This is a genomic window from Streptomyces sp. SID10853 (assembly GCF_010548145.1).
Classification (GTDB): Bacteria; Actinomycetota; Actinomycetes; order Streptomycetales; family Streptomycetaceae; genus Streptomyces.
The window spans coordinates 1-57,671 of record NZ_JAAGLN010000004.1 but is presented as its reverse complement, the minus strand read 5'-3'; the positions used below and the strand labels follow the sequence as shown (position 1 = coordinate 57,671).

Sequence of the window (57,671 nt, the reverse complement as noted above, 5' to 3'; positions counted from 1 at the left end):
CCTCCTGCGAGGGGGGAATGGGCGTCGGGTATTTCGGCCAGGCCGTTGAGCGGCTGGCCAGCAAGGAATCGGCGCAGGTTCTCGGCGAAGAACGCGACCGCCTCGTTCATGTACGTGTGGCAGAGCGTCGAGCTCTTCGGCGTGAGGACGACCCGGGGGTGGAGCCGCAGCGGATGGCGAGCGGGCAGGGGTCTCGGGTCGGATACGTCCAGCGCGGCGCCCCGCAGGTGGCCGGTATGGAGGGCGGCCAGGAGGGCCGACTGGTCGACGGTTGTCGCACGGCCGAGGTTGAGGAAGATGGCTCCCGGCTTGCAGGCCGTGAAGAGGGCGTGGTCGAAGAGATGGTTCGTGGCCCGGGTGGTCGGCAGCAGGTCGACCACCACGTCGGCGATGGCGACGGCCTGGTGCACCGCCGAGGCGTGCATCCAGGTGATCCCGTCCCTCGCTGCCACAGGCGGCGTCCGGCGTACTCCGATCACGTCCATACCGAAGGCGCGGGCGGTGCGGGCGAGGTGGCCTCCGATGCTGCCGCAGCCGACGATGGTCATCGTCGACCCGGCCAGGTCGAAGAACTCCTCGGCGAGGTCGTCCTTCCACCAGCTCCGGTTTCGCTGAACGCGCTGGCTCGTGAACAACCCGCGAGAGAAGCCCAGGATCAGCCCCATGGCGTGCTCGGCCATGGGACGGCCGTGGAACCCGTACGAGCGGGTCAGGGCCACCCCGGCGGAGTGCGCCTCGGTGACGGGCAGATGGTCGGTGCCGGCGGCCGGGGATGCGATCCAGTTCAGATGCGGTGCGCCGGCCAGCCAGGAGGGTTCGAACCGCCAGCCGAAGTAGATGCTGGTTTCCGCCAGCCGGTACGGCACGTCCTCCTCGGCGGCCGTACGGAAATCCACGCCCGGGAAAGAAGCACGAAGGGAACGCTTGTGCTCGGCGGACAACCGCCAGAACGAGTGCGGGGATTCCAGGTTGATGAGCACCACCGGCCGGGTCACCGGCCCCTGCTTTCCCCGGTGGGCGACGGAGCCAGAGCCCAGGGGGCGATGCGGCCGATGGCGGAGCCGATGTTGGCCTCGTAGTCGTGGCGTGAACGCACCAGAGCCGCACCGGCGTTCCGGAGCCGCTCGCGTTCTCGGGGCAGGGCGGTCAGGGCTCGGTGCAGGGCGGACGCCAGAGACTGGGAGTCCCTGGGTGCGGCGGTGAATCCGGTCTCGCCTTCGATGACGGTCTGGGCCAGTCCGCCGGCGCTGGTCGCGACGACCGGCCCCGCCCCCGCCGCAAACGCCTCCAGAGGTATCCGTCCGAAGGGCTCCTCGCGCGAGGGAACGACGACCGCGTGCAGCGCGGGGCTGTGCAGCCAGGAGCGGATGGAGGGGGTGAAGCGGGTGATCAGCGTCGCGTCCAAGCCGTAGGTGCGGATACCTGCTGCCAGGTGCCTCTGGTACGAGCTCAGGTGCTCGTGTTCACCTGACGTGACGGCCGCCAGGAGTAGGTGTGGCAGGCGGACCCCTCGTTCCTTCAGAACGTGCAGCGCCTCCAGGAGGTCTTCGAACCCCTTGCTGGGCACCGCGCGCCCCAGCGCAAGCAGGAAGCCGGCTCGGGCCTTGAAGGGCAGGGGCCGAACATGCGTCGGCCTGGCCATCTCCTCTCGGATCAGCCCGTTCGGGATGTTCACGATGTGCGCCTGCGGGATGGCACAGTTCGTGACGAGGTGGTTTCGCATGTGGGTGGAGATGGCCCCGATACGACCGCGCTGGGCGGTCGCCGCCCGCAGGGCCTCACGTTCCCAGCGGATTCGGGACAGGTCTCCAGGCCGCGTCAGGGCCGCTGCGGAGCGGGGGATGACCAGCAGGTCTGTGGTCGGTGGCGTGTAAGCCGCGAGGCCGAGGAAGGGAACGTCGAGGCCGACGAGCAGACAGCGGCTCGTGCGATCGGCGACGCGTGCGGCAGCCTTCCCCGCCAGGGCGCACAGGTGCGTGGAGCCGCGGACCGAATCCGGGGGCATCTGGACCTCGGGAATCGTGATCACCTCGGCCTCCGCCTCGTCCAGCATCAGCTGGACCTCGCGGCTCCACCGCAAATCGTGCGCGACCGCTGTTTCAGAGATGGGTGGGGAGATCACGGAGAGGCGGCCCGTCGGCAGGAGGCGGGTGAGCGCCGTGAGGAAGGCACGGTTACTGAAGCCGGTGCCCGACTCGGCGCCGTACAGGCCCTCGTGAAGGGCGACGACTACGCGCGGATGGCGAACGGCCGTCGGCGCTTCAGCGGACGGGGACGGTGGGGTCGCATGGTCGATGCGCACCGTTTGGTGCCTCCTTCGAAGACAGGATCTTGCAGGCGCGGGCATCAGAGCGTTCTCGCAGGCGAAGAGCTGGGCGCGCGCGTCAGACGGCACCAGGCGCGGGTGCCGTCGGCGCCGGTCGTCAGGGACCAGGCGTCGGCCAGTGCCTCGACGAGGACCAGGCCCCGCCCCGATTCGGCCTGCTCCTCGGGCGCTGGGTGAGAGGTAGGCGCGGGTCGAAGGCAGCCACCGTCGGTCACGGTGATCTCGACCTCCAGGCCACCGACGACCGGGCTCCTGCGGTCCACGCACAGGACCAGAGGCGGGTTTCCTGAGGCGAACGCATTCGTTGCGAGTTCCGACCCGATCAGTCGGGCGTCGTCGAGCAGGTCCGCCTCGGTGCCGAGGAGCGCCACAGCGACGGCTTCCCGAGCGACCGCGGCCGCCCTCGGCCCGTATGGCAGGTCCGTGATCAGCGTGGTCGTATCGCCGCCATCGGCGTACCCGTGTGAGGGCGCGGAGACCGGTCGCCTGGTGGCGTGCTCCAGCACACTGCCCGGCCGGTCTCGGGAGGTGCTCGTGTGGTTTCTCAAAGCCCACCTCTTTCTCCGCCGGCGTCGAAGGCGGCGCCTTCCGCCGTGACTCAAGAACACCGGAGGAGGCTGGTCGCGCAGCACCCGATCAGTCGGTCAACTCGGTCAACTTCCTTGATAGGCAAGAGATTCGGCAGCTGCCTGCCCCACCATGGGGAGCGCGAAGCGGTCGACGAGCCCCTGGGACGCGAGGTGGTCGCACGTGGCACAGCAGGCAGGGGGACCGAACGCAGTGCTGTCGGGCTGCCTCGACGAACTCGGATGGAGCCCCAAGGCGCTTGCTCGCAAGCTCAACAGGGTGTTCGGAGCGGGCACCGTCGCCGAGTCGGCGCCGTACCACTGGAGGGACGGCGGTTCCCTTCCGCGTTCGCCGTTACCGATGATGGCTGCCTACGTGCTTTCCCAGGAGTTGGGCAGAGCCATCTCGGTGGCCGAACTGTGGCAAGGCCGCGCGGGCGACTCCTCGGCTCTCGTCCCTGCGGACACGGATCTCGCACGGCCCTGGACCGTGCAGGGCATGGAGGCGATCGTGGAGGACTGGGTGATGGGAGGGCTCGTCGACCGGCGCCGATTCCTCGCGATTTCAGGCGCGGGACTCCTCGCGATCGTCGCCCAGTACCTTGACGGAACGGCCGGGCGAGGCCAGTACGCGCCCCGGATAGCTCCGTCGAACGGCGTCGATCCACTTGTCGACCAGGTCGAGCAGCACCTGTCCATGCTCCAGTTGCTTGACGACGAGCACGGAGGAGCGCGACATCTCCCATACGTAGGTGCACAGTTCCGTGCGGTGGGGCTACTCATCCACGATGGTGGTCACTCGCCCGTCGTGACGAGCAGGCTTATCCGCGCGCTCGCGGAGATCGGCCAGCTGGCCGGCTGGATGGCCTTCGACGCCGCCGATCACGGCCTAGCGCAGCGCTACTTCGCCACGGCGCTGAGAGCCGCGCATCAGGCCAACGACCTGCCCCTGTGCGCCCACATCCTGGGCGACCTCTCCTTCCAGGCAGCGAGCCGAGGACACCCAGCGGACGCAATTGCCCTCGGCGAGGCTGCCCGCCGTGCCAGCGAAGCCGCTCCGCCCGCCGCCCGGGCATCCGTCCTTTCCCGGCTCGCCTACGCGTATGCTGCCGCCGGCCGTGACAACGACTTCGCGCATACCCGTGGCTCTGCCCGAGAACTGATCGCAAGTCGTGACGGCAGCCAGGAGGAGCCCCGTTGGATGTACTTCCTGACCGACAACCACCTGGACTGCCAGGCCGGCTACGGCTTCATCCAGATGGGGCGCGCGCGGCAGAAGGCGGATGGCGGCACGAAGGCCCGACGATTCATCGCGCAGGGGACCGAGATGCTCCGGTCCGGGGCATACGACGTTTCGCGTGGCGATCCCAGCCAACGTAGGGCCATGTTCGAGGGTGCCTGGCTGGCCTTGGGGCACAGCGCTCACGGAGACCTGGAGGCGGCCTGCGAGATCGGACAGATCGCGGCTGATCGCCTTGACGTCGTGCGTTCACCGAGGAGCGCCGCCCTACTGCACCAGCTTGCCGCGGACCTCCGCCGCCGCCAGCGCAACCCACACGTCCGCAGCTTCCTCCCGGTCCTCGAAGACGCACTCGCCCGACATGCTCCATCGCCGCCACCCGGCCGTTAATGTCGAGATCATGAACGCAGGGGAGCGCGTTGTCGTTGTCGGGGCTGGGGTGGCAGGACTGACCTCCGCCGTCGTTCTCGCCGAGGCCGGGGCATTGGTGCGAGTGATCGCCGAGCAGGTGCCCGGTGCCACCTCGCTGGCCGCCGGGGCGATGTGGGGCCCGTACCTGGTGGAGCCGAAGGACAAGGTCGACCGATGGGGGCAGAGGTCCCTGGAGGTATTCCGGGAGCTGGCCGAGGACGAGGCCACAGGTGTCCGGCTCACCAGCGGCATCGAGGCATCGCGTATGGCCGAGTCTCCACCGGACTGGGCTACCACCCTGCCGGGGTTCCGGCCGTGCGAGCCGACCGAACTTCCGACCGGGTTCACCGCCGGGTACCGGTTCACAGTGCCGCTGATCGACATGCCCGCATATCTCGACTACCTCCTGCGCCGGCTGCATGCAGCGGGCAGCACGGTTGAGCAGCGACGTCTGGCCTCGTTCGCGGATGTCGGTCCGGCCACCGTGATCGTCAACTGCGCGGGCATGGGGGCCCGCGGCCTAGTCCTGGATCCAGAACTGCGGCCGATCCGCGGCCAGCACGTAGTGGTCACCAACCCGGGGCTCACCGAATTCTTTTCCGAGGACACCGGTACGTCACCGGATCTGCTGTGCTTCTACCCGCATGGAGAGACCGTCGTCCTGGGCGGCACAGCTATCGACGGCGAAGGCAGCCTCACCCCAGACGACAAGGCGGCGGCCGGCATTCTGGCTCGATGCGCCAAGGTCGAACCCCGCCTCGCCCGCGCCCGTGTTCTGGAGCACCGGATCGGCGCTAGGCCCACCCGTGCCACGGTCTGCGTGGAGGCGGAGCGAGGGGAGGGCGGTGCGCTGGTCGTGCACAACTACGGTCACGGGGGTGCCGGTGTCACTCTGTCGTGGGGGTGCGCCGAGGAGGTTCGGGATTTGCTTGCTCTGAACTGACTCGGGGTCTACGGCTGCCAGACGGAGAGCAGTACTCAGCTCACGGAGGTTTCCGTCCAGCAGGCGCTCGGTAAAGTGGTTGGTGCGGCAGGCGCGCTCGACAGAGTCGAGCTGTACCTCAAGGTTGGCCGCAAGGTGGCCCCCTCCACGGCGACTTCGTTCACGGAGTGCCACCGCGCTTATAGCCGACCCACAGCCGACCGCCGGCCTGCTCCAGCACTTCGTCCACGACTTCCACGAGTGGCTCAATCCGCCTCGCCAGTACGTCACGGAGGCCGTCGTGAAGGCGCATGCTGAGTCCCGGCGCCGTGGTCTCAAGACGGCGCGCCAGCCACTTCCCGCCTCCGTTCCAAGATCCGCCGACGGTCAGCGCCAACTCGCCAACTCGCTGGTGCGTCGCACCAATTCGGTGGCAATGAACAACCGTTCGCTCTGATCTTCGCTCCCCGCAAGGTCGTCGAGAAGGTCAGTGATCGCATAGCGGCGATCATCGATCTCTTCTGCCGACACCGTGGGCGGTCCCGCCGCGGTCAGCTTCCGGGCCTCAGCGGCGACGTAGGCGCCGACCCCGTCGTGGTCGAAGAGCAGGATTCCGTCGGCGCACATCCAGAGCAGCGGTGATCTGCGCTTTCGTACTTCCCGTTCGACGAATGCGTGCCACGTTGCCTCGGTGTGCACGAACATCTCCACGGGCCACTCACCGTGCTGGACGCTTGCCCGGTACGGGGCTGGGGGTCCATGAAGCAGCACCACGATGTCGAGGTCCGACATCGCCGTGCGGCGGTCCGTCACGACGCTGCCTCCGAGGAAGGCGGCCCGGGCATCAGGGTGGTGCTCCTTGATAGCGGCACGTGCGGCGTCGATCGCATCCATGCAGCAACTATTCAGCACTCTGTCTGTCGTGCGCACCGGGTTTCTATGGGGATACGGCAGGGCTGTCCCCAGGGACCGACTGCTGCTCCTTCTGGCATGTCTCCAGGCCAGCGGACACGTGCCTGGGGGCGAGAAGTCGGCGAATGGCCTCGGGTTGTGGCCTTGGCCTCCGTCTGCGCTGACATTGACGCGGGATGGGGTTGATGGCCCCTATGCGGCGCCTCCGGCGACGTACGAGCGTCGCCTGCGTCCCAGTTGTCCTCTGACATGGAATGTAGTCGTTTGACAGCGAACCCAGTCGTGCGAGGTGAGCACGCTCCTGCATGCAGGAGCGTTGCCCGCGACGCTACATCGTTGAAGACGCAGACCGACGAGAGTCTCACACGATCTGGTCCGATGTTGTCGAGTTGAGGACGAAGGGAGTAATCGCTGCAGCGGTGAGCGGGGAGGACAAGTACGCTCCGAGGGTGTGGAAGTCGATACGGCCAATCGGGGTGTCGGCGTGCTGGTCAACGGGGAATCGGTCGCCGAGCCGGCGGGGAATCGCCACAAGGTCACCTGTGTCGGCGAGGTTCACCCAGTATCCGACCCCGGCAGGTCGGGCGCCCCGATCGGCGATGGGTGCGGGCACCAGGTGATCAAAGATCCCGCCTGGCAGGCCCAGGGGAGAGCCCAGGGTTACGAAGCAGTCCACGGTCAGTTCGGGGTGTGCATGGAGGGCCTCGTACGCGACGACGGAGCCGAGGGAGTGCGCCAGCACCACGCGGGGGCGCACCCGTCGGATCGACTCGGCTACGGCGGATCGGGCGGCATCCCGTACCTGCGGAACGTGGAGGTAGCGGCGGACCTCGCCGGCCAGCTGGACGGCGAGCCGGATGACCGTCCCGATGGGGATGTTGCGGCGTCGGGAAACCCAGGACAGGACCTGCCGCAGCGGTGCAGTAATCAGTCCCTGCCGTTCCTGGAGGGTGGGCGAACCCAAAGCCAGCGCCCAGGCGATGACCACGGACTGTTCTCGTTCATCGATGGCAAGCACATCCGGCACGACAGCCTGCCGCTCCCCGCCGTGGGTGTGATGAGCGTAGTACGCGACGTGGAGGGCGGGGAGTTGGGAGGCGCCCAGTCCGGCGGCCGTGAAGCCATGCTGAAGTTTGGGCCGCCACTGCCCTGCTAGTTCGGTGGCTGCCTGTTCCGGCGAGCGTCCGTTCAGGTGGTTGCCAATACCGTGCACTGCGACGATCGTCACTGCTCTGATCCTTCCTCCGAGTAACAGTGAACGGAGTACGCCGGAAATCGCCACGGACCGCCGGCGGTCACGCCGTCGACCTTGCTGATCTCGTACATGTGTGCCTCCAGTCGAACGACCTCAAATCCATCGGGCGTCAGTACGTCGACGAGAGCATCGTAGAGTTGGGCAGTCGTCGCAGCGATGGAGCGGTTGCAGACCAGGCCGGACGAAGGCGGCAGTCCTCTCTCCCATTCGTCGACGGTGTGCAACTCCCATCCGTCTGCGCGGGCATCGCCACATAGCAGTTCGCCCGGCAACCATGCCAGGACGTGGGTGACGCGGACGGTCGGCCGCGTCGGACGGAGCCCCGGCGCCGTTGCGGAGCAGGTCCAGCCGAGGGCCGTGACATGGCCGGCCTTGCTGCCTACCAGCACGCCGTTCTCGTAGGGGGCGATCGTGTGTACTCGATCCGGGACTGGGGCCGGCGGTCCAAGGGGATCGCCGGATTCGACATCCCACGCCTGTACCTCCGCCTCGCTGACAGCGGCCACGAGTACCGGCCTGCCGTTCACTTGGCTGACAGCCATCACCCGCGGGTCGGCCACCGGGACGGAACCCACGAGCGAGGCAGTCACAAGGTCCCAGACCCGCACCTGATCGTCGTCCGACGATTGCTCAGCAGCGAAAAGGCGCTCGCCCTGCATTGCGACCGCTCCGATCCGGTCCAGCGTGATCGCTTGCCGCAGGGTGCTGTCAGCCATCGACCAGAGATGAACTCTGTGTTCATTGTGGACGCTGATCAGGAGCGACTCGCCGCCAACGGCGCCTGCGACCAGCTCTGTGACCGGCCCTTCCACGTTGGCGAGGAGATGGGAAGGCGATCCCTTGATCGTGTCCCAGACATGGATACTGCCGTCGGCACCGCCGACCACGGCCCACACCGAATCGCCGTGCGCCACAGCGGCCAACGCGGTGGCCGGGGCGGGGAGGCAGACCGTCGATTCCAGTGCATCCTCACGGACATTCCAGGTGTCGAGCTCATTCTCCGCGGTCACCGTGACGATGTAGGACGCGTCGCTGGCCGTCACGGTGGCGGCATGTCTGAGCCTGCCCAGGTCGGTCAATTCTCGATCCTCGGAGCCGGTGTTCAGGTCCCAAGCCTTGATCGTGCCGGACTCGAGTTCGGCGCTGAGTGCGATCTCCGAGCCGCCGATCCGGATGGTGCCCAGCATTGTGGCGGGGTGCCAATGGTTTTGGCCGTGACCGAAGCGTGGGCAAACGTCAAGGTCCCACACTCGCATGTTGCCGTCGCGATGGGCGGTCAGCGCGAGCTGAAAGCGGTCGATGCGGCGGATATCCCCTAGCGCCAGCCTTCTGTCCTCTGGGCGCGTGACGACCTGGACGGTGTCACCGTTCGCCCGGACCGCGTACATGCTGGCGGTGTAGGCGACGAGGGAGAACAGCGGGGCCGGCTCGTTGGTGCGCTGGATCCGCACTGCTTGGAGCTCGCCGGCCGATGTGAGGCAGACGGGCCGCCCGTCCAGTTTGCGCAGCACCCTCGGCCCGTCATCTTGAGGTGCGGCGCAAACATAGTGGATCGCGAGGGAACCGTCCGCAGCCTCCACTGCGAGTATCGAGGAGATGGCGGTGTTCCCGGCGTTGACGGTGTCCAGGGTCTTGCCGAACGACTCATCCAGCAGGCCGATCTGGCTGATGTCACCATTGACCCGACCAACTACAAGGACGGTTTCGTCCCCAGTGTCGGCGACCGCCAAGGCAGAGATCCCGGCGCCGTCGAGGTACGCGTCGGCAACGAGCGCACCCGTGGCGAGATCGTGCAGTCGCAGTACGTTCTGGTCAGTCACCATGGCAATGACCGCCCGCTCCTCCAGATCCATGATCACCATGTGAGTGATGGCATGTCTGTCTTTCCAGTGCGTCGAGGAATACCGGAGGACGGCGCCGGTTCGGCGCGGTGCGATGTCCCACGCTTGGAGGGAGCCGTCGGTGCCGCCGAACACAGCGAAGAGCCGTCGATGGGCAGCTCCCAGGGCCAGGGCCGACACCGTGGTGCCCAACTCGTCCTTGGTGATGACGTGCAGCAGGGACTCCTCAGGCAAGCCCGTACTCCAGCGCGTGCAGAGCACTGCCTGTTCGTCTTGAAGATGGCGCGCCAGTCCGGCCGCCCGGTAGGTCACAAGGCTCTGCTGAAGCCTCGCACGCCGTGTCTCCAGCAATCCGTCCTCTCCAAAGAGGCTGCCACGACCGAATGCCTTGTGGTAAGCGGCTCCGGCTCGCCGCGCCGTGGGCGCTTGCGTCCTGTGAACGGCTCCCCAGATGCTGTTGCGGTCGGCGCGGACTAGGTACTCCGGGTGCAGGAACATCTGGTCGACTGCGGAACCGCCCGGCACAGCGGCGGCATGATCCATAAGGTGTCGTAGCAGATAGGGTGCACCGAGGTCCCACCGAGGCCCCTCCGCACCCCACCATCCGGGGACAGCCGACAGTAGCTCGTGGAAGAGCTTGTCGGTGAGCCCGTCGAGTTCGGCCCCGGCGTCACGGAAGTGTTCGGTGATCGTCTCGTGGAAGAACCGGTAGAGCTGACGCCCGTCCGAGTCGATGTTCGTCCGTAGATAGAAACGGGCGGTGGCCAGCTTCTCGCGGGCCTCACCCGGTGTCAGGGGGCGAAGCCCTTGACCTGCGGCCATGGCGGCAGCGGTGGCCGCTGCCGCCACAAGCTCCAGTGGCATACCCTGACCCCGCGCTTGTGCCAGCCCCACCATTACGTGCCGCATCCACGGGTCACCGTCCAGCGTGGTCCGCAAGTGCAGTTCGAGTAGGTGCGGCAGCGTCTGCGGCAGCCGGGCGACCGCCTCGGCAGGTTCCAGGGGTGCACCGGCCCGCAGGAAGTCGGCGAAGAGTGCTGCGATGAGGAAGGTGCTGCGCCCGCGGCTATGAGCAATCGGAGTGGCAACCGCACGGGCTACGGACTCGCGGAGGGCCTGGTCGCTGTAGCCGGGTGCGCTGTACAGGATGTCGGCGATGTAGGTTGTGAGGTCGTTCGCAAGGGTCTCGATGCTGGAAGAGGTGTCCAGGTTAAGCACCACCCCGCGGGGGCCAGGCGCTCGCCAGAACCGCTGGCTGTCCGTCTGCGGCGGGCGCATTCCTACGAGTGCTCGGAAGGCGGGGCGACCGTCGGGGCGGAGCGTGCACAGGAGCTCGGGTAGCAGATCGCGGGTGATGCGGTCGCTCTCCAGGGCTTCGTCAACGGCATCGAGGATGAGTATTACCGGTTCTGGTAGGTCCTGGGCGATGCGTTTGAGCTGGTCGAGAACTGGCTCACAGCTAGCGGCGGCCGGCTCCGTGTCCTCGGGAGTCAGTTGGGCCATGATCGAAGCAAGCACCTCGGCCATGCTCCGGTGCCGGGCATGGACCGCGACAAGAGTCGGGTAACGACGCTCCGGGCGGAACTGAGCAGGAATGCGGCCAACCAGCCCGGCGCTCAGCTCGGCGAGCTGGTTGTGCGACAGGAAGACCGTTACCCCCAGCAGTGCCGACTTTCCGACCCCAGGGCTTCCGGTGACCAGCAACAGGGTTTCGTCGCTCGCCAGCCAGGAGCGAATCTGGGCCAGCTCACGGGTTCGCCCAGTGAATAGGCAGGCCATGATCGCAGCCGCATCGTCCAGGCGGCCGGACGCCCGGGTGAGGAAGTGGACCGGGTCCAGACCGGGGTCGAACTCCGTCGCTAGTTCCCGGACTGCAAATCGCAGTCGGCTCCGAAGACGTTGCCAGCCGTCTGTACTGAACGCCGGATTGGCGAAGAACTCCGGTACTGGCAACGAGGCGGCTCGGCGCGGCGAGTGCACCACGGTCTGCGGATATCCCTCACCGAGGCGGACCAGCTCCCGTGCGATCTCGTCGGCGACAGCCTCCACCGGCACGTGGGACAAAGTCGGAGAAATGTCCCAGTGTCCCAAACGGAGCCGCTCAAACGCTTGGGCCGTGGCCTTGGTGAACCGTGCGTCAAAGGCGCTCTCGTCCGCCGTGCAGGCCGCGATCACCCAGGTCCTACGATCGCCCTCGGGGACGTCCTGGAACAGCTGATAGTCCGTCGCGGCCCCTGCACCACAAACATCGAGCAGGAACAGGACAGGAGACTGGTTGGATCCGTGCTCGACCTCGTTCAGCCATCGACCTACATCGATCGCCGACTCCGGGAGGTCGGTCGGACGGCTGTCGTGCACGGGCAAGTACAAGACCCGGCGGCGAAGAGCCCCGTGACCAGCAAAGTGAACGATACGCGGCCGACTCGCCGAATCGTGCCGTAGTTGCCGCCAGCTCTCCTCAGTGCTGACCCGATCCGCGTTGATCACCGGTTCACCGACGTTCAGCCCGTCGAAGCGCGAAAGCACCGCGGCGAGTTCACGCACCTGCGGTTCAACCGACGGCAGCGGACGGAACCCCTCCGACATGGGGTTCCACTCGCCGTTGACCACGCTCTCAAAGGTCCCAACCCCGAGCAAAAGTGCTCGAACCATCATCCCCCCGTGCCCGTACGCGTCGGTCTCCAGGCTATCGGGATCGAGGCTGGTCACCCCTCACGACGAGATTCACTGTCAGAAAGCCCAGACGACTGCATTTGCTATCAAACGACTCGATTGGATGACGAAGGACACCAGTTCGCCGGGGGCAGACAGGAAAGAGCCGCGAAAGACTGGCCAGCGAGGGCACAGAGATGTCAACGTAGACGACCCGCCAGAACCCCAGGTCAGAGCGCTGATCGGTGCGCCTGCGGCTCCCTCTGGCCGCAGCTTCTTCACTCGTCTACCTAGCTGGCGGCGCGACGCCGACAGCGGGCTCGGGCGCCTGCCGCCCGAGGTCGCCGTCGCTATGAACCGGCAGGCTCCCGTCCAGGCGCTGCCGCGCCACGTTGCCGGCGCCCAGTACACCCGAACCCGGCTCTTGGAGGCACTCCTGAATCCGCGCTACCCGTTCGATCCCTCTTTCGCGGCTGGCGCTCTTCCCGCGTACTGGGTCAGCCCCCGACACCTGGCCGACGATGACGGTCGTCTCTGCGATGTCGTCGCGGACAGCCTCGCAGGTCTGGGCTGGACGAGTCTGACAGCCGTGCGAGGACGGCGAGACTTCGATGAGCTGGGAGATCACCAGGTGGTGCGCAGCACCGTCCTGCACATCAGTCCCGACGCTCTTCGATGGGCACAGTGGGTGCTGGCGGACGAGCCGTTCCACCTTGGTGGCCTGCCGGTCGCGTGGCAGGTCTCGGCCCGCTCGGACACCACCAGTTCGCTCGCGGACTGGTCCGCCTACTTCACCCCAGGCGTACCGGGAGAGGTCATAACCGAGTTTCTCCTGGCGCTCGACCAATGCAGTCAGCCCACCACCTTGTACGACGGTCCCGAACTGGTGCTCGCTACGGCCGCCGGGAACGGTTGGCTCCGGGACGCCGACCAGCCCCACGCGGCGGCGATGCACCCCACCTTCACCGCCCGCCTCAGCCTCGGCGAGGTGCCGCCCCTCATTCAGGATGCCGACCCCAGCGTCCTGACCGCCGAGGGAGACGGGCAGGTGGCGATCGGCTGGCAGGCGTGGGCTGAGCCTGCAATGGGGGCTCCGTACCTGTGGGCCGCCTCATTCAGCGCGAGCGTGCCGCACCGTTTGGTCGCCGCGTTCGCCTCCTCGCTCAGCTCCACGGCACCGGTACTGCGCCGGGTGCTGCCGGAAAGTACGCGGGACCAGCTCCTGTGTGCCCCCGCCAACTGAGAAGCGCCCCACTCCGCGTAACGAAGCCGGGCCTCCCGTCTGGGAGGCCCGGCTTTGTGGTGCTCTAGCAGGTCTTGTGTGTAGCGGACCCCGTGGTTGCTGGGGCGGAACCGTGTCAGCACTGGGGGCTACACCCAACTTGTTGGCACCGCTGAGCGACGGTGCCTATCTGATCTCTCGTCGCTCCGATCGCTGAGGCTGGCAGACACGCCGGCCAGGCCGATTCCTCGCCCTGGTCGAACAACGACGCGGCCCTTCGTCAGTAGGTGTTGGCGGTGAAGGGGCGCGGGGGTGTGGCTACGAGGCCGAGCAGGCGGTTGAACTCCGTCCGGTCCTCTTCGCTCATGAGCTCGTGGGCGTTGCCGAGGTTCTTCACGGTGAGCTGCTGCATGAACGGGGCGAGGAAGCGCTGCAGTGCTTCCGAGGCGTCAGCCCATGCCTGCCGGTGCTTCACGAAGCGCTTGAACTGCGCGTCAAAATCGAGGAACTCGCTGCGAGTCGCTGTGAGGACATGATCCTGTTCCTCCTTGCTGAACGGCCGTCCATCGCGATGGCTCCACGTGTTGGTGTCGGCTCGGTACTTGAAGTCCGCGTCGGCGAGGAGGGCGATGATGTCGGGTCGGGATGAGGTTGCGGTCATACGGGTGTGACGCTCCTTGTGGGATTGGGTGGGGAGCATCAATCGTCTGGAGAATCGCCGGTTGGGCTAACCGGCGATCGTCGGCTATGTTGCGCCCGTTTCCCCGGGTCAGTGCCTGCGGCTGGAGTGGTTCGACGCCTGAGCCGCGGGCGGTGTGGCGGAGGCCGGTGTCGGGATGTGCCGGCCGTCTCGGGCGCCTGCGGTCTGGAGGCTTTCGGGTGCCGCTGAGGGCAGGTGGGCGCTGCGGCGTAGGCGCCAGACGAGGACATCGCTGATGGAGTCGGCGCTGGCGAGCTCGCGTCGCCGGGCGGCGTCGGCGAGCAGTGCGCCGGGGTCGTGGCCCGCTTGGCGGGCGTCGGTGAGGGTGACGGCCAGGGCGGGCCAGCCGGGCTCGGCCTGGATCCGTTCGGCGAACTCTGGCAGTGCCTGGTGCAGGAGATCGGCTTGCCGCTCTCGAATACGCGGTGCCATCCGCTGGCCTCGCTGGCGGAGGGCGGCGATGGGGTGGGCCGCAGCAGCCTGGTAGGCGGTGCGTAGGTGTTCGGCGGCTTGCTGGGCTGCGGCTGCCTGCTGGCTGTGGTGCCTTTTGGCGTGCCAGTTCGCTGCGGCGATGGCGAGGAAGATGGCCATGTCGATGACCATCGCCGTGGTGGCTCCGTCTTCGCCGCGGCCGAGTGCGGGGCCACTGTGGACGAGATCGTGTGCGGCCTGCCGCAGAGCGTGGTCATGCCCGCGTACGGCGCGGACATGGGAGCGGCCGGCCCGCTCGAACGCGTTGGCCGCCTCCCGCAGTTCCGCACGGGTGTGCGCGGCAGAGGTCTTGGCGAGCGCGTCCAGGACCTCACTCGCTGCGGCGATCTGTGCTGCCGCCATGCCGTCGTCGCCGTGGTCGATGATCAGTAGGGCCTGCCAGCTGGCAGCCGCAGCCCGGCGCCGAGCGAACGCGGGATGGGTCACCTGCGGCAGGGCGGGCTGCACCGGCTCGGAACCGCCCTCGGAGACCGCCTCTGCTTGGAGGGACCAGCGTTCGCGGATACGGGGCAGGGAAAGGTCGGGTGCGAGGGTGGAGCCGGCATAGAAGACCGGCTCGTCGTCCTTGTTGAGGTCACCAGGCAGTGCGACCTTGTAGCCGAGCAGGTCGCCCGAGGGTGCGATCCGCTTGCGGATCAGAAGGCCGTCGGCGGCCAGACGGTCGAAGAACTCATCTGTGGAGGCGGCCCCGGCCGACGCGCCGCGCACGGTCTCGCGCAGCTCCTCCCGCACCGTGCGCTCTCGCCCTTGGCGTTCGGCTTTGTGGCGCTCGGCGCTGGTGGGGCGTTTGGCTGTGGTGCCGTCGCCGGGGGTAACGCGGTGCAGGTCGTAGTCGGCTTCGATGAGACGGGCTTCGGCTTGGGCGCGCTGGCCGGAGCGGTGGTGATTGGGGCGGCGGCCGTCCTCGCGTACGAGGGTGGCGATGATGTGGATGTGGTCGTCGGCGTGACGGACGGCGGCCCACCGGCACCCGGCGTCGTCTACGCCACCGGAGTCGATGCCGGTGGCGGCCACGATGCGGCGGGCGATGGCGCCCCACTCCTCGTCGCTCAGGATGCGGTCGGTGCGTGCCGCGCGGACGGAGCAGTGCCACACGTGCTGGTCGGGTCGCTGGCCTTCGTCGAGGAGGTGCAGTGGCTGGTCGAGAAGCCGCTGGAGGTCTTCCTTCGTCGCGGAGGGGTCGCGGCCGGGGTCAGGCGCCATGTAGTCGAAGGAGGCGACAAGGCGCGGGTCGACGTGCTCTTCGCGGGTGCCCTTGCCGTAGAGGTAGTTGAGCAGGCCGCGGGTGCTGCGGCCTTGCTTGTGGATGCTGGGAATCAAGTGGTCTCGTCTGTCTGCTGGTTGTTGATCCGCTCGACGGCTGCCTCGGTGGCGGTGGCCGCGCGGCGGACGTAAGTGAGGGTTTCCTTGATGCGGGCGCTGTCGATGTCGCCGCCCGAGTTGAGGGTCTTGGTCATCTGGTTGAGGTTGCTGCCGGCCCAGCCGAGCTTGCGGCTGGTGGCGAAGAGCTCGGTGAGGACGTCTTGGTCGGCGGCGATGGTGGCGGCGGTGCGGGTCTGGTCGCGGGCGGCGGCGAGCGCGGAGTGGGCGAGGAATCCGGCGATACTCATGCCGACGGCATCGGCGCTGGCCTGGATGAGGGTGCGTTCGCGTTCGTTGAGTCGGACGCTGTGGGCGGGGCGCTGCTTCTTGTCGCGCGGGCGGGGTTTCCCCTTGGTCAGGCGCGTGTGACCGGCCTTACTTGGCTGCGAACCGCCCTCGGTCGCAGCCCTCCCGTCCGGCGCCCCCTGGCGCTGGTCGGGCCCCGCCACCCCTGGGGCGGGGTCGGGTTCGGACGCTCCCCCTGCGGGGAGTGTCCGAACCTCCAACTTGCTCCGCTTTGGGCTGGCGTGGCTTGGGGCGCGTTCTGATGCTCGGGGCTGTGGGTGCACGAATCCTGCATGGAGTCCAGCTCCTGGTTGAGGGGAGAGGGCAGCGGACCAGGTCGACGTACGGGCAGCGTCCCCCACGCCCGCTGGTTCGAGCGGTGAGTCGCGAGGGAGGTCCGTGAGTGCCTGGTCAAGCGGCGCGAATGGGGCGGGGCCGTGGGACCAGACGGGTTGCTGGTCCCACGGCCCCCGTTCGGCGTTCAGGGGTGACCGGATATCCGGTCACCCCGTGGGGACGGCGGTCTCGCAACCCTGCTCTGCCGCCAAGAGGGCCTTGAGTTCGGTGAGCCGGTCCTCGGAGATGGGGAGGTCGGCCTCGCGGATGGCGTTCCGTAGCACGGCGCGGGTGGCTGTTCCGTGCATGGCGATGGCCGCGCGGCCGATTGCGAGGAGTTCGTCCATCTCGGCACCGGGAGGACGTCCGTAGCGTTGCGCCGCAGGGACGTCGTCCTCGTGGGACGGCTCGGTGGTCTCGCGGGTGGGGACCGAATCGTGCAGGGGAAGTTGGTTCTGCACGGATCGGGGAGGCAGGGACTCAAGACGAAGGTTGGAGTCGGCGTGCTCCCCGGCTTCCTCGCTCGTCAAGTCGAAACCTGCACCCGATCGGCTGCGCCGCGGAGTCGTCTCGACGTGGCGCATGGCGCCTTCGTTCGGAGTGAAGGCGTTCCAAGGCGATGGCAGTTCGATCGTGGCCAGCGCTGTCGCGTGACGGCGGACGGCAAGCTGGTGCAGCAGCACGTCGCGCTGGCGCTGGTCGATTCCCACAGACGCTAGGGCGACGGCGCGGGAAAGCCGTCGCGCGGTTCGCCGGCCTCGCCAGCCGGCGCGCTGCTTCGGGGTTCGCTCCGCAAGGTGCGCGGCCAGGGCGACGGCCCTGCGGGTGGCACGGTCGCGGCTGATCTGCGCGGCGTCACGATCGTGTTCGGCGAGCCCAAGGCGCGAGAGGCCGCGTTCGCGTACTTCGCGACCTATCCGGGCGAGGAGGCTGTGGGAGGCAGCCTCGGGCGTGCGGATGCGTAGTTCGATGCCCATGGCCTGATGCCACAGCAGTGCGGCCATGACCGGTCCCACGAAGGCCCGCACCGTGCCGCCGACCACACCTGACTCGGCGTACGCGGGGATCACCTGTACAGCGGTGATCACCCAGGTCAGGACGCCGGGCAGGCCGGGTGCTTGATTGGGGCCGTGCAGGTTCTGCCGCGCCAGCAGGGCCGTGGCGAAGAGGGCGAGTTCCGCGGCGGCGAACATTGCGGCGCGCTCGGTGGTGCCGCTCATGCCGAGGTAGTCGGCGGCGAACCGCCAACTGGTGTCGGCGCTGTAGGCGGTACATCCGACCGCGGCCAGCGCGGCGACCCTGACCGCGGGCGTTCCGGGCTGTCGCTTGGCGTGGTTTCGGGGAGCGCGTCGGTGGATCAGCCAGCTGACCAGCAGCACTGTGCAGGTGGCCAGGAGGGCGGCGAGCGCGACAGGTATCGCGTTCCAGTGCCCGAGTGCGGGCATGGCAAGTTCCGTCATGCAGGGGTCTCCAAAGGACCCGCCGCGCCGTGTGGGCAGGCGTGGGCGCGGACGGGCGGTGTGGTGAAGGTGAGCTGGTGCGGGGCGGCGCCGTGCGGTCAGGCGGAGAGCTGGCGTCGGCGGTCGACGCCGGTGAGGACGACGGTGCTGGTCATCTCGGCGAGACGGGAGGCGACGCGGTCGCCGACGGCGTCGCGGAGCGCGGCGGTCGGCAGATTGGTCGTGAGGAGGGTGGGGAGCAGGTCGGTGTAGCGGCGGTTGATCAGCCGGTACGTGATCTCCTCGGTCCACTCCGACTGCTTGGCTGCGCCGAGGTCGTCCAGGATCAGCAGCGGGCAGGTGCTGAGGGTGGCGAGGTCGCGCTCGGCGTCGTGGCCGGGGCGTGGGCGCAAGCGGGCGTACAGGTCGGCTGTGGTGGCTGCCTCCCACCGCAGCCGTACCCCGGCGGTCAGCAGCGAGCGCACCGCGCCGTACGCCTGGTGTGTCTTGCCGGTGCCGGTGGGCCCGGCGATCAGCAGGGACGGTCCGAGTGCGATGCCCCGGGTGCCGCTCGGGCCGGGCCGTGCGGCGAGGGCCACCTCGTCGACCCAGGCGGCAACCTGCTGGTGGCTGGCGAGGGCGTGGCGGTAGCGGGGTGGGATGCGGGCCGCGGCCAGTTCCAGCGCGGTCACCCGTTCCGAAGGAGCCTCGGCAGGTGACGTAGTTGGATCGATGCCCCGTTCGGCGAGGATCGTGCCGAGGCGGGCGGCGAGGGTGTTCATGCGCTGCGGCTCCCGGCTGGTGGTGGCTGTGGTCACAGCTGCCCTCCGTAGGCCGCCTCGACGTCAGCGGGCGCCGGGTTGGTCCATGCTCGGTGCGGGGCGGCAGCTGCCCGTGGAGCGTTCATGGCCTCGTCGACCAGGCTCGGCAGCAGCCCAGCGGACAGCCCCTTGGTACGCATGCGGTCCATCCCGGCCCTGATGTGGTCGGGGGACAACCCCTCGCCGAGCAGTTTGCTGACCACCTTGCCGAGGCGGCCGAGGACGTCGCTGGGCGGGCGGTGTTGGCATGCGGCGACGTGCTCGGCGACCAGGTCCTTGGCCGAGACCGAACCCGGCGTGGGGGCGCTTGCGCTCCCCACCGGAGGTGATCCTAGATCCAGGATCCTAGGTCCTAGATCCGGACGCTGAGTCCTCACCGCAGTCTCCCAGCGTTGTGGTGAGGGCTCACGGCCTGTTCATGGAGGGCTCCGTGAACAGGCGAGGCCGCCTCGTCCGACCGGCTGCCCTGGTGGCGCGGGCAGGCCGGGCAGCGGGTGCCGCTGGGCCGGTTGATCTTCTGGTGACGGGCCCAGGTGACGATGTGCAGGTACCGCTTGCCGTCGTCGCCTTCGTACCGGCAGATTAGTCCCGCACTGTCGAGCTGCGTGAGGTCGTCCTCGACCTCCAGCGGGCCGTGCTCGGGGCGCAGGGACCACAGGGCGCCGGTGATGACAGCAGCTTGGTCGCGGAAGCGGCCGTGGTCGTCCGCCTGCGTAAGCAGGCCGAAGAAGGTCCGCTCGGCATGGACGCTCACTGCGGCCAGCGACTCGGAGATGAAGGCTTCCGGCTTGATGGTGCGTATCCGCGCCATGTCTATCGCCCCGCCTTCGTGGGCCGAGCAGGCGAGTTCGGCGACGGGGATGCGACTACGGCCACGAAGGCAGTAGCTTGTTGGGGCATGCACAGTTCCTCACCCGGTGGCGTTATGACCGCCACCGTCTTGATCGTTCAGGTACGGGCGATATCGGTAGGGACTTCTTGGCCCCCGGCGTTGGCCCGCCGGGGGCTTCTTCATGTGCTCGGAACCGCAGGGGTTTCCGGGCGCATGGCCAAGACAGCCACATCTTCCCCGCACAAGTCCAGCATTCCGCCGGGAAAGCAAACAGCTCTCGGCGAACGTGTCGTGCGCGGCTTCCTTAAAACGGTAAACCCGAATCGCCGGTTGGCCAAGAAGTTGCATAAAGCGGGCAGTTGGCAAGCGAATCCGTGGGCGGCGCTGGTGAGCGCGCGATGCAAGATGCCCACGTCGAGACCACGTAGGTGCTACCAGCATGAGGGCAGCAGGTGATTTGGTCATCCGCCAATTCCGGTCTATGTTGCGCCGCTCGCAAGGACCCTGGGGACCAGATCTGACAAAAAAGATGCGAAACATAGCAGCACATTGCCGGTTACCCAAACCGGCAATGCAGAGCTACAACTGACCCATGCCTGAGAGCCCTTTGGGAATTGGTCCGGCCGGCGTGCTGACCGCCCGCGCCATTACCCGTGCCCGCACAGCGCGCGGATTCGCCCAGCGCCAGCTGGCCGAACGTGTCACCGCGCTCGGCCGGCCCATGACCATCACGATGCTGTCCCGCATCGAATGAAGACAGCGCCGCTGCGATGTCGACGACCTCGTCGCCATCGCAGCCGCTCTCGGCCTCTCCCCGCTCGCCCTGCTCGCCGAGACGAGTTAGCCGAACGAGCCCCAACAGCGCTCCCCGGGTGGGCCAACACCCGGCAGCCGCTACGCGCACCACCCCGCCCGTACCTGAACCACCAAGACCGGCGTACCCGTCTCCGCACGGCCGCGCCAGAGAAGGAACCTCCTTGCCGCGAGAGGCCATTCCCCCTGCCCCGTTGTCGTTCCGCCTCCGTACCGCGAAGGAGGCGATCTCGCATGGCTGAGCAGTCAGGCACCGGCGTAGCGCCGCCCCGCCTCTACCGTCCCGAGGACATCGCTGCTGTTCTCGGCTGCTCTGCCTGGTGGGTCAAGGACAGGGCCCGCCGGCGGCTGATCCCCTTCACCCGGGTCGGCCGCGCGTACCGCTTCACCGCAGAACACCTCGCAGAGATCATCCGCCTCCACGAGGAACGGCCCGCACGGGCGCACCAGCCCGTCACAGCTCGGACCGTCGCCAAGGCCGACGCCCAGCAGGCGGACGCGCCCCAGCGTGCCGCGCCCACAACCCGTCTGCGGGCGCGGCCTCCGGTCCGCGCCAGGCAGCGCCAGTTCAGCACCGTCGCGTGACACGACCGCGTACCAAGGGAGAGGAGGAGCGTGGGTTTCGCGGAGAAGCGCGCGAACTACTGGCGTGGCCGGTACAAGACCGTACCTGGGAAGCACCTCACGGTCGTCGACGAGCAGGGCAAGGCGATCAAGTTCGCCACCAAGGGCGAGGCCCAGCGCGCCGCGAGCGAGGCCGAGAACAAGTACCGGCGCGGCGACTGGCGTGACCCGGCACTCGGCCAGGAGACCTTCGGCGAGTACGCGAGCCGCTGGTACGAGGCCCAGGACCTGGCCGCATCGACGATGCAGAACTACAAGCGCCACATCGAGGAGCACCTGCTTCCCGACTTCGGGGACCAAGCCCTCGCCGGCATCCTGCGCTCGGACGTCGACCGGTGGGAAAAGAAGGAAAGGGCCCTGTACGCGGCTTCCAGCGTCAAGACCTGGCGCTCGACGTTCCACCTGATCTACGAGGACGCGATCGACGAAGGACTGATCACGTCGAACCCCGCGACCAGGCGGCGTGGGCGGGGCAAGCGCGCGGGCCGCTCCCGTGACCGAGGCCCGGAGAAGGTCGTCACCGATCCGCTCGGCATCCTGTTGATCGCCGAACGAGCAGCACTGCTGTCCGGCCGAGATGACGAGTTCGTCGCAGTCGTCCTCAAGGGATACACCGGCATGCGCTGGGGCGAAATAGTCGGCCTGGAGACCGAGTTCGCTCGACCGGGCTCCGTCCGTGTCGAATGGCAGCTGTACGAACTGGACTCGGGCGAAATGGTGCGCTGCCCGCCCAAGGACGACAGCTATCGCACCCTCGACTCGATGGACTGGCTGTCCGCCCTGGTCGCCAATCACATCGCCCGCACGAAGCCGACGCCCTGCCCCTGCCACGGTAGGACCTACATCTTCCGCGGGCAGGGCACGGCTCGTACGGGCGGCCACCACGGTGCGAAACTCGTCGACGTCGCACGCCGTGCCGAAGTCTCCACGGGGACGGTGTCCAACGTCCTCAACCACCCCGATCGCGTCGCTGAGGCGACGCGAATGCGGGTGGAGGAGGCCATCACGGACCTCGGGTTCGTACGAGGCGGCGCGGTGGTGGAGCCTGCGGTCCACTGGCGCAGGAACGGTTTCGCGACGTGGCTGTTCACCCCGGCGGTATCGGGCTGGTATCCGAAGAAGGCCCCGCAGGAGGCACGACCCGTGCCGCTACTCGGCGAGCCGTGGCCAGGAGTCCCCGCGCGAGGGCGGGGCGCCGGCCAACGAGCTGACGCCTGCTGGCTCCCGATCGCCAAGGGCCTCACGCCTCACGGACTGCGCCACGCCCATAGGACCGTGATGGAGGACCTCGGCACCGAGAAGGTCCTCATGGACCAGCGCATGGGACACATCGACGGCTCCGTCTCGGCGCGCTATGCCCATGTCACCCCTGGCATGCGCAAGCGCCTCATGCTCGGCCTGACCGAGCAGTGGGAGGCAGCACTCGCTGCCCGCCTGGCGATGTGCCCTACCTCGCCGGTACGCGTGCTCAACGACCTCCTACACGCACGCGCGGTCGCCCCCGGGCCTCGCTGAGCAAGATTGAAGGAGCACAGGCGTTGGCCCTGCGGCTGGAACAGCCGTTGCGGGTCAGCCCGTGGGCCAGAATTTGGGTGCGGCCACCTGAGGATCGACGGTGCGGACACGGGTGGCGCGAGTTGGGTCGACAGAGGTGAGGGAGACCAGACGTTGGCCGTCTGCGACCGATAGCTCGGCCAGAGCGTGGGGGAGACCCGCGCAAACCGTGGCGATGGCCGAGCCGAGGCCGACCAGCCCGCCGTGCTTGTTGTTCTGGCGGTACTCGATCCGATGGAGCCCGGATGCGGCGATCGCCGCGACTTCAAGGTGCCGGCTCATCTGTTTGGTGTCGTTGGTGAGGACCGCGTCGAAGCCTTCAGCGCGGGCCTTCTCGAACAGCTCGATGTCTTTGGTGCCAGCCCATCGGGGCAGATCATGCACGTGCAGGACGTCATGAGCCTTGAGGAGGATGCGGACGATGTCGGCCATAGGACGCGGCACGTTCTCGTCGAGCAGCAGCTTCAAGCGGCGCCTCGGCTCGCACCCGCGCCTGCACCGGTTGGCGTTCCGGTGTAGCTGTCGACGTAATCGGTGAAGTCGGTTGCTTCAAGTGCTGCTCCGGCACTGACCCCGGGGAAGAAGTCGGCGATCTGCTCCGGAGGAATTCCATCTCGGATTAGGGCCGCGACCTCGGCTGCGGGGACGCGAGTGCCACGGATTACCGGCTCACCGCCGCGTACGGATGGATCCACGGCGACATCTGGGCGGGGGGACAGCAGGTCGGGAATGTGCCGACCGTTCCGGTAGAACGGGGCTAGGACATCGACGAGCTGGTGGATGACGAGGTTGCTTTTGCCACCCTTGCGGCCGATCAGGTCGACGGCATGGTCAGGATCGGCCAGATACACCGTGCCCCCGTCGGTGACGAGCTGGTAGGCCGAGAGGTGCTCTCGCTCGCCCAAATCGTCCCTGAGGGAGTCCACTGCGCGACGGATACGCTGCAGCGAGGTCTCCTGCCGGAGGCGCACGCAGGTTCGCAGTGCAACGACATCTCGGAAGGAGTACAGGATGGGCCGTGTAGCCGAGATCTCTGGGACGAGGACTGCGCCTCCTGCGCCTGAGGCGTGACGCCAGTGAGAGAGCTGGGCCATCGTCGCGCCCGACAGCGCCGCTGCGAGCTTCGGTTCGTACGACATGAACCCTCCTCTCTGTGCCACCCGTATGAGCGCGACCGTACTGCATTCTCTGTCGAGGGCCCGCTCAGTGCGACCCCTTCGAGATAAGGGAGTCTGAACGTCTTGCTGCGCGGTGGCTGCCCCTTCCAGCGCCGGGGCCTGCGGAGCAGCCTTCCCGTACTTGGCTCCCAAACGGCTCCCAAGACGCCCCCGGAAACCACTCAGGGGCCTGATCCACTGAGTGGATCAGGCCCCTGACCTGGTGTTTCAGCTGTCGGGGTGGCGGGATTTGAACCCACGACCTCTTCGTCCCGAACGAAGCGCGCTGCCAAGCTGCGCTACACCCCGATTGTCGCTCGCGTGGCGGCGACATCGATTACTTTAGCGGACCTGTGGCCTGAGGCGAAATCCGGTTTTCCCCGGCGGGCGGGTGGAGCCGGATTCCGCCCCGGTGTCGGGCCTACCGCCGGGGGGTGAGTGTCAGCAGCGTCGACTCCGGAGCGCATGCGAAGCGCACCGGGGTGTAGCGGTTCGTGCCGCAGCCCGCTGATACGTGCAGGTAGGAGCGGTTGCCGCCGGACTCGTGGGCGGAGAGGCCCTTGACCCGGTCGGTGTCCAGGTCGCAGTTGGTGACCAGCGCTCCGTAGAACGGGATGCACAGCTGGCCGCCGTGGGTGTGCCCCGCGAGGACCAAGGGGTAGCCGTCCGTCGTGAACGCGTCCAGCGCGCGCAGGTACGGGGCGTGCACCACCCCGATCGAGAGGTCGGCGCCCGGCTCGGGGCCGCCTGCCACCTCCGCGTACCTGTCCCGTTTGATGTGCGGGTCGTCCAGGCCGGTGAAGGCGATCTCCAGGCCGTCCACCTTGAGCCGCCCGCGGGTGTTGGTGAGGTTCACCCAGCCCGCCGCGTCGAAGCCGTCCCGCAGGCCCTCCCACGGGTTGTGCACCACGCCCACCGCCGGAGCCTTGCCGTTCAGGCCGTGCTTGCCCTGTGCCTTCTCGAAGAGGTAGCGGGCCGGGTTGCGGAACTTCGGGCCGTAGTAGTCGTTCGACCCGAACACGTACACACCCGGGAATTCGAGCAGCGGGCCCAGCGCGTCCAGGACCTCGGGTACGGCTTCCGGGTCCGAGAGGTTGTCGCCGGTGTTGACCACGAAGTCGGGCCGCAGCCCCGCCAGGGACTGGAGCCAGCGCTGTTTCTTGCGCTGGCCGCTGACCATGTGGATGTCCGCGACCTGGAGTACGCGTACGGGCCTGGCGCCCGGCGGCAGGACCGGCACCGTCACCCGCCGGAGGCGGAACGAGCGCGCCTCGAATCCGGCGGCATAGGCGATGCCTGCCGCGCCAACGGCCGTGATTCCTGCGGTGACTTTGAGGGGGATCCCATAGCGTGCGCGCATACCTCCATCGTCGCAGACAGCGGGTCACCGCAAAATCTGCGGGCGCCGCCGGGACCGTACCTGCGACACTTGGCCCTATGACCACGCTCAAGTCCAAGCTGCACGCAGAACTCACCGAAGCCATCAGGGCGCGCGACGAGCTGCGCTCCTCGACGCTCCGGCTGACCCTCTCCGCGATCACCAACGAAGAGGTCTCGGGTAAATCGGCGCGCGAGCTGACCGATGACGAGGTGCTGAAGGTGATCGCCAAGGAGGCGAAGAAGCGCCGTGAGGCGGCGGAAGCCTTCGAGCAGGGTGGCCGTACCGAGAGCGCCGCGCGGGAGAAGGCGGAGGGCGAGCTGCTCGCCACGTATCTGCCGAAGCAGCTGAGCGACGACGAGCTGGGCGCGATCGTCGAGCAGGCCGTCAGCGAGGCGAAGGCCGCGGGCGCCGAAGGACCGCGTGCCATGGGCGCCGTCATGAAGATCGTGAACCCCAAGGTGGCCGGGCTCGCCGAGGGCGGCCGGGTGGCAGCCGAGGTGAAGAAGCGGCTCGCGAGCTGAGCCGGCCCTCGGCCGGGCCGGGCCGGGCCGGTTCGCGGTCGAGGTGGCTCCGGCTGAGTGGGCTCGTGGATGAGGTGGCTCCGGCCGGGCCGGTTCGCCGGCTGAGCCGCCCTGCGGTTGGGCCGGTTCGTGGTTGAGATGCTGTGGCTGAGTCGGCTCGTGGATGAGGTGGCTCCGGCCGGGCCGGTTCGCCGGCTGAGCCGGCCCTCGGCCGGCGACTCGCGGTTGAGGTGGCTCCGGCTTCCGGCTGAGTCGGCTCGCGGTCGAGGCGGCGCCTGCCCGTACTCCGTGCTCCGTACTCCGTGTTCCGTGCCCCCGCCCGTCCCGCCCCGCTCGTCCCGCCCCACCCGTCCCCTCCCGCCCCGCCCCGACTGCTGCTCACTCGCCAAAGAGGAGGGGCGCCCGGTGAATGTCACCGGGCGCCCCTCCTCGCGTACCGCGCCTGACGTCTGTTCGGACGTCCGGGTGCCTGCCGTTACCGGCCGGCCGGCCGTCGTGCGTCCGGCGGTCCGTTATCTCCGGTGGTGGCCGCCGCCGTTGTTGCCGCCGAAGAAGCCCGGCGGGAACGAGATCCCGCCGGTCCCCGGCTGGCCGCCGCCGTTGCCCTGGTCGCCGCCGTCGGTCGCGTCGCCGCCGGTTCCGCCGTCCGTTCCGTTGCCCTGGTCACCGGCCTGGTCGCCACCCTGCTTGTCGTGGCTCTTGTCGCCGCTGGAGTGGCCGCGCGGAACACTGACCTTGTTGAACGACGGCGTCTCGGAGGGCGACAGCGCCCCCGTCATCGCCGTCTTCCAGATGGGGCCGGGGAGACAGCCACCGCAGACCTCGTCGTAGTAGTGGCCGCCGATGTTGATGTTGGTCATCGGGATCTGCTGCGAGCCGTCGCTGCCGACCCAGACTGCCGTGGCCAGGTTGGGTGTGTAGCCGACGAACCACGCGTTCTTGCGCTCGTCGGTGGTACCCGTCTTGCCCGCGTTGTCGCGGTCGCTGAGCCCGGCCTGCTTGCCGGTACCGTCCGCGACCACGCCCTTCAGCATCTGGTTGATCGTGTCGGCCGTGTGCTCGCTCATCGCCGACGAGCAGGACGACTTCGGCACCGGGATCTGCTTGCCGCCCGGCGCCGTCACCGACTCGATGGCGATCGGGGAGCAGTACGTCCCGCGGTTGGCGAAGGTGGCGTACACCGAGGCCATCGCCAGCGGGGTCGACTCCTGGCCGCCGAGGGTGGTGGAGGGCACCGCCTGGAGCGGCTTGTTGTTGCCCCGGATGTAGCCGACCTTGTCGGCCATGGTGATCGTCTCGCAGAGGCCGGCCTTCTGCTCCAGCTTCGCGAAGTACGTGTTGATCGACTTGCCCAGCGCGCTGGTCATGTCGAAGGTGCCCTTCTCCGACGTGAGCTCGTTCTGCACGGACCAGGGGCTGGAGTCGGCCGGCTGGTTCTGGCAGTTCTGGAAGCTCGTACCCGGCAGGGAGATCTTCGAGCCCGTCGTGAAGCTCTGCGACGGGCTGATGCCCTTCTCCAGTGCGGCGGCCGCGGTGATCGGCTTGAACGTCGAGCCGACCTGGAAGCCCGCGTACGTACCGCCCATCTTGTTGTCGACCGAGAGGTTCAGCACCGTCTCGTGCTTCGACGGGTCCAGGCCGTACGGGCGGGACTGGGCCATCGCGAGGATCTTGCCGGTGCCCGGCTGGACCTGCACCACCGCGTCCGCGATCTTGTCGTCCTTGTTGACCCGCGAGGTGGCCGCGACATTCGACGACGCCTGCGCCTTGGGGTCCAGGGTGGTCTTGACGGTCAGGCCGCCGACCGCCCAGAGCTTCTGGCGCTCCTCCTTGGTCTTGCCGAAGGCCGGGTCCGTGAGGAACACCTTGCGTACGTAGTCGCAGAAGAAGCCCGAGCCCTTGACCGCGGTGATGCAGCCGCTCTTGGGCTTGGTCACCTTGAGCTTGATCGGCTCGGCCATCGCCTTGTCGGCCTGCGGCTGCGAGATGGAGTGGACATCGGCCATGCGCTGCAGCACGGTGTTGCGCCGCTTGGTGGCCTCTTCCATGTCATTGATCGGGTCGTAGCGGCTCGGCGACTGGACGAGACCGGCCAGCAACGCGGACTGGCTGATCGTCAGGTCCTTCGCGGATGTGGAGAAGTACCGCTGGGCCGCCGCCTCGACTCCGTACGCCTGCTCACCGAAGAAGGTGATGTTGAGGTAGTTCTCCAGGATCTTCTTCTTGCCGAGCGACTTCTCGACCTGGATCGCGTACTTGAGCTCGCGGACCTTGCGGCCCAGGCTCTTCTGCTGGGCCTCGGCGACCTTGGTCGGGTCGTCGCCCGCCTCCTCGACGAAGACGTTCTTGACGTACTGCTGGGTCAGGGTCGACGCGCCCTGGGCCGCGCCGCCCTCCTGCGCGTTGCGGTTGACCGCGCGCGCCACGCCCTTGAGGTCGATCGCACCGTGCTGGTAGAAGCGCGCGTCCTCGATCGCGACGAGGGCCTTCTGCATGTACGGCGAGATGTCCTGGAGCTTCACCACCGTGCGGTCCCGCTCGTAGACCGACGCGATCTGGTTGTTGTTCGCATCCAGAATCGTGGTCCGCTGGCTGAGCGGCGGCGTCTTGAGGCTGGCGGGGATGTCGTCGAATCCCTTGACGGTGCCCTTGGCCGCGAGCCCCAGCGCTCCGGCTGCCGGCAGCGCGATGCCCGCCAGTACAGCTCCGGAGAGCGCGGCGACACCGATGAATTTGGCGGCCTGCTGGGTCTTGGTGAGACCCCCGCCGGAGCGCTTCTTTGGCATGAGGGCAGCCTACGTGGTGGAGAAGGAGCAGCTTCATTCGCCGGACACGCGGACATGCCTTGGCCTAAGCTGCACCTAACTGTCACAGCAGTGCCCTCCCGTATCAAGCCCCCTGGCGCGATATCGCTCTCCCCGAATAGGGCGAATGTGCGCCGAATATGCCCCATGTGTAGCCCGGCGTCCGATGTGGCATGGATGAACTGCCCCGTTTTGCCGGGGTTGTGAAGAATGTCCTGCGCTCACTCCGTTGGGTGATCTGCCGCGTACGCATAGTCCGTTCGGACCATTCAAGATTGGGCCCGAAGGGGGTGTTGCGCTGTGCCCACCTTCCGTAACGTCCTCAACTGGCAGCGGTGAATATGCCGCTGCCGCCGTGGGGGAGCCTCGAATTCGGGAGAGGACGGCGCCGGGATGGGCTGGGTAACTGACTGGAGTGCGCAGGCAGCCTGCCGCACTACCGATCCGGACGAACTGTTTGTACAAGGGGCAGCGCAGAACAGGGCCAAGGCGGTGTGCACCGGATGCCCGGTGCGTACGGAGTGCCTGGCCGACGCGCTCGACAACCGCGTCGAATTCGGCGTGTGGGGTGGCATGACCGAGCGGGAGCGGCGTGCGCTGTTGCGCAGGCGTCCCACCGTCACCTCGTGGCGTCGACTGCTGGAGACCGCGCGCACCGAGTACGAGCGCAGCACGGGCATCCTGCCCGCGATCGTCGCGGATGACGAAGCGTTCGAGGAGACGTACGCCGCCGTGGGGTAGCCGCCGCCGTGGGGAGACCCGCGTCGTCGCAGGGCGAGTGAGCGGGGCTGACTACCGACTCAGGCCGGGGAACGACCGGTCGCGAGGCGGTCACCGATGGCCCGGAGCCCTGCCAGGTCATGGACATCACCGGGCAGCGCGGCCACCTCGGCCACGGCCACCTCGGGGTGGAGCGCGGTGAAGCGGTCGCGGGTGCGCTGCTCGCGGGCGAGCACCTGCATGCGTTCGGCGTGCAGTCGGAGCAGGCCGGCGGTCAGTGCGTCGACTGTCGGCTCCGGCATGGCTCCAGCCGGTTCGGGGGTGGCTTCGGCTGCTGACGTGTCCGACGTAACTGACGGCTCTGGTGTATCTGACGGATCTGACGGATCTGATGTGTCGGCCTCCGGTGGCGTCACGGCGGAAGTCTCGGCTGTCACTGGGGAAGTCCCAGGGGTCTCGGGGGGCTCAGGGGTCTCGGAAAGCTCTCCGTGCTCCGTGTTTCCGGGCTCGGGAGAGGGGCCCGTGGAGTCACGAACTGCTTCATTCCCGGCCTCCTGATCCACAATGCCGGTGTCGTCAAGATTTTCCGCGGCGGCCAGTGCGCGCTCCGCCGTGAGCCGCGCGGCCCCACTCCCGTGCACCCTGTTGAGCACCAGCCCGGCCAGCGGCATCCCGTCGGCCGCCAGCCGCTCCACGAAGTACGCGGCCTCCCGCAGCGCGTCCCGCTCCGGCGCCGCGACCACCAGGAAGGCCGTGCCGGGCGCCTGGAGCAGCCGGTACGTGGCGTCGGCGCGGGTGCGGAAGCCGCCGAACATCGTGTCCATCGCCGTGACGAACGTCTGCACATCGCGCAGGAACTGGCCCCCGAGCAGCTTGCCGAGCGTGCCGGTCATCATCGACATGCCGACATTGAGGAACTTCATCCCGGCCCGGCCGCCGACCTTCGCCGGGGCCATCAGCAGCCGGATGAACTTGCCGTCCAGGAACGACCCGAGCCGCTTCGGCGCGTCCAGGAAGTCGAGCGCCGACCGCGACGGCGGGGTGTCCACGACGATCAGGTCCCACTCGTCGCGTGCCCGCAGCTGGCCCAGCTTCTCCATCGCCATGTACTCCTGCGTACCGGCGAAGCCGGCGGAGAGCGACTGGTAGAAGGGGTTGTTCAGGATCGCGCCGGCCCGCTCGCTGTCCGCGTGCGCCTCGACGATCTCGTCGAAGGTCCGCTTCATGTCCAGCATCATGGCGTGCAGTTCACCGTCGCCGGTGGCCTTGATGCCCGCGACGCGGCGCGGGATGTTGTCGAGCGAGTCGATGCCCATGGACTGGGCGAGCCTGCGGGCCGGATCGATGGTCAGCACGACGGCCCTGCGCCCGCGCTCGGCCGCCCGCACCCCCAGCGCGGCCGCCGTCGTGGTCTTGCCGACTCCGCCGGAGCCGCAGCACACGATGATGCGGGTGGCCGGGTCGTCGATCAGCGGGTCGATGTCGAGGAGGGGCACGCTGTCCAGGGTCATGACGTGGTGTGCCTCCGCAGTTCCGTCGCCAGCTGGTAGAGCCCGGCGAGGTCCATTCCGTCGCCGAGCAGCGGGAGTTCGTAGGTGGGGAGCTCCAATTCGGCCAGTACGGCACGCTGTTCGCGCTCCAGCTCCACCCGCTCCGCGTGGTCCACGGCCTCGGCGAGCAGCGGGGTCACCAGCTTCGCGGCGCCGCTGACACCGGCGCGGGTCAGCGCCTTGGCCACCTCCTTGCGGCGGTCGCCCGACACGGTCCGTACGGTCTGCTCGTCCAGGAGCGCGGGGCGGACCATGTTCACGATGACGTTCCCCACCGGGAGGTCGGCCGCGCGCAGTTCGGCGATGCCGTCCGCGGTCTCCTGCACCGGCATCTCCTCCAGCAGCGTCACCAGGTGCACCGCGGTCTCGGGGGACTTGAGGACCCGCATCACGGCCTGGGCCTGGTTGTGTATCGGCCCGATCTTCGCCAGCCCCGCCACCTCGTCGTTGACGTTCAGGAAGCGGGTGATGCGGCCCGTCGGCGGCGCGTCCATGATGATGTGGTCGTAGGCGAAACGACCCTGCTTGGTCTTGCGGCGGACGGCCTCGCACGCCTTGCCGGTGAGGAGCACGTCCCGCACACCGGGCGCGATGGTGGTGGCGAAGTCGATCGCGCCGAGCTTCTTCAGGGCCCGGCCCGCGCTGCCCAGCTTGTAGAACATCTGGAGGTAGTCGAGCAGGGCGCGTTCGGCGTCGATCGCCAGGGCGTACACCTCCCCGCCGCCGGGTGCCACGGCGATCTTCCGCTCCTCGTACGGGAACGCCTCGGTCTCGAAGAGCTGGGCGATGCCCTGCCGGCCCTCCACCTCCACCAGCAGAGTGCGCTTGCCCTCCGTCGCGAGGGCAAGCGCCAGCGCGGCGGCGACCGTGGTCTTTCCGGTCCCGCCCTTGCCACTCACGACCTGAAGCCTGCTCACGTATTCGAGCCTAACCAGTCGGGCACGGTGGTACGCCCGAGGCTGTCAGTGACAGCGGCTACAGTCGCGGTATGGCCAAATGGGAATACGCGACTGTGCCGCTGCTGGTGCACGCGACGAAGCAGATTCTGGACACCTGGGGCGAGGACGGCTGGGAGCTCGTCCAGGTCGTGCCAGGACCGAACAACCCCGAGCAGCTCGTGGCGTACCTCAAGCGCGAGAAGTCCGCATGAGCGGCACCGTCGAAGCGCGGCTGACCGAGCTGGGGCTGACGCTTCCGGACGTCGTACCGCCGCTGGCCGCGTACCAGCCGGCCGTGCAGTCCGGTGTGTACGTGTACACGGCGGGCCAGCTGCCGATGGTGGACGGCAAGCTCCCGCTGGTCGGGAAGGTCGGCGCCGAGGTCACCGCCGAGGACGCCAAGGACCTGGCGCGTACGTGTGCGCTGAACGCGCTGGCGGCCGTGAAGTCGCTCGTCGGTGACCTGGACCGGATCGAGCGCGTCGTGAAGGTCGTGGGATTCGTGGCCTCGGCCCCGGACTTCACGGGCCAGCCGGGCGTGCTCAACGGCGCCAGCGAGCTGCTGGGTGCGGCCCTGGGCGACCGCGGTGTGCACGCGCGCAGCGCGGTGGGCGTCGCGGTGCTGCCGCTGGACGCACCGGTCGAGGTGGAGATCCAGGTCGAGCTGAAGGCTTGAGGGTGCCGCCAGGTCGAGCTGGGGCTTGAGGGCGCAGCTGGAGGCTTGAGGGTGCCGGGGCTCCGGAGCGGCGCCCCGCCCGCCTCTCGAACATCGGCGCGAGAGCGGTTAGCCTCCGGCCATGCCCCAAGGTCAGTGGTACCCGCCGGAATGGCCCGACCGTATCCGAGCCCTGGCGGCCGGTGAGCTCACCGCCGTCGTACCGCGCAGGGCCGCGACCGTCATGCTGCTGCGCGACACGGCGGCCGGTCCCGCCGTCCACATGCTGCGCAGACGCGCCTCCATGGCCTTCGCCGGGGGCGCGTACGCGTATCCGGGCGGCGGCGTCGACCCCCGTGACGACGACCGCCTCGTGGGCTGGGCCGGGCCGCCGCGCGAGGTGTGGGCCGCGCGGCTCGGCGTCGACGCCGCGTCCGCGCAGGCCATCGTCTGCGCCGCCGTACGGGAGACGTACGAGGAGGCCGGTGTGCTCCTCGCCGGTGAGACCGCGTCCACCGTCGTCAGTGACCTCTCGGGTGACGACTGGGAGGCGGACCGCGCCGCGCTCGTCGACCGCGATCTGTCCTTCGCCGACTTCCTGGACCGGCGTGGTCTCGTCCTCCGCTCCGATCTGCTGGGCGCGTGGGCCCGCTGGATCACCCCGGAGTTCGAGCCGAAGCGGTACGACACCTGGTTCTTCGCGGCGGCGCTGCCGGACGGGCAGCGGACCCGGAACGCCTCCACCGAGGCGGACCGCACGGTCTGGGTACGGCCGGAGGAGGCAGCAGGCGCGTACGACAAGGGCGAGCTGCTGATGATGCCGCCGACGATCTCGACGCTCCGCTCGCTCCAGCCGTACGCGACCGTGGCCGACGCCCTGGCGGGAGCGGCCGCGCAGGAGCTCACTCCGGTGCTGGCACGGGCCCGGCTGGAGGGCGGTGAGCTGGTGCTGAGCTGGCCGGGTCATGATGAGTTCACCCGGCGGCTGCCGGCGACGGGAGACGGGGAATGACCGGCCGCGTGCCCGAGGCGACCGCCAGGACGACAGGAGCCCCCGCGTGAGTGACGCCGCAGCACTCCCCGGCCAGCCCAGGGGCGGGGTCCTGTCCGGGCCCGCCACCTCACGGGCGTTCAACGTCCTGGCCCCGAACGCCTCCGCGATGACGCTCGACGGCACCAACACCTGGATCGTCGCCGAGCCGGACTCCGACCTGGCCGTCGTCATCGACCCTGGACCGCTCGACGAGACCCATCTGCAGGCCGTGGTCGCGGCGGCGGAGGGCGCGGGCAAACGCGTCGCGCTGACCCTTCTGACGCACGGCCACCCGGATCACGCGGAGGGCGCGGCGCGGTTCGCGGAGCTGACGCGTACACACGTACGGGCTCTGGACCCCGCGCTGCGCCTCGGCGACGAGGGGCTCGGCGCCGGGGACGTCATCACCACCGGCGGCCTGGAGCTGCGGGTCGTACCGACGCCGGGCCACACCGCCGACTCGCTCTGCTTCCACCTCCCGGCCGACCGGGCGGTGCTGACGGGCGACACGGTGCTGGGCCGCGGGACGACGGTGGTCGCCCATCCGGACGGCCGGCTCGGCGACTACCTGGACTCGCTGCGACGGCTGCGCTCGCTGACGGTGGACGACGGGGTGCACACGGTGCTCCCGGGGCACGGGCCCGTACTGGAGGACGCCCAGGGGGCCGTCGACTTCTACCTCGCGCACCGGGCGAACCGCCTCGCCCAGGTGGAGACGGCGGCCGAGAAGGGCTTCACGACGGCATCGGAGGTCGTCGCGCAGGTGTACGCGGACGTCGACCGCTCACTCTGGCCCGCGGCCGAGCTGTCGGTACGGGCGCAGCTGGAGTATCTGCGGGAGCACGGGCTGATCTGAGCAGCTGAGCCGTGCTGCCTGCCGTGTGCGTACGTGAAGGGGCGCCCCGCTCTCGCAGTGGGGCGCCCCTTCACGTACGTACACGGCAGGTGCGGCCGCTAGCGGGACCGCTTCGCGAGGCGCTCCACGTCCAGCAGGATGACCGCACGGGCCTCCAGCCGCAGCCAGCCTCGTCCGGCGAAGTCCGCGAGGGCCTTGTTGACCGTCTCGCGGGAGGCGCCGACCAGCTGGGCCAGCTCCTCCTGGGTGAGGTCGTGGACCACGTGGATGCCCTCCTCCGACTGCACACCGAAGCGGCGCGAGAGGTCGAGGAGCGCACGGGCGACCCGGCCGGGGACGTCCGAGAAGACCAGGTCGGACATCTGGTCGTTGGTCTTGCGCAGCCGGCGGGCGACCGCGCGCAGCAGCGCCGTGGCCACCTCGGGGCGGACATTCAGCCAGGGCTGGAGGTCGCCGTGGCCCAGACCGAGCAGCTTGACCTCGGTCAGCGCCGACGCCGTGGCGGTACGCGGGCCCGGGTCGAAGAGGGACAGTTCACCGATCAGCTCGCCGGGGCCGAGGACGGCCAGCATGTTCTCGCGGCCGTCGGGGGAAGTGCGGTGCAGCTTTACCTTGCCCTCGGTGACCACATAGAGGCGGTCGCCGGGGTCGCCCTCGTGGAAGAGGGCGTCGCCGCGGGCGAGCGTCACCTCACTCATCGAGGCGCGCAGCTCAGCGGCCTGCTCGTCATCGAGCGCCGCGAAGAGCGGGGCGCGCCGCAGAACGTCGTCCACGAGTTCTCTCCTTGTCGACCTGCTCAGGGAACCGGCTGGTTCCCATCATGCCGGACGGGTCAATCAGTGTGATCAGTCACAAGTTTGACGCACTGCTGCTGCGGCTTGTGCGGGAGGGGGCCGATTGGGTTGGGAATTGGCTGTGACCGGGGTGGATGTCGGTGCCTGCCTCTAGGCTGGCCGAGTGTCCAAAAGGCCGGTGAGAGCAGAGAGTCAGGGGGCTGAACGGGTGTCACCCGCGCTGTGATTCTGCTGTGGGCGAACAGTCGCCCACCCGGGCGAAAAAGGCCGCAAACGTGACGAAACCGGTGAACCGGTGAAGGGGACCGAGATGGCAGAGCCGACAGAGGCGGCAGCGGTAGCGGGGGCGGAGGCGGCAGGCAAGGCTCCGGCCGGTAAGAAGGCTGCGCCCGCCAAGAAGGCTGCGCCCGCGAAGAAGGCTGCGCCCGCCGGGAAAGCAGCGCCCGCCAAGAGGGCCGCTCCCGCGAAGAAGGCGGCTCCTGCCAGAAAGGCCGCTCCGGTCAAGGCCGCACCCGAGAAGGCCAAGAAGGCTGTGCCTGCCAAGAAGGCGGCGGCAGCGGGGAAGGCGGCTGTGCCTGCCAAGAAGGCGGCGGCATCCTCGAAGAAGACGGCAGCGGCAGCGGCAGCGGGGAAGGCGGCTGCGCCCGCCAAGAAAGCGGCTGCATCCTCGAAGAAGGCCGCCGCGGCGGCGCAGAAGGCGGCCGCGCCCGCCGTGGAGGCTGTCAGGATTCCCAGGTCGGAGTCCCATGCCGCCCTGGTCCGCCGGGCGCGCCGGATCAACAGTGAGCTGGCCGAGGTCTATCCGTACGCCCATCCCGAGCTCGACTTCGAGAACCCCTTCGAGCTGCTGGTCGCCACGGTCCTCTCCGCCCAGACCACCGACCTCCGGGTCAATCAGACGACGCCCGGGCTCTTCGCGAAGTTCCCGACGCCGGAGGACATGGCGGCCGCCGACCCCGAGGAGCTGGAGCAGATCCTGCGGCCGACCGGGTTCTTCCGGGCGAAGGCGAGGTCGGTCCTCGGCCTGTCCACCGCCATCAGGGACAACTTCGGCGGCGAGGTACCGGGCCGGCTCGAAGATCTGGTGTCACTGCCCGGAGTGGGGCGGAAAACGGCCAATGTCGTTCTCGGTAATGCGTTCGGAGTGCCGGGAATCACCGTCGACACTCATTTCGGGCGGCTGGTGCGCCGCTGGAAGTGGACCGAGCAGACCGACCCCGAGAAGGTCGAGGCGGAGGTCTGCGCGCTCTTCCCCAAGAGCGACTGGACGATGCTCTCGCACCGGGTCGTCTTCCACGGCCGCCGGATCTGCCACGCCCGTAAACCGGCCTGCGGCGCCTGCCCGATCGCCCCGCTCTGCCCTGCGTACGGCGAGGGCGAGACAGACCCGGAGAAGGCGCGGAAGCTGCTGAAGTACGAGAAGGGCGGACAGCCCGGCCAGCGGCTGAAGCCTCCCGCGGACTATCCGGGACAGCCGGCCCCGCCGATGGCGGCCGGGTGACGGCGGCCCGCACCGGCCGGCCGGACCGGGACCTCCGCGCCGTGCGCCATGGCCCCACCGTGCGGAACGCCCCCGCGGATCGCGACCACCCCGCCGTGCGGAACCACCCGTCCGTGCGGAACGATCAGGCCCGCCACAGGCGTTGGAAGGTTCGGAAGGGTCGGGGGTGCCGATGACGCGCGCTGGAGAGAGACACTCGGGCCGGACTCAGGAGAGCCCGCTCGCCGTGACGCAGTCCGGGCTGCCCGGATGGCTGACACCCGTGGCGCACGCGGCGAGCACGGTGCGCCCCGAGCAGCTCAGCCGGTTCCTGCCGCCCGAGAGCGGCGGCGGGCGGCAGTCCGCCGTGCTGGTCCTCTTCGGCGAGGGCGCGGCCGGCCCGGAGCTGCTGCTGATGGAGCGGGCCTCCAGCCTGCGCTCCCACGCGGGGCAGCCGTCCTTCCCCGGCGGCTCCCTCGACCCGGGCGACGGCGATCCGCAGACCACAGGACCGCTGCGGGCGGCGCTGCGCGAGGCCCAGGAGGAGACCGGCCTCGACCCCGCGGGTGTGCAGATCTTCGGCGTGCTGCCCCGGCTCTACATCCCGGTGAGCGGCTTCGTCGTGACGCCCGTGCTCGGCTGGTGGCGCGAGCCCAGCCCCGTACGGGCCGTGGACAGCGGCGAGACGGCCCGGGTCTTCACGGTTCCCGTGGCGGATCTCACGGACCCCGCCAACCGGGTGACGACGGTCCATCCACGCGGTCACCAGGGCCCCGCATTTCTGGTCGAATCCGCCCTGGTCTGGGGTTTCACCGCCGGGGTGATCGACCGGATTCTGCACTTCGCGGGCTGGGAAAAGCCCTGGGACCACTCCAGACAGGTCCCGCTCGACTGGCGCGCATGACAGGGTGGCCGAAGTACTGGGCCACTCGGGCGACGCTGCGAACCACTGCGGCTCTTCCACGGGCCGCACCACCGGCCGGCTGACCGTGACCGGCGACGAAAAGCGAGGCTCCCGACGGTGAACGTGCTGGACATCCTGCTGCTGCTGGCCGCTGTGTGGTTCGCGGTCATCGGCTACCGCCAGGGTTTCGTCGTCGGCATCCTGTCGGTGATCGGCTTCCTCGGCGGCGGCGTCATCGCCGTCTACGTACTGCCCATCATCTGGGACCAGCTCACGGAGAAGTCCGAAGTCTCCACGACGGCCACGGTCGTCGCGGTCGTCATCGTGATCGTGTGCGCCTCCGTCGGCCAGGCCCTCACCACCCACCTGGGCAACAGACTGCGCCGCTTCATCACCTGGTCACCCGCGCGCGCCCTCGATGCCACCGGCGGCGCGCTGGTCAATGTGGTGGCCATGCTGCTGGTCGCCTGGCTGATCGGATCGGCCCTTGCCGGTACGACCCTGCCGACCCTCGGCAAGGAGGTCCGCGCCTCCAAGGTGCTCATCGGGGTCTCCCGGGTGATGCCCGCCAAGGCCGGCAGCTGGTTCACGAACTTCACATCCGTCCTGGCGCAGAACGGCTTCCCCCAGGTCTTCAGCCCCTTCGACAGAGAGCCGATCACCGACGTCAAGCCGCCCGACCCGGCGCTGGCCAGCAGCCCGGTCGTGTCGAGCGCCAAGAAGTCCATCGTCAAGGTCGTCGGCACCGCGACCGGGTGCAGCAAGGTCCTGGAGGGCTCCGGTTTCGCCATCGGCAACCACCGGGTGATGACCAATGCCCATGTGGTCGGCGGCGTCAGCGAGCCCACCGTGCAGATCGGCGGCGAGGGCAAGCTGTACGACGCGAAGGTCGTGCTCTACGACTGGTCGCGCGACATCGCCGTCCTGGACGTGCCGGACCTGCACGCGCGCGCGCTGAAGTTCACCGACACCAACCACGACGCGCACACCAACGACAGCGCGATCGTCGCCGGCTTCCCGGAGAACGGCGGGTACGACGTCCGATCCGCCCGTGTCCGCGCCCGGATCAACGCCAGCGGCCCGGACATCTACCACCGCGGGACGGTCACCCGCGACGTCTACTCCCTCTTCACGACCGTCCGGCAGGGCAACTCGGGCGGACCCCTGCTGACCCCCCAGGGCAAGGTGTACGGGGTGGTCTTCGCCAAGTCGCTCGACGACAGCAACACCGGGTACGCGCTCTCGGCCGACGAGGTCCGCCCGGACATCGCCAAGGGCCTCACCGCGAACCAGCAGGTGGACACTCAGGGGTGCGCACTGTGACGACGGCGGTCAGGCGCACATAGCGGGTCAGGCGCACCAGACGGTCAGATGTACACGGCGGTCAGCCACAGGGCCGGCAGGTGGCGTACACAGCGGGGTCAGGCGTACACAGCGGGGTCAGGCGTACACGGTGAGGACAGCGGGAGGCGCACGGTGAGGCTCACGATTCTCGGCGGCGGAGGATTCCGGGTGCCGCTCGTGTACGGGGCGCTGCTGCGCGACCACGCGGCGGGCCGGGTCACCCACCTCACGCTCCACGATCTCGACCCGGCCAGGCTGGCGGCCGTGGCGCGGGTCCTCGCCGACCAGGCGGTGGACGTACCGGACGCGCCGGAGGTACGTACCACCACCGACCTCGACGACGCCCTGCGCGGCGCCGACTTCGTCTTCTCCGCGATCCGGGTGGGCGGGCTCGCGGGCCGTGCGGCCGACGAGCGGGTGGCACTGGCCGAGGGCGTCCTCGGCCAGGAGACCGTGGGCGCGGGCGGTATCGCGTACGGCCTCAGGACGGTCCCGGTCGCGGTCGACATCGCCCGCAGGGTCGCCCGGCTCGCCCCGGACGCCTGGGTCATCAACTTCACCAACCCGGCGGGTCTCGTCACCGAGGCGATGGCCGCCCACCTCGGCCGCCGGGTCATCGGGATCTGCGACTCACCGGTCGGCCTCGGCCGCCGGGTCGCCCGGGTCCTCGGCGCGGACCCCGACGCGGCGCGGCTCGACTACGTGGGACTGAACCACCTGGGCTGGCTGCGCGGGCTGTATGTGGGCGAGCGGGACGTGCTGCCCCGGCTGTTCGACGACGAGCGGCTGCTGACCTCCTTCGAGGAGGGCAGGCTCTTCGGAGCCGACTGGCTGCGCTCGATCCGCTCGGTCCCCAACGAATATCTGCACTACTACTACTTCAACCGCGAGACGGTCGCCGTCTACCAGCAGGCGGAACAGACCCGCGGCGCCTTCCTGCACGACCAGCAGGCCCGCTTCTACGACGAGATGGCGCACCCGTCGACGCCCGCGCTCGCGGCCTGGGACCGCACCCGTGCCGAGCGCGAGGCGACGTACATGGCGGAGAACCGCGAGGCCGCGGGTGCGGGCGAACGTGAGGCGGACGACCTGGAGTCGGGCGGCTACGAGAACGTCGCGCTGGCCCTGATGCGGGCCATCGCACGGGACGAGAGCGCCACCCTGATCCTGAACGTGCCCAACGGCAGCGCCTCGGCAGGTGGCCGTACGGTCGAGCGCGGGGACGGCCGTACGGATGAGGGTCGGGACAGCCGTACGGATGGCCGTACGCTCTCCGTGCTCGACGAGGCGGCCGTCATCGAGGTCCCGTGCCGGATCGACGCGAACGGGCCCCGGCCGCTGCCGGTTTCACAGCTGACGGGCCATGAGGCGGCCCTGGTGTCAGCGGTGAAGGCGGTGGAGCGCTCCGTGCTGGAGGCGGCGGCGAGCGGATCGGCACGGGCCGCGGTCCGGGCTTTCGCCCTGCACCCGCTGGTCGACTCCGTGAACGTGGCGGGCAGGCTGCTCGACGGGTACCGGGCCGTGCATCCGGGCCTCGGCTACCTCACGAAGACATGAGCTGAGCTGAGCCGGGCCGGTCGAAGAGCTGAGCTCTCACCGGGACGCGGGCCCAGGACTGGGGCGCAGCACTCGGGACGGGACGGTCCCGGGACATCGCCGGGGCTGGTCACGGCCTGGAGTGCCGTAACCGTGCCGACACCCAGCGGGCCCGGCGGCGGATGATGCGCGGAATGCCGAGAGGTGGATCGTCGTCCTCCACGTCGTGTGGCCCGCCCCTCTCGTACGTACTCAGGCCCGTGGCCGAGCGGCGGTTGCGTGCTGCGTCACCGTAGTCGTGCGTCCAGCCCATACCACCGTGTTTGCCCGTGCCCCATGGTCGGTAATCGCGTCCCACGGGGCCAATTGGCCTATGCGCCAGGCATTTGGCTGTTCGTAGGACAAGCGTTCCCGTCCGGTCGCCGCCCGGGGCCCCCGGAGGTCAGCGGTCGGGCTCGGGGTCCTTCAGCCAGTTGATGAGCTCGGCCGAGAAAGCCTCCGGGTCCTCCTCCTGGGGGAAGTGCCCGAGACCGTCGAACAGCCGCCAGCGGTACGGCGCTTCGACGTACTGCCCCGACCCCGCCGCGCTGCGGGTACGCATCACCGGGTCGAGTGAACCGTGCAGATGCAGCGTCGGCACCCGCACCGGACGCTTCATCCGGCGGTTGAACTGGATGCCGTCCGGCCGCGCCAGCGACCGCACCATCCAGCGGTACGGCTCGATGGAGCAGTGCGCCGTGGACGGGATGGACATGGCACGCCGGTACATGTCCACGGCGTCGTCCTCGGGACGGGCGGGCCCCGACCATTCGCGTACGAGCTCACCGACCAGCGCCGCGTCGTCCGCGACGAGCTGCCGCTCCGGCAGCCACGGCCGCTGGAAGCCCCAGACGTACGAACCGGCCCGGGACTGCGAGAAGTCGGAGAGCATCGCCGAGCGCCAGCGGCGCGGGTGCGGCATCGAGGAGACAGCGAGCCGGCGCACCAGCTTGGGCCGCATCACGGCCGCCGTCCACGCCAGATACCCGCCCAGGTCGTGCCCGACGAGCGCGGCGTCCGGCTCCCCGAGCGAGCGGATCACACCGGTGACGTCGAGGGCCAGGTTGGCGGGGTCGTACCCGCGGGGCGTGCGGTCGCTGCCGCCCACGCCCCGGAGATCCATCGCGACGGCCCGGAACCCGGCGTCGGCGAGCGCGGTCAGCTGATGGCGCCAGGTCCACCAGAACTGCGGAAAGCCGTGCAGCAGCAGCACCAGTGGTCCGTCACCCGCCTCCGTGATGTGGAAGCGCGCGCCGTTGGCGGCGACGTCACGGTGGGTCCAGGGCCCGTCGATTCGTACGACGGAGCCCATTTCGGCAGAAGCGGTCATGCCGACGAGCGTCCCACAGCTGACGGCTCACCGATGACCGGGAGGGGGGCATCCGCGGGCACCGGCGTGGCCGCCTTGTCGAGCGACGGGCGGCCGACGGCCGGGCGGGGGTGCGGCTTGACGCCCTGGATGACAGCCGCCGTCTCCTTGGCGGATGCGACGACCTTCTGCGGGCCCTTGCCCTTCTTGGCCTTCTTGAAGAAGACCATCCCGATCAGCCCGAGGACCGCGGCCACCAGCACATTCGCGGCGAAGGACAGGACGAAGCAGATCGCCATGTTCCAGTGGCTCCAGGTCCGGATGCCGTAGGCGAGGGCGAAGCTCAGCATCGGCAGCGAGAAGAGGAGCACGATCCCGGCCGCCGAGAACGCGGCGCTGCCGACGGCGCCCCGCTTGACGTCCTGGCGGAGTTCCGCCTTGGCCAGGGCGATCTCGTCGTGCACCAGTGCGGACATCTCGGCGGTCGCCGAGGCAACCAGCTGACCGAGGCTGCGGTCTGCGGTACCGGCAGGGCTGCTGGGGTGGCTCATCGCTGAATCCCTCTTCTCTTGCGCGAGCGTTCGTCCGTACGGGTGTTCGCTGTGCGAGCGTCCGTCTGTACGAGCGGTCATCCGCGCGGGCATCATCTTGGGCGTCGTCACAAACTGTCTGTTCGAGATGATCTGACTTCAGATCATGCCGGACGGTCCTCGTCCTCGCTTGCTGCCCCCGCCCGTTCGGCGAGACGGCGGTGCTCGGCCGCCTTCCCCTCGAGGATCGCAGCCATGCGCAGATGGTGCGCGGCTTCGTCCTCCTCGTAGATGTCGGGGATGCCGTCGTGGTCCTCGTCGCGCTCCTCCTCGTCGCACAGGGCCCGGTAACGCCGGTTGCGCATCTTGAGCAGGACGGAGGAGAGCACGGCGGCGATCACGGACCCCAGCAGCACGGACGCCTTGACCTCGGCGGTCGTCGTGGGGTCCCCGTCGAAGGCCAGCTCCCCGATGAGCAGCGAGACGGTGAAGCCGATCCCGGCGAGTGAGGCCACCGCGAACACATCGGCCCAGGCCAGGTCCTTGTTGAGCTCGGCCTTGGTGAAGCGGGCGGTCAGCCACGTACCGCCGAAGATGCCGACCGCTTTACCGACGACCAGCCCCAGGACGACACCGAGCGTCTCGGGGCGGGTGAAGACGTCGGCCAGCGCCCGCCCGGACACCGACACCCCGGCGGAGAACAGCGCGAACAGTGGTACGGCGAGGCCCGCGGAGAACGGCCGGACCAGGTGCTCGATGTGCTCCCCCGGGGAGTGACGTTCACCCTCGTGGCGGTGGCACCGGAGCATCAGGCCCATGGCGACACCGGCGATGGTGGCGTGCACGCCGCTGTTGTACATCAGCCCCCAGATGACCAGCCCGAGCGGGACGTAGATGTACCAGCCGTGTACGTCGAAGCGCAGCAGCAGCCAGAAGACGGCCAGGCCGGCCGCCGCGCCGCCGAGCGCGGCGAAGTTGATGTCGCTGGTGAAGAACACCGCGATGATCAGGATCGCGAAGAGGTCGTCGACGACGGCCAGCGTGAGCAGGAAGGCGCGCAGCGCGGAGGGGAGCGAGGTACCGATGACCGCCAGGACGGCGAGAGCGAAGGCGATGTCGGTGGCGGTCGGGACCGCCCAGCCGCCCAGCGAGCCGTCGCCGATGACGTTGACCAGCGTGTAGACCAGGGCCGGTACCGCCATCCCGCACACCGCGGCGATCACCGGCAGCGCTGCGGCCTTCGGATCGCGCAGCTCGCCCGCGACCATCTCGCGTTTGAGCTCGATCCCGGCGACGAAGAAGAAGACCGCGATCAGGCCGTCGGCCGCCCAGTGCTGCACCGAGAGGTGCAGACCGACGGCGCCCGGGCCCAGATGGAAGTGGCTGACGGAGGCGTAACTGCTGCTCAGTGGGGTGTTCGCCCAGACGAGGGCGGCAATGGCCGCGAGGAGGAGGAGCAGGCCCCCGACGGTCTCGGTGCGCAGGGCTTCAGCGAGATAGGTCCGTTCGGGGAACGGCAGCCGCCCGAGGAAGGACGTGGGCCGAGGCTGCTGTGAATTCTGGGACTGCTCAGAATCCTGGGGCGGCCGGCGCTGGTGAGGCTGCTGTGAATCCGGCTGGGACTCAGGCTCGGGCCTGGGCTGGGGATCGGGCTTCGGGGCGGGCGCGGGCACGCGGGGGACCTCCGGTCAGGTGGACAGCACAGAACACATGCCGACCAGACTTCCCGGCGCACCTGTTGACCTACTTTTCACTGCTTCTTCTGCCCCTACGGTAGCCGAGGCGGGGTGGGCCGCGGGGCGGCAGGGAGCATCCGGTGATCGTCTCTCTCGTCACCTTACGGACAGAACGCCGGACGGGCATATCGACCCCGTCCGGCGTTCCGCCGTCACCCTGCTGTTCAGTTGTGCTGCTCCCGGGCTCGCCGTACGGCTTCCCGGCCGGCTCAGTCCTCGCTGGAGGCGCTGGGCAGCTTCGTCTGGATCAGGCCCATCACCGAGGAGTCGGTGAGCGTGGAGACGTCGCCCAGCTCGCGGTCCTCCGCGATGTCGCGCAGCAGCCGCCGCATGATCTTCCCGGACCGGGTCTTGGGCAGCTCGGCCACCGGCAGCACCCGCTTCGGCTTGGCGATCGGCCCGAGCACGGCGCCCACGTGATTGCGCAGTTCCGCCGAGAGGTCCGCCGACTCCTCCGCCGTGCCGCGCAGGATCACGAACGCCACGATCGACTGACCGGTCGTCTCGTCGGCGGCGCCGACGACCGCGGCCTCGGCGACGGCCGGGTGCGAGACGAGCGCCGACTCGACCTCGGTGGTCGAGATGTTGTGCCCGGACACCAGCATCACGTCGTCGACCCGGCCCAGCAGCCAGAGGTCGCCGTCGGTGTCCTTCTTCGCGCCGTCACCCGCGAAGTACTTGCCCTCGAACCGCGACCAGTAGGTGTCGATGAAGCGCTGGTCGTCGCCCCAGACGGTGCGGAGCATCGAGGGCCACGGCTCGGTGAGGACCAGATAGCCGCCGCCACCGTCCGGCACCTCGCGTGCCTCGTCGTCGACGACCGTCGCGGAGATGCCCGGCAGCGCACGCTGGGCGGAACCCGGCTTGGTCTCCGTCACTCCGGGCAACGGCGAGATCATCATCGCGCCGGTCTCGGTCTGCCACCAGGTGTCCACGATCGGGCACTTGTCGGCGCCGATGTTCTTCCGGTACCACATCCATGCCTCGGGGTTGATCGGCTCACCGACCGAGCCGAGGACCCGCAGCGACGACAGATCGAACTTGGCGGGGATGTCGTCCCCCCACTTCATGAACGTACGGATCGCGGTCGGCGCCGTGTAGAGGATCGAGACGCCGTACTTCTGGACGATCTCCCAGAACCGGCCCTGGTGCGGGGTGTCCGGCGTGCCCTCGTAGATCACCTGGGTCGCACCGTTGGCCAGCGGCCCGTACACGATGTACGAGTGGCCGGTCACCCAGCCGATGTCGGCCGTGCACCAGTAGACGTCCGTCTCCGGCTTGAGGTCGAAGACCGCGTGGTGCGTGTACGCCGCCTGGGTGAGGTAGCCGCCTGACGTGTGCAGGATGCCCTTCGGCTTCCCCGTCGTACCCGAGGTGTAGAGGATGAACAGCGGGTGTTCGGCGTCGAACGCCTCGGGGGTGTGCTCGGTGGACTGGCGCCCCACGAACTCGTCCCACCAGACGTCCCGGCCCTCGGTCCACGCCGTGTCCTGGCCCGTGCGCCGTACGACGAGCACATGCTCGACATCCGGGCACTTCGTCACGGCCTCGTCGATCGCCGGCTTGAGCGCGGACGGCTTGCCGCGCCGGTAACCGCCGTCGGCCGTGATGACCAGCTTGGCGTCCGCGTCCTGGATACGGGAGGCGACGGCGTCCGCGGAGAAGCCGCCGAACACCACCGAGTGCGCGGCACCGATGCGGGCGCAGGCGAGCATCGCCACCACCGCTTCGGCGATCATCGGCAGATAGACGGCGACCCGGTCGCCCTTCGCGACACCCAGCTCGGTGAGCGCGTTCGCGGCCTGCGACACCTCGTCCTTGAGCTGTGCGTAGGTGATCGACCGGCTGTCGCCGGGCTCACCTTCGAAGTGGATGGCGACGCGGTCGCCGTTGCCGGCCTCGACGTGCCGGTCCACGCAGTTGTACGCGACGTTGAGCTCGCCGTCGGCGAACCACTTCGCGAACGGTGGATTCGACCAGTCGAGCGTCTCGGTGGGCTCGGTGGCCCACGTCAGCCGCCGGGCCTGCTCGGCCCAGAAGCCCAGCCGGTCCGCTGCCGCCTGCTCGTACGCCGCCGCTGTGACGTTGGCGTTCGCGGCCAGCTCGGTGGGCGGCGCAAAACGCCGCTCCTCCTTGAGCAGGTTGGCCAAGCTTTCGTTGCTCACGAGATCGCCCTTTCGACAAAGCCTTGTGTCCCAGGTCTAGCTCATCAGCCCGTGAGCCACTCTGACAAGGGCTCACGCCGATCAATTGGTTTAGACCTCTGCTCGGGAGGCTCGCCGGAGGCACCCCCGAGGGGCGGCCGGGGCTGGGCCGGGAGGTGATCCGGCGCATGTCACCCCCGGAGTTCAGCCCGAATCGGACGGCGTCAGGCGGGAGCCACCTGGGCGAACACTCCATCGGGCTCAGGAGCGCCGGTGAGCAGATACGCCTGGGCCTCGCCGACATGGAAGTACATGCCGTGCAGCTCCAGCGTGCCCTCCGCGAGCCGGCGCGCGACCGATGCGTGCGCCCGCAGATGCTCCAGTTGCTGGATCACATTGGTGAGGCAGAGCTGCTCCACCGCATCGGCCGGCATCCGCCCGGAGATCCGTGCCCAGGAGTGATGGCGGCTCAGCATCCGGTCCAGGCTGGGCTGACCGTGCCGCAACCACCGCCGCAGAGGCGTGTCCGCGGCGGTGCTTTTGCTGGTGCCTGTGCCTGTGCCTGTGCCTGTGCCTGTGCCTGTGCCGGTGCTGGTGCTGGTGCCTGTGCTGGTGCTGGTGCCTGTGCCTGTTCCAGTGCCGGTTCTGGTTTCGGGGGCGGATTCAGCTTCGGTGTCAGCTTTGGTTCCGGTGCCCGTACGGGGGCTGTCGTTCAGGAGAGCCGTCATGGCACCGCAGCCGGAGTGTCCGCAGACGGTGATCGAATCGACCCGCAGGATGTCGACCGCGTACTCGATCGCCGCCGCCACCGAGTCGTCGGAACCCTCCGCGCCGGGCAGCGGTACGAAATTGCCCACGTTCCGCACGGTGAACAGGTCCCCGGGACCGCTCGACGTGATCATGCTGGTCACCAGCCGGGAGTCGGCGCAGGTGAGGAAGAGCTGCGACGGTCGCTGGCCCTCCCGCGCCAGACGCGCCAGTTCGTCCCGGACCAGTGGCGCGGTGTCGCGCTGGAACGAGCGCAGCCCACTTGCCAGTTGGCGGCTCCCCGGTTTCCCGGACGCGACCGCTGTGACAGAAGCGGTGGCGGGCGGGCCCTCCTGGGGCCCGGGGCAGTGGGGCGCGGGGGAGCGGGGCGCGTGGGAGTGCAGTGAATGGGAGTGGGGCGCCTGCGAGTGCGGTGGCTGGGGGTGCGGTGCGGGAGAGGGCGATGCGGGGGTGCGGGGAGCGGCGGCGGACGCGGGCACGGCGATCCGGCTGCCGTCCCGGCCTGTCACCTCGACCGTTCCGCCCTGGGCGATATGCGCCTCCCGCCAGTGCTGGAGTGTCTCGTACGCCGCGTGGTCCATGAACGAACCGTCCAGCTCCACCACCGCGGTCGCCCCGGACGGGATCTGCCCGAGCGTCCGGCTCAGTCGGGGCACGGCCAGGAACGTCAACTGCCCACGGGCATGCAGCCGGTGGCTCCCACCGTCCTCGTGGAGGGTGATCCGGGTTCTGGCCAGGCGGTGCAGGGCCACACCGACGGCGACGGCGATTCCGGCCGCCACCCCCTCCAGTACGCCGAAGCCCACGACTCCGGCGACCGTGGCCCCGTACGCCAGGAACTCGCGGTGTCTGTGGACGTTGCGGATGTGTGCGTAGCTCACCATCTGGAGGCCGACCACCATCACCAGCGCGGCCAGCGCGGCCAGCGGCATCCACTCCAGAACGCCGACCAGCAGGCCCGCTGCGATCAGCATCCATACGCCGTGCAGCACGGTGGAGGCGCGGCCGGTGGCGCCCGCCCGGACATTCGCCGTGCCCCGCACGGCTCCGCCGGACACCGGAAGCCCGCCGAGCAACCCGGACACGGTGTTGGCGACGCCCTGTCCGCGCAGTTCACGGTCGAGGTCGGCGCGTCTGCCCGCGGCACCGGGGCGGTCGGCGGCCAGTTTGTCCACGGCCACCGCCGACAGCAGCGACTCGAGACTCGCCACCAGCATCACGGTGAAGACGGCGCCGAGCAGACCGAGCACCGGCCCGTGCGGCAGCTCGGGCAGGGCGTGTGCCCGCCAGGACGGGAGGTCGACACGTGCGATCCCGGGCGCGGCGACAGCGGCCAGCGCGGTGGCCGCGGCGACCGAGGCGAGGGCGGCGGGGATTCTGCGCAGGGCGCGTCCGGTACGTCCGGGGATCCGCGGCCACAGCACCAGTACGGCGATGGTCAGCCCGCCGATCAGGGGTGCGGCCGGAGCGACGCGGGCGAATTGGCCCGGCAGGGCAAGGGCGTTGGCGACGGCCGAACTCTGGGGCGTACCGCCGAGCACGATATGAAGCTGGGCGAGCGCGATGGCGACACCGATGCCGGCCAGAGTGCCGTGCACGATGGCCGGGGAGACGGCGAGTGCACTGCGGGCGGCGCGCAGGGAGCCCAGGACCAGCTGGAGCAGGCCGGCGCCGACGGTGATGGCGCAGGTCGTGCGCCAGCCGTAGTCCTGGATGAGTCCGGCCGTCACGACGGTCAGTCCGGCTGAGGGGCCACTGACCTGGAGTGCGGAGCCTCCGAGCAGCCCGGCGACGATGCCGCCGACGGCCGCCGCGAGCAGTCCGGCTTCGAGCGGGGCGCCGATGGCGACGGCGAGACCCAGGGACATCGGGACCGCGATCAGGAACACGGTGATCGAGGCGGACAGATTTGCTCCCGAGACCCGGAAGCGGGACCGATGGCCGTCTCCGTCCTGCGGTGGCCCGTGTGGTGGGTGGACGCGAGCGGTCGGCGAGAAGTCGGAAGCTGTGTCGTCGGTACGCGTGGGGACGTAGGCAGGCATGGTTTCCGTCTCCTCCGGGGCAGCGCGGTCGCGGAACACGTCGCGGAACAAGGGGATGTGGGCGGCCGTACGCGGCTGTGGGTCACGGCGTGCAGCGGCGGGATCATCAACTCTCGGTAAATAGATCGTAATTCAGAGTAAAGACGGGGAATGGACATTAGGGGCAAATGGTCGAGTTGTTCACTCGATCCGGTGATGAGGTGGCTCTAACGCACTCCAGTTCGAGTAAATATTTGCGGTCCGAGTGCGGAGTGCGGACCTGCGTGCGTGGAGTGCGGGCCGGGGTGTGCGGCGCTATGGCCTGGGTGTGCGGCGCGCGGAAGGTGAAGTGCGGGACGGGGGAGGGACCGGGGCGAGCTGTTCGCCCGCCCCGGCCCCTCCCGGCCGCGTCCTCTGGCCGTCCTGCCGCTTCCTGGTCATCCCGGACGGGGCGTCAAGAGGCGGCGCTGACCTCGGCGTACCGCTCGCTGAGCACAAAGGCCGGGTCGACCTGGGACGCCAGATCGGCGCCCGTCCTCTCGTTCCCCCAGCTCTCCGCGTTCTTCAGATGGAAGTGCACCATCTGGCGCGTGTAGCGCTCCCAGTCGCGGTGCGCGTAGCTGTCTTCGGCGGCGTTCTGGAGTGACTGGAGCGCCAGGCGGTTCTCCGCTTCCAGCATCTCGAAACGCGGCGGGCGGCCCTTCTCCATCGCACGGACCCAGTCGGAGTGGCCGACGGTGATGAGCAGGTCATCACCGACCTCGGAGCGCAGGAACTCCAGGTCGTCCGCGTCGCGCACCTTGTTGCCTACGACCTTCAGCGCGACGCCGAAGTCCCGTGCGTACTCCTTGTACTGGCGGTAGACGGAGATGCCCTTGCGGGTCGGCTCGGCCACCAGGAACGTCAGGTCGAACCGGGTGAACATGCCGGAGGCGAAGGAGTCCGAACCGGCTGTCATGTCGACGACGACGAACTCCTCGGGGCCGTCGACGAGATGGTTCAGGCAGAGTTCGACCGCGCCGACCTTGGAGTGGTAGCAGGAGACGCCGAGATCCGACTCGGTGAACGGCCCCGTCGCCATCAGCCTGATCTCGCCGTCGTCCAGCGTGACGGGGCGGGCGCAGGCGTCGTAGACCGGATTGTCCTCACGGATCCGGAGCAGCCGGGAGCCGGCGCCCGGCGGAGTCGTTTTGATCATCGTCTCGGCCGAGGCGATCCGCGGATTGGAGCCGCGCAGGTATTCCTTGATCAGCGGAAGGTGCGCGCCCATCGCGGGCAGCGCGGCGGATTCCGCGTCGTCGAGACCGAGCGCGGCACCGAGGTGCTGGTTGATGTCGGCGTCCACAGCGAGGACGGGCGCCTCGTTGGCGGTCAGGTGGCGGATGAAGAGAGAGGACAGCGTGGTCTTGCCGCTGCCGCCCTTCCCTACGAAAGCGATCTTCATGTTCACAAAGGGTAGTCGGGTGAACGCGGTGCGTGGGTACCGTGAGTGAAGAAGACCACTCCAAGGTGGGGTTGCTGCTATGGGCGCGTAGCCTCGCTTCCTATGACTGCGTTCTCCCGGAAGGCGGCCGCCGGAGCCCCGGTGACTCCTCCAGATCACTCAGATCCCCTTGCCGCCCTGGGTCAGCTGCCGGGTGTCGGCGCCGCTGTCGACTCCGTACGCAAGGCCGTCGACCGGGTCTACGGCCACCGCGTCATGCGGCGGCGCAGCACCGAGATCACAGGTGAGGCCGCGCTGCGCGCCTCGCGCGGGTCGGCGGCGCTGTCGGGTGCGGACTGGGCGCTGGAGGAGGTGCGCCGGCGGACTGATTTCGGCGGTGATCCCGAGGCGCTCACCGTCGGTGCGGCGCTGCGGCTCTCCGCCGAGGCCGGTCAACTCCTGTCCATCTGGCGGCAGTCACCGCTGCGCGTGCTGGCCCGGCTGCATCTGGTGGCGGCAGCGGACTCCGGTGACGCGGTCGGCCGTCCGCGGCTGGCGGGCGAGAAGGCGGACGAGCCGCTGATCGAACTGCCTCTGCCCGGGGCCGACGAGGTGTCCGCCCGGCTCGAGGGCCTTTCGCAGCTGGTCATCGCCGGGAGCGCGGCTCCGGCCCTGGTGACAGCGGCCGTGGTGCACGGTGAGCTGCTCGCGCTGCGCCCCTTCACGTCGTACAACGGCCTGGTCGCGCGGGCCGCCGAACGGGTCGTGCTGATCAACAGTGGCCTTGACCCCAAGTCCATCTGCCCTGCGGAGGTCGGCCACGCGGAGCTGGGGCGCGCGGCGTACGTGGCGGCGCTGGACGGTTATGCGTCGGGAACCCCGGAGGGCATGGCGGCGTGGATCGTGCACTGCGGTCGCGCGGTGGAGCTGGGCGTCCGGGAGTCGACGGCCGTGTGCGAGGCGCTGCAGCGCGGGGCGGCCTAGGGGCTCAGCCCGGGCCGGGCCGTGGGCGCTCCCGCTTGTTGCGCCAAAGCTCGTCGCGCAAAAATGCGGCGGCACCGGAAGGTGCCGCCGCTGACACGTCCACCGGGTTACCAAGCGTCCTCGAAAATTTGCCCATCAGGCCGGGAGCTTCGCCCGTTTACCTGGTGCGGCTGGCCCGTAATCGACGGGTCGACGTCGCGTGGGTACTCAGTTTTCGTGCTCGGTCCGTGGGGCCTTCTGCGGTTTCAGGTGATCCTCTCGGATGTCCTTGGTCTCGCGGGCCGTTGATTCCTTTGTACTCCTCACCGCGGGGCGAGGGGAAGCCCTTGGTCCGCTTCTTTACTTTTACTCTTAAATGCGGGCAAAAGGTCCACGTCGGACCGGGCTCCGGCCGCCCCGGTTCACGTACCAGACGAGCCCGGCCGTGGCTGCCGCGGCACCGATCGCGGCGGCGGCGACCAAGGCGGGCCGGGGTGGCATCCGCAGGGCGGGAAGCCGCTGCTTGAGCCGGACCGGCCGGTTGAAGACGAGAATCGGCCATTCGCGGGCGCCCGCTTCGCGGCGCAGTGCCCGGTCCGGATTGACCGCGTGCGGGTGCCCGACCGACTCGAGCATGGGGACATCGGTTGCCGAGTCGCTGTACGCGTAACAGCGTGCCAGGTCGTATCCCTCGGAGGCGGCGAGTTCCTTCACGGCCTCGGCCTTGGTGGGGCCGTAGGCGTAGTACTCGACCTCGCCGGTGAAACATCCGTCGGCGCCCACCACCATGCGGGTGGCGACGACCCGGTCGGCACCGAGGAGCTCACCGATCGGCTCGACCACCTCGGCGCCGGAGGTGGAGACGATCACCACATCGCGCCCTGCGGTGTGGTGTTCCTCGATGAGGGAAGCGGCCTCGTCGTAAATGATCGGGTCGATCAGATCGTGCAGGGTCTCGGCGACGATCTGCTTGACCTGCCGGACGTTCCAGCCCTTGCAGAGGGCGGAGAGATACTCGCGCATCCGCTCCATCTGGTCGTGGTCTGCGCCACCTGCCAGGAATACGAACTGGGCGTACGCGGTGCGCAGTACAGCCCTGCGGTTGATCAGGCCGCCTTGATAGAAGGACTTGCTGAAGGTCAGCGTCGACGACTTGGCGATGACTGTCTTGTCGAGGTCAAAGAAGGCAGCGGTGCGGGGCGACGAGTGGTTTTCCACGAGTCTGAGCATAGGTGCCCGCCATTCGGCTTACGCGGCGGCGCGTGGGTTTGCCTGAGAAGGCTCTCGGGTACACCATGGAAGTCACGGATCGTTCGCGACCGTGTTATCCCCGTCCGGCTCCTCCCCCCCCGAGTCGGACGTGGGGACGACCCCAGCTCTCCCCCCCGGCTGGGGTCGTCGCATGTCCGGACACGTTTTCGGGTGTGCCCTCTGTGTCGGTGACGGCTCCGAGGTCATCTGCGGCACTCTTCTCCGGTCGGCTGTGCTGCGTCTCAATACTGGATACGCGTGACGCTGCGTAGTCGTTGCGCTCCTCTCCGGAAGTCACCGATAAGAGTGGGGGAGATATTCACAACCGGTGAGTTGTCCACAGTTTTCGAGCAAGATCCACTTAATTTCCCGGATCCCTGCACGGTGATTCTCATCGCGAAGTCAGCGGCTGTTCGCTGCGGCTTCGCGGCCTGAAGGAATCACTGTCGGAGGGGGCGGAATCGTGGCTGGATCCATCACACCTGATCGGTTGCCGACGGCCGAGAGGCGCCGGGACGGGCCGCTGATCGTCACCGAGGACGCGGTGCTCCTCGACGACCTGCTGCGGCTGTGCGCCGCGGCCGGCGCCGAGCCGGAAGTGCATCACGGGGTGCCCGAGCACAAGGGCGGCTGGGAGAGCGCACCGCTGATCCTCGTCGGGGACGACGCGGCTGCCCGGGTGCGCGGGAGCACCCGCAGACCGGGGGTGTATCTCGTGGGCAGGGACCAGGACGACCCCGATGTCTGGCAGCGGGCCGTCGAGATCGGGGCGGAGTACGTGCTGCGGCTGCCGGACGCCGAGAGCTGGCTCGTCGAGCGGATCGCCGATGTGGCCGAGGGGGCCGGGGACCAGGCGCTCACCGTCGGAGTGATCGGCGGCCGGGGCGGTGCGGGGGCTTCCACACTGGCGTGTGCGCTGGCGGTCACAGCGGCCCGGAGCGGCCGCCGCACCGTGCTCATCGACGGGGACCCGCTCGGCGGTGGCCTCGATGTGCTGCTCGGCGGCGAACACGCCCAGGGCAGACGGTGGCCGGATTTCGCCCGTTCCAAGGGGCGGGTCGCCGGGAGCGCGCTGGAGGAGTCCCTGCCGGAAGTGCACGGGCTCCGTGTCCTCAGCTGGGACCGGACGGACGCCGTGGTGATCGCGCCGGAGTCGATGCGGGCGGTCCTGGCGGCCGCACGCAGGGGCGGTGGCGCAGTGGTGGTGGATCTGCCCCGGCGGGTCGACGAGGGCGTCGCCGAAGCGCTCGCCCAGCTCGATCTCGGACTCCTGGTGGTCCCGGGAGAGCTCCGGGCGGTCGCTGCCTCGGCCAGGGTGGCCTCCATGGTCGGCATGGTCCTCCAGGACCTGCGCGCAGTGGTGCGCGGCCCCTTTGCGCCGGGGCTGGACGAGGAGTGGGTCGCACGGGCGCTGGAGCTGCCACTCGTGGGTGAACTGCCCTCCGAGGAAGGGCTCCTCGCGGCACAGAGCGGCGGCGCTCCGCCGGGCGGTCGGGCCAAGGGACCACTGGCCGGTTTCTGTACGGCGTTCTGGGCGCAGGCCCTGTCGGGGCGAGGTGTCTCATGAGCACGGCACAAGCGCCCGGCGGGGCAGCGTCCCCGGTGGGTACGTCGCCGCTGCTCGACGCCGTACGGCAGCGGCTCGCCGAGAGCGGGGCCGAGCCCACACCTGCCCGCGTGGCGGCGGCGCTCCGAGCCCAGGGGCGGCTCCTGGGGGACGCCGAAGTGCTGGGGCACGCGGAGGAGCTGCGGTCCGAACTCGTGGGCTCGGGACGGCTGGAGGCCCTGCTGGCCGATCCAGCGGTGACCGATGTGCTGGTCGCCGCCCCGGACCGGGTGTGGGTCGACCGCGGCGCCGGACTCGAACTGACCGATGTGGCCTTCCCCGACGCCGCGGCTGTGCGCCGGCTGGCACAGCGGCTCGCGGCGGTGGCCGGGCGGCGGCTCGACGATGCCAGGCCCTGGGTGGACGCCAGGCTGCCGGACGGGACGCGGATGCATGCGGTGCTCGAACCGGTGGCCGTCGGATCGACGTGCCTCTCGCTGCGGGTGGTGCGGCCGAAAGCCTTCTCGCTGGAGGAGCTGGTGGCGGCGGGCACGGTCCCGCCGGGCGGCGGCCAGGTGCTGCGGGCGTTGATCGAAGCCCGGTTGTCGTTCCTGGTCAGCGGCGGTACGGGCTCGGGCAAGACCACCCTTCTGTCGTCCCTGCTGGGCCTGGTGGGGCCCGCCGAGCGGATCGTGCTGGCGGAGGACTCGTCAGAACTGCGCCCCGAGCATCCGCACGTGGTGCGGCTGGAGTCGCGACCGCCGAACCAGGAGGGCGCGGGCCGGGTGACCCTGCGGGATCTCGTCCGCCAGGCCCTGCGGATGCGGCCGGACCGCCTGGTGGTGGGTGAGGTGCGCGGGGCCGAGGTCACGGAGCTGCTGGCCGCGCTGAACACGGGCCATGAAGGAGGCTGTGGGACTTTGCACGCGAACGCCGCATCCGACGTCCCGGCCCGCCTGGAGGCGCTGGGGACGGCGGCGGGCCTCGACCGGGCAGCCCTGCACAGCCAGTTGGCGGCGGCGCTCGCGGTCGTGGTGCATCTCGTACGGGACCGGAGCGGCCGGCGCAGGGTCGCCGAGGTGCATGTGCTGGAGCGGGACACGACCGGGCTGGTGCTGACCGTACCGGCGCTGCGCTGGGGCGTGGACGGCTTCACCGAGGGGCGGGGGTGGCCCAGGCTGCGGGCCATGATCGGGGGCGTGTCGTGACGGCTCTGGTCTTTCTGGCGGTGCTCTGCGCGGGCGCTGCCCTGTGGATGCTGGCCGTGCGGGAGCGTGGACTGCGCAGGGGGCGGCTGCTGTTCGCGGACGGTCCGGCGGCCCGTGCGCAGCCGTGGAGCGATTGGTTCCGCGGCCGGATGCCCGCCCGGCTGCGGCCGGAGTGGCTCTGTCTGGTGGTGGCAGCGGCTGTGTCACTCCTGGGTGCTTCGGTGCTGCCGCTCCTGGTGGGGGCGGCGGGGATGCCGCTGCTGGGGAGGCGGCTGCGGGCCGTGGCAGCGGCGCGGGATGCCTTGGCGCGGACCGACGCGGTGATCTCGCTGTGCGGGTCGGTGGCCGCCGAACTGCGGGCCGGTAAACAGCCCGGAGAGGCGTTGCTGGCCGCCGGACGTGGTTCGGGTGCTCTGGGGGCTGCCGAGGCCGCGGTACTGGCAGCGGCGCGGTTCGGCGGGGATGTGTCCGAGGCGCTGCGGCGGGCCGCACGGGAGCCGGGAGCGGCTGGTCTGCGGGGTGCGGCCGCCTGCTGGCGGGTGTCGGTGGACGGAGGTGCCGGTCTCGCGGCCGGACTCGAAGGGCTGGAGGGCGCGCTGCGGGCCGAGCGCGACCAACGAGCCGGTCTCCGGGCGGAACTGGCCGGTGCCCGGTCGACGGTGCTGGTCCTCGCCTTGCTTCCGGCGGGCGGCCTGCTGCTGGGCAGTGCGCTCGGAGCCGATCCGCTGTGGACCTTGCTGCACACCCCGGCAGGGCTGTGCTGCCTGCTGGCGGGCGGGGTGTTGGAGAGCGCCGGGTTCTTCTGGGCGGGGCGGATCGTCCGGGCCGGGGAGGACGTATGAGCGGGTCCGTATCGGGCGGGGTCATGACGAATGAGGTTGTCCACAGCCTGGGGGTGGCGCTGTGTGCTGTCGCTGTCGCGGCCCGACTGGGGCTTGCCTGGACCGGGCGGCGGCATGGACGGCTGTCACGCAAGCGGGCCGCCGCACTGCTGGCCGTGGCACCGGAGAGGGCGCCACGGCGCCCCGAGTACGGGGTGTGGGCCGTCCGGTGGGGTCCTCCGCTGGCCGCGGTGGCCACCAGCTTCGTCCTGGTCGGTGGATGGGCCGGATGCGTGCTCGGCCTTGCCGCCGGATACGGGGTGCGGCGCCTGCAGCTCAGACGCTCGGCGACCGGAGCCGATGAGGCCCTGACGAAGTCGGGACCACGTGAACTGCCGCTCGCGGCAGAGCTGCTGGCGGCGTGTATCGCGGCCGGTGCCGGCCCTCGGGAGGCGGCTGAGGCGGTCGGGGAATCGCTGGGCGGACCGGTAGGCGACGCGCTGGCCCGGGCGGCGGCTGAGCTGCGGCTCGGCAGTGAACCCGCTGCGGCGTGGGGCCGGGTCGGTTCGATACCGGGGGCGGGCGCCTTGGCCCGCTGCCTGGAGCGGGCCGCCTCGACCGGGGCCCCCGCCGCCGACTCGGTGGCCCGGCTCGCGGCCGGACTCAGGGCCGACCGGGCCAGAGCAGCCAGGGACAGGGCAGGCAGGGCGGGCGTTCTGATCACCGGGCCGGTTGGCCTCTGCTTCCTGCCCGCATTCCTGGCGGTGGGTGTCGTGCCCGTGGTGGTCGGCCTGGCGGGCCACCTCCTGAAGGCGAGTTGATGAACTCAAGGGAAAGCGGAAAGCGGAAAGCGGGGCAAATCGCCGAGACGGCTCGGCCATGGATGGAACGGCGCGAAGGGTGCCACAAGGGCGCTGTGAGCCGGGCGGTCGGCCCGGCCTCATGAACAACACGGGAAAGCACGGGGGTTGAGATGACGAATGTACTGAATCTGCCGAACGGGTCTGATGGACCGGCGGAGTCCGGTGAGCCGGGTGGTTCAGCGGCGCGGAAGTGGCTGCGGGCCCGGTGGCATCGGCTGGGGTGCGGGACCGGCAGGGACGCGGGGATGTCCACGTCGGAGTACGCGATGGGCACGATCGCGGCATGCGCCTTTGCGGCGGTGCTCTACAAGGTGGTCACCAGCGGGCCTGTTGCGGCGGCGCTGCAGTCCGTGGTCGAGAAGGCGCTCCATGCGAAGTTCTGACGAGGGAGGGCGGCCGGCCGGTGGAGGACCGGTCTCGCGTCGGCCGTCCGGTTGGGGGCCGGCGGACCGGGGCTCGGTCTCGGCCGAGGCAGCGGTGGTGATTCCGGCGCTGGTGCTGTTCACGATGACACTGGTCTGGGCCCTCACCGCGGCGGCCGCGCAGATCCAGTGCGTCGATGCGGCACGGGCCGGTGCGCGGGCGGCGCGTCGGGATAGACGGGGTGCTCAACATCGACCGGTGGTGGCCGTCGGGGGGTGCTGACCAGCGACGGGGTGCTGCCCGTGTGGAGTCCCGTGTTCTCCGAGGACAGCGGGGGCCCGGACTCCGGCACCGGCCCTGCGGCGTTCAGAACGCCAGCCGGCTCCGTACGGTGGCTGCCAGCTCCCT

47 protein-coding genes, 1 tRNA gene and 3 pseudogenes (1 of these 51 running past the window's edge) are annotated in these 57,671 nt (G+C 69.4%); 23 read left to right on the top strand and 28 right to left on the bottom strand.

Going from position 1 to position 57,671, the window contains the following annotated elements; genetic code table 11:
* The 3 genes in view from G3I19_RS02340 to G3I19_RS02330 are tightly spaced (at most 44 nt apart) and all read right to left on the bottom strand, a layout consistent with a single transcriptional unit that may run on beyond the window.
* On the bottom strand, positions 1–995 hold the 5' portion of the coding sequence (locus G3I19_RS02340) for a D-2-hydroxyacid dehydrogenase (protein ID WP_164258886.1). Its footprint begins 4 nt before the window's first position; 995 of the gene's 999 nt are visible here — the first part of the coding sequence; the start codon lies at positions 993–995; the stop codon falls past the left edge of the window.
* Complete coding sequence (locus tag G3I19_RS02335; RefSeq protein ID WP_164258884.1) at positions 992–2,302, bottom strand: glycosyltransferase family 4 protein; 1,311 nt, start codon at positions 2,300–2,302, stop codon at positions 992–994. The genes G3I19_RS02340 and G3I19_RS02335 overlap by 4 nt, the downstream gene beginning before the upstream one ends.
* 44 nt (positions 2,303–2,346) lie before the next feature.
* Positions 2,347–2,874, bottom strand: coding sequence for an ATP-binding protein (locus G3I19_RS02330; protein WP_164258883.1), 528 nt, complete (start codon positions 2,872–2,874; stop codon positions 2,347–2,349).
* Positions 2,875–3,076: 202 nt separating this feature from the next.
* Between G3I19_RS02330 and G3I19_RS02325 the strand changes: the two genes are divergently transcribed.
* Complete coding sequence (locus G3I19_RS02325; RefSeq protein ID WP_164258881.1) at positions 3,077–4,522, top strand: transcriptional regulator; 1,446 nt, start codon at positions 3,077–3,079, stop codon at positions 4,520–4,522.
* A 10-nt stretch (positions 4,523–4,532) separates the two neighbouring features.
* Positions 4,533–5,486, top strand: a complete 954-nt coding sequence (locus G3I19_RS02320; RefSeq protein ID WP_164258879.1) for an FAD-dependent oxidoreductase — start codon at positions 4,533–4,535, stop codon at positions 5,484–5,486.
* 160 nt (positions 5,487–5,646) lie between these two features.
* Here G3I19_RS02320 and G3I19_RS02315 read toward each other — a convergent pair.
* The 3 genes and pseudogenes from G3I19_RS02315 to G3I19_RS02305 all read right to left on the bottom strand — a co-directional run bounded on the left by G3I19_RS02315 (position 5,647) and on the right by G3I19_RS02305 (position 12,182).
* Positions 5,647–6,359: pseudogene (locus G3I19_RS02315) on the bottom strand (nucleotidyltransferase domain-containing protein).
* A 379-nt stretch (positions 6,360–6,738) separates the two neighbouring features.
* On the bottom strand, positions 6,739–7,605 hold the full coding sequence (locus G3I19_RS02310; RefSeq protein ID WP_343234957.1) for a serine peptidase: 867 nt from the start codon (positions 7,603–7,605) through the stop codon (positions 6,739–6,741).
* Positions 7,602–12,182: an AAA family ATPase gene (locus G3I19_RS02305; RefSeq protein ID WP_164258876.1), complete on the bottom strand. Its 4,581-nt coding sequence runs from the start codon at positions 12,180–12,182 to the stop codon at positions 7,602–7,604. Before G3I19_RS02305 ends, G3I19_RS02310 begins: the two co-directional genes overlap by 4 nt.
* A gap of 367 nt (positions 12,183–12,549) precedes the next feature.
* Here G3I19_RS02305 and G3I19_RS02300 point away from each other — a divergent pair, with 367 nt between their 5' ends.
* Positions 12,550–13,368 carry a DUF317 domain-containing protein gene (locus G3I19_RS02300; protein WP_164258982.1) on the top strand — a complete coding sequence of 273 codons (819 nt, stop codon included), beginning with the start codon at positions 12,550–12,552 and terminating at the stop codon, positions 13,366–13,368.
* Positions 13,369–13,627: 259 nt separating this feature from the next.
* On the opposite strand, the gene G3I19_RS02295 is transcribed toward G3I19_RS02300, so the two are convergent.
* The 6 genes and pseudogenes from G3I19_RS02295 to G3I19_RS02270 form a co-directional block, all read right to left on the bottom strand.
* Positions 13,628–14,008, bottom strand: coding sequence for a hypothetical protein (locus G3I19_RS02295; protein ID WP_164258875.1), 381 nt, complete (start codon positions 14,006–14,008; stop codon positions 13,628–13,630).
* A gap of 108 nt (positions 14,009–14,116) precedes the next feature.
* A complete protein-coding gene (locus tag G3I19_RS02290) occupies positions 14,117–15,859 on the bottom strand; it encodes a relaxase/mobilization nuclease domain-containing protein (RefSeq protein WP_164258873.1) in 1,743 nt (580 codons plus the stop codon).
* On the bottom strand, positions 15,856–16,149 hold the full coding sequence (locus G3I19_RS37210; RefSeq protein WP_239073908.1) for a mobilization protein: 294 nt from the start codon (positions 16,147–16,149) through the stop codon (positions 15,856–15,858). Before G3I19_RS37210 ends, G3I19_RS02290 begins: the two co-directional genes overlap by 4 nt.
* Positions 16,150–16,689: 540 nt before the next feature.
* Positions 16,690–17,982: a hypothetical protein gene (locus G3I19_RS02280; protein ID WP_164258871.1), complete on the bottom strand. Its 1,293-nt coding sequence runs from the start codon at positions 17,980–17,982 to the stop codon at positions 16,690–16,692.
* Positions 17,983–18,080: 98 nt separating this feature from the next.
* Positions 18,081–18,779 carry an ATP-binding protein gene (locus G3I19_RS02275; RefSeq protein WP_343234956.1) on the bottom strand — a complete coding sequence of 233 codons (699 nt, stop codon included), beginning with the start codon at positions 18,777–18,779 and terminating at the stop codon, positions 18,081–18,083.
* Positions 18,776–19,593 (bottom strand): annotated as a pseudogene (locus G3I19_RS02270) (hypothetical protein). Before G3I19_RS02270 ends, G3I19_RS02275 begins: the two are co-directional and overlap by 4 nt.
* Before the next feature lie 613 nt (positions 19,594–20,206).
* Between G3I19_RS02270 and G3I19_RS02265 the strand changes: the two are divergent.
* The 3 genes and pseudogenes from G3I19_RS02265 (at position 20,207) to G3I19_RS02255 (ending at position 22,566) form a co-directional block, all read left to right on the top strand.
* A pseudogene (locus tag G3I19_RS02265) lies at positions 20,207–20,458 on the top strand (helix-turn-helix transcriptional regulator).
* 203 nt (positions 20,459–20,661) lie between these two features.
* The gene (locus G3I19_RS02260) at positions 20,662–21,012 is read left to right on the top strand and encodes a helix-turn-helix domain-containing protein (RefSeq protein ID WP_164258869.1); all 351 of its coding nucleotides are present in this window, start codon (positions 20,662–20,664) and stop codon (positions 21,010–21,012) included.
* A 30-nt stretch (positions 21,013–21,042) separates the two neighbouring features.
* Positions 21,043–22,566: a LacI family DNA-binding transcriptional regulator gene (locus tag G3I19_RS02255; RefSeq protein WP_164258867.1), complete on the top strand. Its 1,524-nt coding sequence runs from the start codon at positions 21,043–21,045 to the stop codon at positions 22,564–22,566.
* A 54-nt stretch (positions 22,567–22,620) separates the two neighbouring features.
* Here the strand turns inward: G3I19_RS02255 and G3I19_RS02250 are convergent, their stop codons facing one another.
* The 4 genes from G3I19_RS02250 to G3I19_RS02235 form a co-directional block, all read right to left on the bottom strand.
* The gene (locus G3I19_RS02250) at positions 22,621–23,073 is read right to left on the bottom strand and encodes a DUF5615 family PIN-like protein (protein ID WP_164258865.1); all 453 of its coding nucleotides are present in this window, start codon (positions 23,071–23,073) and stop codon (positions 22,621–22,623) included.
* Entirely contained in the window at positions 23,070–23,744 is a 675-nt protein-coding gene (locus G3I19_RS02245) for a DUF433 domain-containing protein (protein ID WP_164258863.1), read from the bottom strand. Before G3I19_RS02245 ends, G3I19_RS02250 begins: the two co-directional genes overlap by 4 nt.
* A 253-nt stretch (positions 23,745–23,997) precedes the next feature.
* A tRNA-Pro gene (locus G3I19_RS02240) sits at positions 23,998–24,071 on the bottom strand.
* A 112-nt stretch (positions 24,072–24,183) separates the two neighbouring features.
* On the bottom strand, positions 24,184–25,122 hold the full coding sequence (locus G3I19_RS02235; protein WP_164258861.1) for a metallophosphoesterase: 939 nt from the start codon (positions 25,120–25,122) through the stop codon (positions 24,184–24,186).
* A gap of 77 nt (positions 25,123–25,199) precedes the next feature.
* Here G3I19_RS02235 and G3I19_RS02230 point away from each other — a divergent pair, with 77 nt between their 5' ends.
* Complete coding sequence (locus G3I19_RS02230) at positions 25,200–25,664, top strand: GatB/YqeY domain-containing protein (RefSeq protein WP_164258858.1); 465 nt, start codon at positions 25,200–25,202, stop codon at positions 25,662–25,664.
* 512 nt (positions 25,665–26,176) lie between these two features.
* Here G3I19_RS02230 and G3I19_RS02225 read toward each other — a convergent pair.
* Positions 26,177–28,450 carry a transglycosylase domain-containing protein gene (locus G3I19_RS02225; protein ID WP_164258857.1) on the bottom strand — a complete coding sequence of 758 codons (2,274 nt, stop codon included), beginning with the start codon at positions 28,448–28,450 and terminating at the stop codon, positions 26,177–26,179.
* A gap of 411 nt (positions 28,451–28,861) precedes the next feature.
* Here G3I19_RS02225 and G3I19_RS02215 point away from each other — a divergent pair, with 411 nt between their 5' ends.
* The gene (locus tag G3I19_RS02215) at positions 28,862–29,209 is read left to right on the top strand and encodes a WhiB family transcriptional regulator (RefSeq protein ID WP_164258855.1); all 348 of its coding nucleotides are present in this window, start codon (positions 28,862–28,864) and stop codon (positions 29,207–29,209) included.
* A gap of 59 nt (positions 29,210–29,268) precedes the next feature.
* Here G3I19_RS02215 and G3I19_RS02210 read toward each other — a convergent pair whose 3' ends face one another.
* Both G3I19_RS02210 and G3I19_RS02205 read right to left on the bottom strand, forming a co-directional pair.
* Entirely contained in the window at positions 29,269–30,699 is a 1,431-nt protein-coding gene (locus tag G3I19_RS02210; RefSeq protein ID WP_164258853.1) for an ArsA family ATPase, read from the bottom strand.
* Positions 30,696–31,655, bottom strand: a complete 960-nt coding sequence (locus G3I19_RS02205; RefSeq protein WP_164258851.1) for an ArsA-related P-loop ATPase — start codon at positions 31,653–31,655, stop codon at positions 30,696–30,698. The genes G3I19_RS02210 and G3I19_RS02205 overlap by 4 nt, the downstream gene beginning before the upstream one ends.
* Before the next feature lie 71 nt (positions 31,656–31,726).
* Here G3I19_RS02205 and G3I19_RS02200 point away from each other — a divergent pair, with 71 nt between their 5' ends.
* The 4 genes from G3I19_RS02200 to G3I19_RS02185 all read left to right on the top strand — a co-directional run bounded on the left by G3I19_RS02200 (position 31,727) and on the right by G3I19_RS02185 (position 34,220).
* The gene (locus G3I19_RS02200) at positions 31,727–31,888 is read left to right on the top strand and encodes a DUF4177 domain-containing protein (RefSeq protein WP_164258849.1); all 162 of its coding nucleotides are present in this window, start codon (positions 31,727–31,729) and stop codon (positions 31,886–31,888) included.
* On the top strand, positions 31,885–32,352 hold the full coding sequence (locus tag G3I19_RS02195) for a RidA family protein (RefSeq protein WP_164258848.1): 468 nt from the start codon (positions 31,885–31,887) through the stop codon (positions 32,350–32,352). Before G3I19_RS02200 ends, G3I19_RS02195 begins: the two co-directional genes overlap by 4 nt.
* A gap of 121 nt (positions 32,353–32,473) precedes the next feature.
* Complete coding sequence (locus tag G3I19_RS02190) at positions 32,474–33,343, top strand: NUDIX domain-containing protein (RefSeq protein ID WP_164258846.1); 870 nt, start codon at positions 32,474–32,476, stop codon at positions 33,341–33,343.
* A 46-nt stretch (positions 33,344–33,389) separates the two neighbouring features.
* Complete coding sequence (locus tag G3I19_RS02185; RefSeq protein WP_164258844.1) at positions 33,390–34,220, top strand: MBL fold metallo-hydrolase; 831 nt, start codon at positions 33,390–33,392, stop codon at positions 34,218–34,220.
* A gap of 98 nt (positions 34,221–34,318) precedes the next feature.
* Here the strand turns inward: G3I19_RS02185 and G3I19_RS02180 are convergent, their stop codons facing one another.
* Positions 34,319–34,993, bottom strand: coding sequence for a Crp/Fnr family transcriptional regulator (locus G3I19_RS02180; RefSeq protein ID WP_164258843.1), 675 nt, complete (start codon positions 34,991–34,993; stop codon positions 34,319–34,321).
* Positions 34,994–35,324: 331 nt separating this feature from the next.
* Between G3I19_RS02180 and nth the strand changes: the two genes are divergently transcribed.
* The 4 genes from nth (at position 35,325) to G3I19_RS02160 (ending at position 40,299) form a co-directional block, all read left to right on the top strand.
* On the top strand, positions 35,325–36,515 hold the full coding sequence (nth, locus tag G3I19_RS02175; RefSeq protein ID WP_164258842.1) for an endonuclease III: 1,191 nt from the start codon (positions 35,325–35,327) through the stop codon (positions 36,513–36,515).
* Between the two features lie 172 nt (positions 36,516–36,687).
* Entirely contained in the window at positions 36,688–37,398 is a 711-nt protein-coding gene (locus G3I19_RS02170; protein ID WP_164258841.1) for a CoA pyrophosphatase, read from the top strand.
* Between the two features lie 117 nt (positions 37,399–37,515).
* The gene (locus G3I19_RS02165) at positions 37,516–38,721 is read left to right on the top strand and encodes a MarP family serine protease (RefSeq protein WP_164258840.1); all 1,206 of its coding nucleotides are present in this window, start codon (positions 37,516–37,518) and stop codon (positions 38,719–38,721) included.
* Between the two features lie 153 nt (positions 38,722–38,874).
* Positions 38,875–40,299: a 6-phospho-beta-glucosidase gene (locus tag G3I19_RS02160; protein ID WP_164258834.1), complete on the top strand. Its 1,425-nt coding sequence runs from the start codon at positions 38,875–38,877 to the stop codon at positions 40,297–40,299.
* Between the two features lie 109 nt (positions 40,300–40,408).
* On the opposite strand, the gene G3I19_RS37205 is transcribed toward G3I19_RS02160, so the two are convergent.
* From G3I19_RS37205 to G3I19_RS02125, 7 genes are all read right to left on the bottom strand, one after another.
* Positions 40,409–40,591 carry a hypothetical protein gene (locus G3I19_RS37205; protein ID WP_164258832.1) on the bottom strand — a complete coding sequence of 61 codons (183 nt, stop codon included), beginning with the start codon at positions 40,589–40,591 and terminating at the stop codon, positions 40,409–40,411.
* 129 nt (positions 40,592–40,720) lie between these two features.
* Complete coding sequence (locus G3I19_RS02150; RefSeq protein ID WP_164258830.1) at positions 40,721–41,647, bottom strand: alpha/beta hydrolase; 927 nt, start codon at positions 41,645–41,647, stop codon at positions 40,721–40,723.
* Positions 41,644–42,177, bottom strand: coding sequence for a phage holin family protein (locus tag G3I19_RS02145; RefSeq protein ID WP_164258828.1), 534 nt, complete (start codon positions 42,175–42,177; stop codon positions 41,644–41,646). Before G3I19_RS02145 ends, G3I19_RS02150 begins: the two co-directional genes overlap by 4 nt.
* A 143-nt stretch (positions 42,178–42,320) precedes the next feature.
* On the bottom strand, positions 42,321–43,676 hold the full coding sequence (nhaA, locus tag G3I19_RS02140) for a Na+/H+ antiporter NhaA (protein ID WP_203599048.1): 1,356 nt from the start codon (positions 43,674–43,676) through the stop codon (positions 42,321–42,323).
* 425 nt (positions 43,677–44,101) lie between these two features.
* On the bottom strand, positions 44,102–46,057 hold the full coding sequence (acs, locus tag G3I19_RS02135) for an acetate--CoA ligase (RefSeq protein ID WP_164258825.1): 1,956 nt from the start codon (positions 46,055–46,057) through the stop codon (positions 44,102–44,104).
* A gap of 203 nt (positions 46,058–46,260) precedes the next feature.
* Positions 46,261–48,846 (bottom strand): SulP family inorganic anion transporter, encoded by a 2,586-nt coding sequence (locus tag G3I19_RS02130; protein ID WP_239073907.1) that lies wholly within the window; start codon positions 48,844–48,846, stop codon positions 46,261–46,263.
* A gap of 433 nt (positions 48,847–49,279) precedes the next feature.
* Entirely contained in the window at positions 49,280–50,269 is a 990-nt protein-coding gene (locus tag G3I19_RS02125; RefSeq protein WP_164258823.1) for an ATP-binding protein, read from the bottom strand.
* Positions 50,270–50,371: 102 nt separating this feature from the next.
* On the opposite strand from G3I19_RS02125, the gene G3I19_RS02120 reads away from it, so the two are divergent.
* Positions 50,372–51,232, top strand: coding sequence for a Fic family protein (locus G3I19_RS02120; protein ID WP_164258821.1), 861 nt, complete (start codon positions 50,372–50,374; stop codon positions 51,230–51,232).
* Between the two features lie 351 nt (positions 51,233–51,583).
* On the opposite strand, the gene G3I19_RS02115 is transcribed toward G3I19_RS02120, so the two are convergent.
* Entirely contained in the window at positions 51,584–52,441 is an 858-nt protein-coding gene (locus G3I19_RS02115; protein WP_164258819.1) for an HAD-IB family hydrolase, read from the bottom strand.
* Positions 52,442–52,925: 484 nt separating this feature from the next.
* Between G3I19_RS02115 and ssd the strand changes: the two genes are divergently transcribed.
* From ssd to G3I19_RS02085, 6 genes are all read left to right on the top strand, one after another.
* Entirely contained in the window at positions 52,926–54,029 is a 1,104-nt protein-coding gene (ssd, locus tag G3I19_RS02110) for a septum site-determining protein Ssd (protein ID WP_164258817.1), read from the top strand.
* On the top strand, positions 54,026–55,216 hold the full coding sequence (locus tag G3I19_RS02105) for a TadA family conjugal transfer-associated ATPase (protein WP_164258816.1): 1,191 nt from the start codon (positions 54,026–54,028) through the stop codon (positions 55,214–55,216). Before ssd ends, G3I19_RS02105 begins: the two co-directional genes overlap by 4 nt.
* 47 nt (positions 55,217–55,263) lie before the next feature.
* Positions 55,264–56,058 carry a type II secretion system F family protein gene (locus G3I19_RS02100; RefSeq protein WP_164258977.1) on the top strand — a complete coding sequence of 265 codons (795 nt, stop codon included), beginning with the start codon at positions 55,264–55,266 and terminating at the stop codon, positions 56,056–56,058.
* Positions 56,055–56,858: a type II secretion system F family protein gene (locus G3I19_RS02095; RefSeq protein ID WP_239073906.1), complete on the top strand. Its 804-nt coding sequence runs from the start codon at positions 56,055–56,057 to the stop codon at positions 56,856–56,858. Before G3I19_RS02100 ends, G3I19_RS02095 begins: the two co-directional genes overlap by 4 nt.
* Before the next feature lie 236 nt (positions 56,859–57,094).
* On the top strand, positions 57,095–57,283 hold the full coding sequence (locus G3I19_RS02090) for a DUF4244 domain-containing protein (protein ID WP_239073910.1): 189 nt from the start codon (positions 57,095–57,097) through the stop codon (positions 57,281–57,283).
* On the top strand, positions 57,270–57,545 hold the full coding sequence (locus G3I19_RS02085) for a TadE family type IV pilus minor pilin (protein ID WP_164258805.1): 276 nt from the start codon (positions 57,270–57,272) through the stop codon (positions 57,543–57,545). Before G3I19_RS02090 ends, G3I19_RS02085 begins: the two co-directional genes overlap by 14 nt.
* Positions 57,546–57,671: the final 126 nt, after the last annotated feature.

Coding starts and splice junctions, on each gene's coding strand:
- G3I19_RS02105 (WP_164258816.1), top strand. CDS start 54,026: ATGAGCACGGCACAAGCGCCCGGCGGGGCAGCGTCCCCGGTGGGTACG.
- G3I19_RS02320 (WP_164258879.1), top strand. CDS start 4,533: ATGAACGCAGGGGAGCGCGTTGTCGTTGTCGGGGCTGGGGTGGCAGGA.
- G3I19_RS02200 (WP_164258849.1), top strand. CDS start 31,727: ATGGCCAAATGGGAATACGCGACTGTGCCGCTGCTGGTGCACGCGACG.
- G3I19_RS02145 (WP_164258828.1), bottom strand. CDS start 42,177: ATGAGCCACCCCAGCAGCCCTGCCGGTACCGCAGACCGCAGCCTCGGT.
- G3I19_RS02170 (WP_164258841.1), top strand. CDS start 36,688: ATGACGCGCGCTGGAGAGAGACACTCGGGCCGGACTCAGGAGAGCCCG.
- G3I19_RS02130 (WP_239073907.1), bottom strand. CDS start 48,846: ATGCCTGCCTACGTCCCCACGCGTACCGACGACACAGCTTCCGACTTC.
- G3I19_RS02230 (WP_164258858.1), top strand. CDS start 25,200: ATGACCACGCTCAAGTCCAAGCTGCACGCAGAACTCACCGAAGCCATC.
- G3I19_RS02115 (WP_164258819.1), bottom strand. CDS start 52,441: ATGCTCAGACTCGTGGAAAACCACTCGTCGCCCCGCACCGCTGCCTTC.
- nth (WP_164258842.1), top strand. CDS start 35,325: ATGGCAGAGCCGACAGAGGCGGCAGCGGTAGCGGGGGCGGAGGCGGCA.
- G3I19_RS02260 (WP_164258869.1), top strand. CDS start 20,662: ATGGCTGAGCAGTCAGGCACCGGCGTAGCGCCGCCCCGCCTCTACCGT.
- G3I19_RS02280 (WP_164258871.1), bottom strand. CDS start 17,982: ATGACGGAACTTGCCATGCCCGCACTCGGGCACTGGAACGCGATACCT.
- G3I19_RS02150 (WP_164258830.1), bottom strand. CDS start 41,647: ATGACCGCTTCTGCCGAAATGGGCTCCGTCGTACGAATCGACGGGCCC.
- G3I19_RS02235 (WP_164258861.1), bottom strand. CDS start 25,122: ATGCGCGCACGCTATGGGATCCCCCTCAAAGTCACCGCAGGAATCACG.
- G3I19_RS02095 (WP_239073906.1), top strand. CDS start 56,055: ATGAGCGGGTCCGTATCGGGCGGGGTCATGACGAATGAGGTTGTCCAC.
- G3I19_RS02195 (WP_164258848.1), top strand. CDS start 31,885: ATGAGCGGCACCGTCGAAGCGCGGCTGACCGAGCTGGGGCTGACGCTT.
- G3I19_RS37205 (WP_164258832.1), bottom strand. CDS start 40,591: ATGGGCTGGACGCACGACTACGGTGACGCAGCACGCAACCGCCGCTCG.
- G3I19_RS02125 (WP_164258823.1), bottom strand. CDS start 50,269: ATGAAGATCGCTTTCGTAGGGAAGGGCGGCAGCGGCAAGACCACGCTG.
- G3I19_RS02120 (WP_164258821.1), top strand. CDS start 50,372: ATGACTGCGTTCTCCCGGAAGGCGGCCGCCGGAGCCCCGGTGACTCCT.
- G3I19_RS02085 (WP_164258805.1), top strand. CDS start 57,270: ATGCGAAGTTCTGACGAGGGAGGGCGGCCGGCCGGTGGAGGACCGGTC.
- G3I19_RS02190 (WP_164258846.1), top strand. CDS start 32,474: ATGCCCCAAGGTCAGTGGTACCCGCCGGAATGGCCCGACCGTATCCGA.
- G3I19_RS02100 (WP_164258977.1), top strand. CDS start 55,264: ATGCTGGCCGTGCGGGAGCGTGGACTGCGCAGGGGGCGGCTGCTGTTC.
- G3I19_RS37210 (WP_239073908.1), bottom strand. CDS start 16,149: ATGAGTATCGCCGGATTCCTCGCCCACTCCGCGCTCGCCGCCGCCCGC.
- G3I19_RS02295 (WP_164258875.1), bottom strand. CDS start 14,008: ATGACCGCAACCTCATCCCGACCCGACATCATCGCCCTCCTCGCCGAC.
- G3I19_RS02215 (WP_164258855.1), top strand. CDS start 28,862: ATGGGCTGGGTAACTGACTGGAGTGCGCAGGCAGCCTGCCGCACTACC.
- G3I19_RS02210 (WP_164258853.1), bottom strand. CDS start 30,699: ATGACCCTGGACAGCGTGCCCCTCCTCGACATCGACCCGCTGATCGAC.
- G3I19_RS02245 (WP_164258863.1), bottom strand. CDS start 23,744: ATGTCGTACGAACCGAAGCTCGCAGCGGCGCTGTCGGGCGCGACGATG.
- G3I19_RS02225 (WP_164258857.1), bottom strand. CDS start 28,450: ATGCCAAAGAAGCGCTCCGGCGGGGGTCTCACCAAGACCCAGCAGGCC.